General features: G+C 59.0%; 61 protein-coding genes, 6 tRNA genes and 1 pseudogene. 51 read left to right on the top strand and 17 right to left on the bottom strand.

Going from position 1 to position 53,986, the window contains the following annotated elements; translation table 11 throughout:
* The first annotated feature begins 301 nt into the window (after window positions 1–301).
* The 4 genes from ACM5SV_RS18710 (at window position 302) to ACM5SV_RS18695 (ending at window position 4,598) form a co-directional block, all read left to right on the top strand.
* Window positions 302–1,327: an amino acid ABC transporter substrate-binding protein gene (locus tag ACM5SV_RS18710; RefSeq protein ID WP_003559026.1), complete on the top strand. Its 1,026-nt coding sequence runs from the start codon at window positions 302–304 to the stop codon at window positions 1,325–1,327.
* Between the two features lie 103 nt (window positions 1,328–1,430).
* Window positions 1,431–2,633 (top strand): amino acid ABC transporter permease, encoded by a 1,203-nt coding sequence (locus tag ACM5SV_RS18705; protein WP_222015775.1) that lies wholly within the window; start codon window positions 1,431–1,433, stop codon window positions 2,631–2,633.
* Between the two features lies 1 nt (window position 2,634).
* Window positions 2,635–3,789, top strand: a complete 1,155-nt coding sequence (locus ACM5SV_RS18700; RefSeq protein WP_017993971.1) for an amino acid ABC transporter permease — start codon at window positions 2,635–2,637, stop codon at window positions 3,787–3,789.
* 35 nt (window positions 3,790–3,824) lie between these two features.
* The gene (locus ACM5SV_RS18695) at window positions 3,825–4,598 is read left to right on the top strand and encodes an amino acid ABC transporter ATP-binding protein (protein ID WP_012757299.1); all 774 of its coding nucleotides are present in this window, start codon (window positions 3,825–3,827) and stop codon (window positions 4,596–4,598) included.
* Between the two features lie 58 nt (window positions 4,599–4,656).
* Here the strand turns inward: ACM5SV_RS18695 and ACM5SV_RS18690 are convergent, their stop codons facing one another.
* Window positions 4,657–5,307, bottom strand: coding sequence for a hypothetical protein (locus tag ACM5SV_RS18690; protein ID WP_026157340.1), 651 nt, complete (start codon window positions 5,305–5,307; stop codon window positions 4,657–4,659).
* Between the two features lie 504 nt (window positions 5,308–5,811).
* On the opposite strand from ACM5SV_RS18690, the gene ACM5SV_RS18685 reads away from it, so the two are divergent.
* Both ACM5SV_RS18685 and ACM5SV_RS18680 read left to right on the top strand, forming a co-directional pair.
* Window positions 5,812–6,261 carry a DUF3597 domain-containing protein gene (locus ACM5SV_RS18685; RefSeq protein ID WP_017993969.1) on the top strand — a complete coding sequence of 150 codons (450 nt, stop codon included), beginning with the start codon at window positions 5,812–5,814 and terminating at the stop codon, window positions 6,259–6,261.
* A 162-nt stretch (window positions 6,262–6,423) separates the two neighbouring features.
* Window positions 6,424–6,735, top strand: coding sequence for a hypothetical protein (locus tag ACM5SV_RS18680; protein WP_012757296.1), 312 nt, complete (start codon window positions 6,424–6,426; stop codon window positions 6,733–6,735).
* A 116-nt stretch (window positions 6,736–6,851) separates the two neighbouring features.
* Here the strand turns inward: ACM5SV_RS18680 and ACM5SV_RS18675 are convergent, their stop codons facing one another.
* The gene (locus ACM5SV_RS18675) at window positions 6,852–7,031 is read right to left on the bottom strand and encodes a hypothetical protein (RefSeq protein ID WP_003559012.1); all 180 of its coding nucleotides are present in this window, start codon (window positions 7,029–7,031) and stop codon (window positions 6,852–6,854) included.
* 13 nt (window positions 7,032–7,044) lie between these two features.
* Between ACM5SV_RS18675 and ACM5SV_RS18670 the strand changes: the two genes are divergently transcribed.
* The 4 genes from ACM5SV_RS18670 to ACM5SV_RS18655 all read left to right on the top strand — a co-directional run bounded on the left by ACM5SV_RS18670 (window position 7,045) and on the right by ACM5SV_RS18655 (window position 8,887).
* Window positions 7,045–7,311, top strand: a complete 267-nt coding sequence (locus ACM5SV_RS18670) for a hypothetical protein (protein ID WP_017993968.1) — start codon at window positions 7,045–7,047, stop codon at window positions 7,309–7,311.
* Window positions 7,312–7,436: 125 nt separating this feature from the next.
* Complete coding sequence (locus ACM5SV_RS18665) at window positions 7,437–7,727, top strand: DUF982 domain-containing protein (RefSeq protein ID WP_017993967.1); 291 nt, start codon at window positions 7,437–7,439, stop codon at window positions 7,725–7,727.
* 291 nt (window positions 7,728–8,018) lie between these two features.
* Window positions 8,019–8,351, top strand: coding sequence for a hypothetical protein (locus ACM5SV_RS18660; protein WP_012757294.1), 333 nt, complete (start codon window positions 8,019–8,021; stop codon window positions 8,349–8,351).
* A gap of 80 nt (window positions 8,352–8,431) precedes the next feature.
* Window positions 8,432–8,887 carry an Imm50 family immunity protein gene (locus tag ACM5SV_RS18655; RefSeq protein WP_222015773.1) on the top strand — a complete coding sequence of 152 codons (456 nt, stop codon included), beginning with the start codon at window positions 8,432–8,434 and terminating at the stop codon, window positions 8,885–8,887.
* Between the two features lie 25 nt (window positions 8,888–8,912).
* Here ACM5SV_RS18655 and ACM5SV_RS18650 read toward each other — a convergent pair whose 3' ends face one another.
* Window positions 8,913–9,752, bottom strand: a complete 840-nt coding sequence (locus ACM5SV_RS18650) for an isocitrate lyase/PEP mutase family protein (protein WP_017993966.1) — start codon at window positions 9,750–9,752, stop codon at window positions 8,913–8,915.
* Window positions 9,753–10,407: 655 nt separating this feature from the next.
* Here ACM5SV_RS18650 and ACM5SV_RS18645 point away from each other — a divergent pair.
* On the top strand, window positions 10,408–12,714 hold the full coding sequence (locus tag ACM5SV_RS18645; RefSeq protein WP_419425345.1) for a choice-of-anchor Q domain-containing protein: 2,307 nt from the start codon (window positions 10,408–10,410) through the stop codon (window positions 12,712–12,714).
* Between the two features lie 130 nt (window positions 12,715–12,844).
* Here the strand turns inward: ACM5SV_RS18645 and ACM5SV_RS18640 are convergent.
* From ACM5SV_RS18640 to ACM5SV_RS18630, 3 genes and pseudogenes are all read right to left on the bottom strand, one after another.
* Window positions 12,845–13,063 (bottom strand): annotated as a pseudogene (locus ACM5SV_RS18640) (ATP-binding protein); the annotation flags it as partial.
* 449 nt (window positions 13,064–13,512) lie between these two features.
* Window positions 13,513–13,589, bottom strand: a tRNA-Arg gene (locus tag ACM5SV_RS18635).
* Window positions 13,590–13,646: 57 nt separating this feature from the next.
* Window positions 13,647–13,952, bottom strand: a complete 306-nt coding sequence (locus ACM5SV_RS18630) for an ETC complex I subunit (RefSeq protein WP_003539138.1) — start codon at window positions 13,950–13,952, stop codon at window positions 13,647–13,649.
* Between the two features lie 625 nt (window positions 13,953–14,577).
* Between ACM5SV_RS18630 and ACM5SV_RS18625 the strand changes: the two genes are divergently transcribed.
* From ACM5SV_RS18625 to ACM5SV_RS18590, 8 genes are all read left to right on the top strand, one after another.
* A tRNA-Pro gene (locus ACM5SV_RS18625) sits at window positions 14,578–14,654 on the top strand.
* A gap of 92 nt (window positions 14,655–14,746) precedes the next feature.
* Window positions 14,747–16,321 carry a DUF6538 domain-containing protein gene (locus ACM5SV_RS18620; RefSeq protein WP_130753810.1) on the top strand — a complete coding sequence of 525 codons (1,575 nt, stop codon included), beginning with the start codon at window positions 14,747–14,749 and terminating at the stop codon, window positions 16,319–16,321.
* 2 nt (window positions 16,322–16,323) lie between these two features.
* Window positions 16,324–16,917 (top strand): hypothetical protein, encoded by a 594-nt coding sequence (locus ACM5SV_RS18615; protein WP_130753808.1) that lies wholly within the window; start codon window positions 16,324–16,326, stop codon window positions 16,915–16,917.
* 90 nt (window positions 16,918–17,007) lie between these two features.
* Entirely contained in the window at window positions 17,008–18,240 is a 1,233-nt protein-coding gene (locus tag ACM5SV_RS18610; RefSeq protein WP_130753806.1) for a phage portal protein, read from the top strand.
* Complete coding sequence (locus ACM5SV_RS18605) at window positions 18,237–18,584, top strand: gene transfer agent family protein (protein ID WP_130753804.1); 348 nt, start codon at window positions 18,237–18,239, stop codon at window positions 18,582–18,584. Before ACM5SV_RS18610 ends, ACM5SV_RS18605 begins: the two co-directional genes overlap by 4 nt.
* Window positions 18,581–20,113: a phage major capsid protein gene (locus ACM5SV_RS18600; RefSeq protein ID WP_222015770.1), complete on the top strand. Its 1,533-nt coding sequence runs from the start codon at window positions 18,581–18,583 to the stop codon at window positions 20,111–20,113. Before ACM5SV_RS18605 ends, ACM5SV_RS18600 begins: the two co-directional genes overlap by 4 nt.
* A gap of 3 nt (window positions 20,114–20,116) precedes the next feature.
* Window positions 20,117–20,713 (top strand): hypothetical protein, encoded by a 597-nt coding sequence (locus ACM5SV_RS18595; protein ID WP_222015769.1) that lies wholly within the window; start codon window positions 20,117–20,119, stop codon window positions 20,711–20,713.
* Complete coding sequence (locus ACM5SV_RS18590) at window positions 20,710–21,063, top strand: HNH endonuclease signature motif containing protein (protein ID WP_222015767.1); 354 nt, start codon at window positions 20,710–20,712, stop codon at window positions 21,061–21,063. The genes ACM5SV_RS18595 and ACM5SV_RS18590 overlap by 4 nt, the downstream gene beginning before the upstream one ends.
* 45 nt (window positions 21,064–21,108) lie before the next feature.
* Here ACM5SV_RS18590 and ACM5SV_RS18585 read toward each other — a convergent pair.
* Window positions 21,109–21,182: transfer RNA gene (locus ACM5SV_RS18585), tRNA-Thr, on the bottom strand.
* A 97-nt stretch (window positions 21,183–21,279) separates the two neighbouring features.
* On the opposite strand from ACM5SV_RS18585, the gene ACM5SV_RS18580 reads away from it, so the two are divergent.
* From ACM5SV_RS18580 to ACM5SV_RS18490, 19 genes are all read left to right on the top strand, one after another.
* Entirely contained in the window at window positions 21,280–21,945 is a 666-nt protein-coding gene (locus ACM5SV_RS18580) for a hypothetical protein (RefSeq protein ID WP_222015765.1), read from the top strand.
* Window positions 21,945–22,193 carry a hypothetical protein gene (locus tag ACM5SV_RS18575; protein WP_222015763.1) on the top strand — a complete coding sequence of 83 codons (249 nt, stop codon included), beginning with the start codon at window positions 21,945–21,947 and terminating at the stop codon, window positions 22,191–22,193. The genes ACM5SV_RS18580 and ACM5SV_RS18575 overlap by 1 nt, the downstream gene beginning before the upstream one ends.
* On the top strand, window positions 22,194–22,640 hold the full coding sequence (locus ACM5SV_RS18570; RefSeq protein WP_222015761.1) for a hypothetical protein: 447 nt from the start codon (window positions 22,194–22,196) through the stop codon (window positions 22,638–22,640). It begins immediately after the preceding gene.
* Window positions 22,641–22,647: 7 nt separating this feature from the next.
* A complete protein-coding gene (locus ACM5SV_RS18565; RefSeq protein ID WP_222015759.1) occupies window positions 22,648–22,950 on the top strand; it encodes a head-tail connector protein in 303 nt (100 codons plus the stop codon).
* Window positions 22,940–23,365, top strand: coding sequence for an HK97-gp10 family putative phage morphogenesis protein (locus tag ACM5SV_RS18560; protein WP_222015758.1), 426 nt, complete (start codon window positions 22,940–22,942; stop codon window positions 23,363–23,365). Before ACM5SV_RS18565 ends, ACM5SV_RS18560 begins: the two co-directional genes overlap by 11 nt.
* Window positions 23,358–23,771, top strand: a complete 414-nt coding sequence (locus ACM5SV_RS18555; protein ID WP_222015755.1) for a DUF3168 domain-containing protein — start codon at window positions 23,358–23,360, stop codon at window positions 23,769–23,771. Before ACM5SV_RS18560 ends, ACM5SV_RS18555 begins: the two co-directional genes overlap by 8 nt.
* A gap of 1 nt (window position 23,772) precedes the next feature.
* A complete protein-coding gene (locus ACM5SV_RS18550; RefSeq protein WP_222015754.1) occupies window positions 23,773–24,093 on the top strand; it encodes a phage head closure protein in 321 nt (106 codons plus the stop codon).
* The gene (locus ACM5SV_RS18545; RefSeq protein WP_130753782.1) at window positions 24,090–24,497 is read left to right on the top strand and encodes a phage terminase small subunit P27 family; all 408 of its coding nucleotides are present in this window, start codon (window positions 24,090–24,092) and stop codon (window positions 24,495–24,497) included. Before ACM5SV_RS18550 ends, ACM5SV_RS18545 begins: the two co-directional genes overlap by 4 nt.
* Window positions 24,490–26,130: a terminase large subunit gene (locus ACM5SV_RS18540; RefSeq protein WP_222015752.1), complete on the top strand. Its 1,641-nt coding sequence runs from the start codon at window positions 24,490–24,492 to the stop codon at window positions 26,128–26,130. Before ACM5SV_RS18545 ends, ACM5SV_RS18540 begins: the two co-directional genes overlap by 8 nt.
* An 11-nt stretch (window positions 26,131–26,141) precedes the next feature.
* Complete coding sequence (locus ACM5SV_RS18535) at window positions 26,142–28,520, top strand: D-alanyl-D-alanine carboxypeptidase family protein (RefSeq protein ID WP_419425344.1); 2,379 nt, start codon at window positions 26,142–26,144, stop codon at window positions 28,518–28,520.
* Window positions 28,517–28,858: a hypothetical protein gene (locus ACM5SV_RS18530; protein WP_419425343.1), complete on the top strand. Its 342-nt coding sequence runs from the start codon at window positions 28,517–28,519 to the stop codon at window positions 28,856–28,858. Before ACM5SV_RS18535 ends, ACM5SV_RS18530 begins: the two co-directional genes overlap by 4 nt.
* Window positions 28,859–29,035: 177 nt before the next feature.
* Complete coding sequence (locus tag ACM5SV_RS18525) at window positions 29,036–30,310, top strand: hypothetical protein (RefSeq protein WP_222015750.1); 1,275 nt, start codon at window positions 29,036–29,038, stop codon at window positions 30,308–30,310.
* Window positions 30,311–30,339: 29 nt separating this feature from the next.
* Complete coding sequence (locus tag ACM5SV_RS18520; RefSeq protein ID WP_419425342.1) at window positions 30,340–30,672, top strand: hypothetical protein; 333 nt, start codon at window positions 30,340–30,342, stop codon at window positions 30,670–30,672.
* A 16-nt stretch (window positions 30,673–30,688) separates the two neighbouring features.
* On the top strand, window positions 30,689–31,003 hold the full coding sequence (locus tag ACM5SV_RS18515) for a DUF2293 domain-containing protein (protein ID WP_130753772.1): 315 nt from the start codon (window positions 30,689–30,691) through the stop codon (window positions 31,001–31,003).
* Window positions 31,004–31,114: 111 nt separating this feature from the next.
* Window positions 31,115–31,447 carry a hypothetical protein gene (locus tag ACM5SV_RS18510; RefSeq protein ID WP_130753770.1) on the top strand — a complete coding sequence of 111 codons (333 nt, stop codon included), beginning with the start codon at window positions 31,115–31,117 and terminating at the stop codon, window positions 31,445–31,447.
* A 97-nt stretch (window positions 31,448–31,544) separates the two neighbouring features.
* Entirely contained in the window at window positions 31,545–31,838 is a 294-nt protein-coding gene (locus ACM5SV_RS18505) for a hypothetical protein (RefSeq protein WP_130753768.1), read from the top strand.
* 345 nt (window positions 31,839–32,183) lie between these two features.
* Window positions 32,184–32,360: a hypothetical protein gene (locus ACM5SV_RS18500; protein ID WP_155755929.1), complete on the top strand. Its 177-nt coding sequence runs from the start codon at window positions 32,184–32,186 to the stop codon at window positions 32,358–32,360.
* On the top strand, window positions 32,360–32,497 hold the full coding sequence (locus ACM5SV_RS18495; protein ID WP_130753766.1) for a hypothetical protein: 138 nt from the start codon (window positions 32,360–32,362) through the stop codon (window positions 32,495–32,497). The genes ACM5SV_RS18500 and ACM5SV_RS18495 overlap by 1 nt, the downstream gene beginning before the upstream one ends.
* Before the next feature lie 99 nt (window positions 32,498–32,596).
* A complete protein-coding gene (locus ACM5SV_RS18490; protein ID WP_165420842.1) occupies window positions 32,597–33,631 on the top strand; it encodes a hypothetical protein in 1,035 nt (344 codons plus the stop codon).
* 199 nt (window positions 33,632–33,830) lie between these two features.
* Here the strand turns inward: ACM5SV_RS18490 and ACM5SV_RS18485 are convergent, their stop codons facing one another.
* Together ACM5SV_RS18485 and ACM5SV_RS18480 are read right to left on the bottom strand one after the other, a co-directional pair.
* Window positions 33,831–34,319 carry a DUF192 domain-containing protein gene (locus ACM5SV_RS18485; RefSeq protein ID WP_017993877.1) on the bottom strand — a complete coding sequence of 163 codons (489 nt, stop codon included), beginning with the start codon at window positions 34,317–34,319 and terminating at the stop codon, window positions 33,831–33,833.
* Between the two features lie 2 nt (window positions 34,320–34,321).
* Window positions 34,322–34,900: a cold-shock protein gene (locus ACM5SV_RS18480; RefSeq protein ID WP_003539135.1), complete on the bottom strand. Its 579-nt coding sequence runs from the start codon at window positions 34,898–34,900 to the stop codon at window positions 34,322–34,324.
* Window positions 34,901–35,095: 195 nt separating this feature from the next.
* Here ACM5SV_RS18480 and gloA point away from each other — a divergent pair, with 195 nt between their 5' ends.
* The 5 genes from gloA (at window position 35,096) to ACM5SV_RS18455 (ending at window position 37,525) form a co-directional block, all read left to right on the top strand.
* Window positions 35,096–35,536, top strand: coding sequence for a lactoylglutathione lyase (gene gloA / locus ACM5SV_RS18475; RefSeq protein ID WP_128405721.1), 441 nt, complete (start codon window positions 35,096–35,098; stop codon window positions 35,534–35,536).
* A 166-nt stretch (window positions 35,537–35,702) separates the two neighbouring features.
* A complete protein-coding gene (locus ACM5SV_RS18470) occupies window positions 35,703–36,773 on the top strand; it encodes a YcbK family protein (protein WP_222015748.1) in 1,071 nt (356 codons plus the stop codon).
* Window positions 36,774–36,981: 208 nt separating this feature from the next.
* A tRNA-Glu gene (locus ACM5SV_RS18465) sits at window positions 36,982–37,056 on the top strand.
* Between the two features lie 74 nt (window positions 37,057–37,130).
* Window positions 37,131–37,205 (top strand) — tRNA-Glu (locus ACM5SV_RS18460).
* A gap of 245 nt (window positions 37,206–37,450) precedes the next feature.
* Window positions 37,451–37,525: transfer RNA gene (locus ACM5SV_RS18455), tRNA-Glu, on the top strand.
* A gap of 49 nt (window positions 37,526–37,574) precedes the next feature.
* On the opposite strand, the gene recJ is transcribed toward ACM5SV_RS18455, so the two are convergent.
* The 5 genes from recJ to ACM5SV_RS18430 all read right to left on the bottom strand — a co-directional run bounded on the left by recJ (window position 37,575) and on the right by ACM5SV_RS18430 (window position 43,104).
* Window positions 37,575–39,377, bottom strand: a complete 1,803-nt coding sequence (gene recJ, locus ACM5SV_RS18450) for a single-stranded-DNA-specific exonuclease RecJ (protein WP_222015747.1) — start codon at window positions 39,375–39,377, stop codon at window positions 37,575–37,577.
* An 80-nt stretch (window positions 39,378–39,457) separates the two neighbouring features.
* Window positions 39,458–39,703 (bottom strand): hypothetical protein, encoded by a 246-nt coding sequence (locus tag ACM5SV_RS18445; protein ID WP_017993873.1) that lies wholly within the window; start codon window positions 39,701–39,703, stop codon window positions 39,458–39,460.
* 160 nt (window positions 39,704–39,863) lie between these two features.
* A complete protein-coding gene (locus ACM5SV_RS18440; RefSeq protein ID WP_012757284.1) occupies window positions 39,864–41,189 on the bottom strand; it encodes a homoserine dehydrogenase in 1,326 nt (441 codons plus the stop codon).
* Between the two features lie 61 nt (window positions 41,190–41,250).
* Entirely contained in the window at window positions 41,251–42,468 is a 1,218-nt protein-coding gene (locus ACM5SV_RS18435; protein ID WP_003558982.1) for an LL-diaminopimelate aminotransferase, read from the bottom strand.
* A 222-nt stretch (window positions 42,469–42,690) separates the two neighbouring features.
* Window positions 42,691–43,104 (bottom strand): hypothetical protein, encoded by a 414-nt coding sequence (locus ACM5SV_RS18430; RefSeq protein WP_138329761.1) that lies wholly within the window; start codon window positions 43,102–43,104, stop codon window positions 42,691–42,693.
* A gap of 150 nt (window positions 43,105–43,254) precedes the next feature.
* On the opposite strand from ACM5SV_RS18430, the gene ACM5SV_RS18425 reads away from it, so the two are divergent.
* The gene (locus tag ACM5SV_RS18425) at window positions 43,255–45,090 is read left to right on the top strand and encodes a PHA/PHB synthase family protein (protein WP_222015818.1); all 1,836 of its coding nucleotides are present in this window, start codon (window positions 43,255–43,257) and stop codon (window positions 45,088–45,090) included.
* A gap of 206 nt (window positions 45,091–45,296) precedes the next feature.
* Window positions 45,297–46,637, top strand: coding sequence for a DUF2778 domain-containing protein (locus ACM5SV_RS18420; protein ID WP_222015746.1), 1,341 nt, complete (start codon window positions 45,297–45,299; stop codon window positions 46,635–46,637).
* Between the two features lie 28 nt (window positions 46,638–46,665).
* Here the strand turns inward: ACM5SV_RS18420 and ACM5SV_RS18415 are convergent, their stop codons facing one another.
* Complete coding sequence (locus tag ACM5SV_RS18415; protein WP_012757280.1) at window positions 46,666–47,823, bottom strand: pyridoxal phosphate-dependent aminotransferase; 1,158 nt, start codon at window positions 47,821–47,823, stop codon at window positions 46,666–46,668.
* 211 nt (window positions 47,824–48,034) lie between these two features.
* Between ACM5SV_RS18415 and ACM5SV_RS18410 the strand changes: the two genes are divergently transcribed.
* The 6 genes from ACM5SV_RS18410 to ACM5SV_RS18385 all read left to right on the top strand — a co-directional run bounded on the left by ACM5SV_RS18410 (window position 48,035) and on the right by ACM5SV_RS18385 (window position 52,855).
* Window positions 48,035–48,793 carry a DsbA family protein gene (locus ACM5SV_RS18410; protein ID WP_017993868.1) on the top strand — a complete coding sequence of 253 codons (759 nt, stop codon included), beginning with the start codon at window positions 48,035–48,037 and terminating at the stop codon, window positions 48,791–48,793.
* A 161-nt stretch (window positions 48,794–48,954) separates the two neighbouring features.
* Window positions 48,955–49,392, top strand: coding sequence for a type II 3-dehydroquinate dehydratase (gene aroQ / locus ACM5SV_RS18405; protein ID WP_011651695.1), 438 nt, complete (start codon window positions 48,955–48,957; stop codon window positions 49,390–49,392).
* Window positions 49,393–49,412: 20 nt separating this feature from the next.
* Window positions 49,413–49,874 (top strand): acetyl-CoA carboxylase biotin carboxyl carrier protein, encoded by a 462-nt coding sequence (gene accB / locus ACM5SV_RS18400; protein ID WP_012757278.1) that lies wholly within the window; start codon window positions 49,413–49,415, stop codon window positions 49,872–49,874.
* A gap of 4 nt (window positions 49,875–49,878) precedes the next feature.
* On the top strand, window positions 49,879–51,234 hold the full coding sequence (gene accC, locus ACM5SV_RS18395) for an acetyl-CoA carboxylase biotin carboxylase subunit (protein ID WP_017993867.1): 1,356 nt from the start codon (window positions 49,879–49,881) through the stop codon (window positions 51,232–51,234).
* A 7-nt stretch (window positions 51,235–51,241) separates the two neighbouring features.
* Window positions 51,242–51,856, top strand: a complete 615-nt coding sequence (gene aat / locus ACM5SV_RS18390; RefSeq protein ID WP_017993866.1) for a leucyl/phenylalanyl-tRNA--protein transferase — start codon at window positions 51,242–51,244, stop codon at window positions 51,854–51,856.
* Window positions 51,857–51,931: 75 nt separating this feature from the next.
* The gene (locus tag ACM5SV_RS18385; protein WP_017993865.1) at window positions 51,932–52,855 is read left to right on the top strand and encodes a DUF2167 domain-containing protein; all 924 of its coding nucleotides are present in this window, start codon (window positions 51,932–51,934) and stop codon (window positions 52,853–52,855) included.
* Window positions 52,856–52,949: 94 nt separating this feature from the next.
* Here the strand turns inward: ACM5SV_RS18385 and ACM5SV_RS18380 are convergent, their stop codons facing one another.
* Together ACM5SV_RS18380 and ACM5SV_RS18375 are read right to left on the bottom strand one after the other, a co-directional pair.
* Window positions 52,950–53,390 carry a DUF2155 domain-containing protein gene (locus ACM5SV_RS18380; RefSeq protein WP_128405727.1) on the bottom strand — a complete coding sequence of 147 codons (441 nt, stop codon included), beginning with the start codon at window positions 53,388–53,390 and terminating at the stop codon, window positions 52,950–52,952.
* Window positions 53,391–53,505: 115 nt separating this feature from the next.
* Complete coding sequence (locus ACM5SV_RS18375) at window positions 53,506–53,904, bottom strand: NADH:ubiquinone oxidoreductase subunit NDUFA12 (protein WP_003558960.1); 399 nt, start codon at window positions 53,902–53,904, stop codon at window positions 53,506–53,508.
* Between the last annotated feature and the right edge of the window lie 82 nt (window positions 53,905–53,986).

The raw sequence follows: 53,986 nt of genomic DNA, 5'->3' as shown, positions 1-53,986 counted from the left end.
GGTCAACCCCTTGAAGATCGGTTGCAGGCGACGGTCCGAAATGATGGAAATTTCGTTTTTCGCGTTATTTTTCCGCAACTGGACGCCTATTTCCTAGCCAACCGCCCATGAATGCAGCGCTATCTGCCAAAATGTTGCATTTCGCCGCAATTATTAGGCGCGACACTTGACCATAGTGACATTTGCGACTGTGATAGGGTCACTCGCGCCGGGAGGGTGTCGAGACAAATGGGGAGGCGGCACGGATTGTCGGCACGCACTCTCCACAAGAAAAGATAAGACAACGGAAAAGGTTGGGAAAATGAAAAATAAGCTCCTGTCCGCCGCCATCGGCGCAGCAGTTTTGGCAGTTGGCGCCTCGGCTGCCTCCGCCACCACTCTCTCAGACGTCAAGGCAAAGGGTTTCGTTCAGTGCGGCGTCAATACCGGCCTTACCGGCTTTGCCGCACCTGACGCTTCCGGCAATTGGGCCGGCTTCGACGTCGACTTCTGCAAGGCCGTCGCTTCGGCCGTGTTCGGCGACCCCACCAAGGTCAAGTACACGCCGACAAATGCGAAGGAACGCTTCACCGCTCTGCAGTCCGGCGAAATCGACGTCCTCTCGCGCAATACGACCTGGACGATCAATCGCGACACCGCACTCGGCTTCAACTTCCGTCCTGTCACCTATTATGACGGCCAGGGGTTCATGGTTCGCAAGGGCCTGAATGTGAAGTCGGCTCTCGAACTCTCCGGCGCCGCAATCTGCGTGCAGTCGGGCACGACCACGGAGCTGAACCTCGCCGATTACTTCAAGACGAACAATCTGCAGTACAATCCGGTCGTCTTCGAAAATCTTCCTGAGGTCAACGCGGCCTACGACGCCGGTCGTTGCGACGTTTACACGACCGACCAATCCGGTCTCTATTCGTTGCGTCTGACGCTGAAAAATCCCGACGAACACGTCATCCTTCCCGAGATCATCTCCAAGGAGCCGCTTGGCCCGGCCGTCCGTCAGGGTGATGATCAGTGGTTCGATATCGTTTCCTGGACAGCTTATGCGCTGATCAATGCCGAAGAGTTCGGCATCACCCAGGCAAATGTCGACGAGATGAAAAACTCGCCGAACCCGGATATCAAGCGCTTCCTCGGCAGCGAGACCGACACCAAGATTGGTACTGATCTCGGCCTGACCAATGATTGGGCCGCCAACGTCATCAAGGGCGTCGGCAATTATGGCGAAATCTTCGAGCGCAACATCGGCCAGGGTAGCCCGCTCAAGATCGCACGCGGCTTGAATGCTCTCTGGAACAAGGGCGGCATCCAGTACGCACCGCCGGTTCGTTAATCGAGCTTTGACATGAAATCCCGGGAAGGCGGCCAAGCCGCCCTCCCATCTTCCAAAAAGCAAAAAGAAAGCCCGAAAACGGGCACAAGGGGATTGGCGCGGCATGACGCATGAGGCTGTGGATACGACACCTTTGCATGGCACCGGCTGGAGTTTCCGGTCGGCAATGTACGACCCGAAATACCGGAGCATATTTTTCCAGGTTCTAACAATTGTTATTCTCGTGGGCTTTGTGTGGTGGGTGGCCCACAACACGGCCGTGAACCTTGCCCGCAGCAATACGGCATCGGGTTTCGGCTTTCTTCGCGGTCGCGCCGGTTTCGAAATCGGCCAGTCGCTGATCGGCTTTTCAAGTGACTCGACTTATGCGCGCGCACTTGTCGTCGGCATTCTGAATACCTTGCTGGTGGCGGTGACCGGTATTTTCACGGCGACCGTCATCGGCTTCCTGATCGGGATCGGCCGGCTGTCGCGCAATTGGCTGATTGCCAAGCTCTGCACGGTCTATGTCGAGGTTTTCCGCAACATTCCGCCGCTGCTCGTCATCTTTTTCTGGTATCTCGGCGTTCTCTCCGTCTTGCCGCAGCCGCGCGAGTCGGTGGGGCTGCCGTTCAGCATGTACCTCAACAATAGAGGACTAGCCTTCCCGAAGCCAATCTTCGAGACAGGCATGATAGCGGTCGGCATCGCCCTGCTGATTGCGATTGTCGCGACCATCATCATCGCGCGCTGGGCCCACAAACGCCAAGCCGCCACCGGCCAGCCGTTCCACACCGTATGGACGGCGATCGCGCTGATCGTCGGCTTGCCATTGCTGGTCTTCGTTGTCTCTGGCTTTCCGCTCACCTTCGACGTTCCGGTTGCCGGAAAATTCAACCTCACGGGCGGCTCCGTCGTCGGCCCCGAATTCATGTCGCTGTTTCTCGCTCTGTCCTTCTATACCGCCTCGTTCATCGCCGAGATCGTTCGTGGCGGCATTCGCGGCGTTGCAAAGGGACAATCCGAGGCCGCCGGCGCGCTGGGGCTGCATCCGTCGAGCGTGACGAGACTTGTCGTGGTGCCGCAGGCGCTGCGCATCATTATCCCGCCGCTGACGAGCCAGTACCTGAACCTGACCAAGAACTCCTCGCTCGCCATCGCGATCGGTTTCTCGGATCTCGTTGCCGTCGGTGGCACGATCCTCAATCAGAGCGGTCAAGCGATCGAGATCGTCTGCATCTGGGGTATCGTCTATCTCAGCTTGAGTATTCTCACGTCGCTGTTCATGAATTGGTTCAATGCCAAGATGGCACTGGTGGAGAGATAAGATGTCGGTCGCCGATAAACCCTTCGTCAGAACGTCCATCCTAGCCGCCGAACCGCCGCCCCCCGGCGAGAGGGGAGCCGTCGCCTGGATACGTCGCAATCTCCTGGCAACTCCGAAGGACGTGATCCTCACGATCCTGGCTCTTGCGCTGATCACATGGGCCGTGCCGCATCTCGTCAACTGGCTGTTCATCCAGGCCGTATGGTCCGGGCCGGACCGCACATTCTGCGCGACGACGATCCAGGGCGGCATCCAGCCGGACGGCTGGAGTGGCGCATGCTGGGCTTTCATCAGCGCCAAGTACGATCAGTTCATCTTCGGCCGCTATCCGCTCGGTGAGCGTTGGAGGCCAGCGATCGTCGGGATCCTGTTCATTCTGCTGCTGGTTCCGATGTTGATCCCGTCGGCGCCGCGCAAGGGCCTGAACGCCATTCTTCTCTTCGCCGTCCTGCCGGTCATCGCCTTCTGGCTTCTTCACGGCGGCTTTGGCCTCGAAGTGGTGGAGACTCCGCTCTGGGGCGGGTTGATGGTGACGCTCGTGCTGTCCTTTGTCGGTATTGCCGTCTCCCTACCCGTCGGCATTCTGCTTGCGCTGGGACGCCGCTCGAAGATGCCGGTCATCCGGATGCTCTGCGTTACCTTCATCGAGGTCATTCGAGGCGTTCCGCTGATCACCGTTCTGTTCATGGCAAGTGTCATGCTGCCGCTCTTCCTTCCCACAGGCTGGAACGTGGACAAACTGCTGCGGGCGCTGATCGGTGTGTCGATCTTCACGTCGGCCTATATGGCTGAAGTGATCCGCGGCGGCCTTCAGGCGATCCCGAAGGGACAGTTCGAAGGCGCCGATTCGCTCGGCCTCGGCTATTGGCAGAAGACCCGGCTGATCATCATGCCGCAGGCCATCAAGCTGGTCATCCCGAGCATCGTGAACACCTTCATCGGAACGTTCAAGGACACGTCGCTGGTCACCATTATCGGCATGTTCGATCTGCTTGGCATCGTCAAGCTGAACTTCTCCGATGCCAACTGGGCAAGCGCCGTCACGCCGATCACGGGCCTGATCTTCGCGGGCTTCATCTTCTGGCTGTTCTGCTTCGGCATGTCGCGCTATTCAGGTTTCATGGAACGCCATCTCGATACCGGCCACAAACGATAAGAACGCTACAACGATAAGAATGAGGGAAAATAGTCATGGCTGAAGCTCCAGCGAAAAAGCTTACCGTTTCCGCAACGGAAGTGGCGGTCGAGATCGTCAACATGAACAAGTGGTACGGCGATTTCCACGTGCTGCGCGACATCAACCTGAAGGTCATGCGCGGCGAGCGCATCGTCATTGCCGGCCCGTCGGGTTCGGGCAAGTCAACGATGATCCGCTGCATCAACCGCCTTGAAGAGCATCAGAAAGGCAAGATCGTCGTCGACGGCACCGAACTCACCAACGATCTGAAAAAGATCGACGAGGTGCGGCGCGAAGTCGGCATGGTGTTCCAGCACTTCAACCTCTTCCCGCATCTGACGATCCTCGAAAACTGCACACTGGCGCCGATCTGGGTGCGCAAGATGCCGAAGAAGCAGGCCGAGGAAGTGGCCATGCATTTTCTGAAGCGGGTCAAGATTCCGGAGCAGGCCAATAAATATCCGGGACAGCTTTCCGGCGGCCAGCAGCAGCGCGTGGCGATCGCCCGGTCGCTGTGCATGAACCCGAAGATCATGTTGTTCGACGAGCCGACCTCGGCACTCGATCCCGAAATGATCAAGGAAGTGCTCGACACCATGGTGGGTCTTGCCGAGGAAGGCATGACCATGCTCTGCGTCACGCATGAAATGGGCTTTGCCCGCCAGGTCGCCAACCGCGTTATCTTCATGGACCAGGGCCAGATCGTCGAGCAGAATTCGCCGGCCGAGTTCTTCGACAATCCGCAGCACGAACGCACAAAGCTGTTCCTCAGCCAGATCCTGCATTAAATCGAAGCGTCCTTTGAAAAGACCCGCCGCACCTTCCGGTTCGGCGGGTCTTTTGCGTTCAGCGGGAAGCTGTTGCCTGCAGCAGACTGCAGAGACCGGCAAGACCGGAATCGGAGCCGCCTGAACCGGAGATATCAGCGCAACGGACGAGCATCTTGCGCTGCTCATTGACGGGCCTCGCCCGGAAGGCCTCCAGGGTGCGGATCTGCGACGCGCTGAGGCTGCGCTCAGCCGCGGGTCTGCCGTTGCTGCCTGCCCCATCTACCCTGCCGATGGCGAGATCGGCATCGACGCCATTACCGCTGCCGACCGAGGCCGTGGCGTTGGCATCGAGCCCATCAGAACCGCCGGCGCGTGCATTGAGATCGGCATTGACGCCGCGCCCACCACCGATCCTGGCGTTGGCGTCTGCGTCGAGACCATTGCTGCCGCCGGCGCTGGCATTGACAGCGGCATCGATGCCTCGGCCACTACCGGCATTGGCGGTCGCATCGGCATTGACGCCATTCGAGCCGCCAGCGGAAACATTGGCATCGGCGCTGATGCCGCTCCCGCCGCCAATCGAAGCCCCGACATCGGCGCTGACGGCATTGCCTGCATTTACCGACACACCGACATCGAGCGCACGCGCATCGCCTGCCGGCATGGCAAGGAGGGCGCAGGCGGATGCGAGCACTGCAAAGGAGAGTCTATTGTGGTTATGGGTCATGTTTTCCTCCGTTTCCATTCCGCCGAGCGATCTGCCCGGCAGTCGAAAATCGAGGAACGCGCGTACCTTCGATCGATCGGACGCCTGCAACTACAGGACGTCCATGGCAAGGCAACGTGGAGAGATGACGAAGGTTTCACGAGACGGCGCGGCAAGTCGGTTCGGGGGCGTGCGATGATGTTTTACGGTTATTGGAATACGAATTATCTGACAGACTGTGCCAAAAGCAAACATATCTCGCAGCGCCTGGAGAGCCGACGGAGTATTTCCACCCCCATTGGACCAGGAAACTTAGAGCCAGCAAGCAAATCTCAGTTCGCGATACGATTGGCCGTGATTGATCCATTTGCAGCGTTTTCGTGTAGATCGACTACACCCTTCCCCCGAATTGACTTTTCCACCTCCGATTTAGATTGCTAAAAATAACTCCCCTTCCGTCTGGATATATCAGGCGGGAAGTCCATGTTTCAGCTTGTTCTCATCTGATGGAACTGGAGGTTTAGAATGGGCATTTTCGACAAGATCAAACATGCAATCTTCGGAGAGGCGAAAGCAGCCGAACCCGTTGCTGCCGGCGCGCCGAAGACAGAGCCGGCGCAAGCGCCTGCCTCACCGTCGGCTGCCCCCAGTCCGGCGCCTGCGGCCTCTGCTCCGCAGAGCAAGCCGGTCCCCACGGCCACCGCGCCAGGCACAGCCACAGTCGATATCGTCCCGATCCTTGACGCTGCCGTGAAGAAGAGCGGCCAGAAACTCGACTGGCGCCGCTCGATCGTAGACCTGATGAAAGCCGTCGGGATGGATGCCAGCCTCACCGAGCGCAAGGAACTTGCCGCCGAACTCGGCTATACCGGCGACACCAACGATTCCGCAAAAATGAACATGTGGCTGCACAAGGCGCTGATGAAGCGGCTTTCGGAAAACGGCGGCAAGGTACCGGCCGACCTCCTGGATTGATCGATGACGGATAGCTGCCGCCATTTCTGTGGCGGCAGCTGTGCGGGTAACGTCTCGGGCAGATGCGGACGCCGGAACAGGGCGTCCACTTGCCTGCAGGCACTGGAACCAATAACGTTCGGCTCGATACTTCGATAATCGATCAGGGGAGAATTAAATCCGATGAGATTGATGGCAGTCGTTGGTGTTGCACTTAGCCTTGCCTGTATTTCGGCCGCAGAATCTCCTTCAAACTATCAATCCTATAGCGGCATTCGGGTCGACACCGACCCGGTCCTCCTGGCTCGATACGACAAGGCACTGCAACGCTGCGTGCCGGAGGCAAGCTCATGGCGACGAGGCTCGCCGGACCCGCGAAGCCTGCATTACAATGCGGCTCTCAGAAATTGCCTCTATAGGCGCAGCTTCGTCGACAGAGGCGTCTACGCCTATCCCATCCCCCAGATCTACTTCGAACATTTCCTGGATCGCTGAGAAGAGCCGTGCCCTTCAGAAGCCTATCAAACAAAAACCCCGCCATTTTGGCGGGGCTGTCTTCAATCGCGACCTCTGCATAGTTCCTTAAATCGGAAAGACGCGCGGCGCTATAGTCAGCGTTTGCCGCCAGCTGGCGGCCGACCCTTGCCCGCCGGGCGATTGCCGCTTCCGGACGAGGTCTTGGCGTCATTGCCCTGACCGAAGTTGGTGCCGCCGAGATGGCCGCCGCCGCTGGTATTGGCAACCTGGCGCTGCGCTTTGCGCAACAGTGCCTCTGCATTGGTCTTGCTCATGAAATTCTCCTCAATGGCTGGAAAACCCAGCCGGAATGCCGCCACTGACATCCGCGGTCAAAGACCGAAGGCATATCAGGCAGCGGCGATGGTGTTGGCGGAGGCTTGCGTCAATCAAAGAATTGACTGCATTCATGACGATTCCCCCTCAACCGGCATGACAATCACCCTCCGGCTGCTGCCGGACGGCGCAGAAATCGATTTTGAAAGGAAAGATCAGCTGGGACGCCGGGGCGCAAACCAAGCTCGACAAGCAATTTCGATAGATGAATCAATATGACGGCAATGTGTTTAAAACAAGTTCCCGGCTTCCTGCCTGGAGAAGCGTTGCCGACTGCTTTGCCGATTCATAGAAGATAATCATCCTGGGGCGTCAGTTGGAACGCTTCTTGCAAAGTTACTAATATGTTTATGATGCAAGGACCAAATGTAATGAATCGGTACACATCGCATCAGTTTCCCGCGCTGAGGATCCTCATGAGCGGCCAGGAAAAATACAGCATCGTCAGAACCCTCGGAGATGCAGCCACCATGCTCATTTCCGAATGGCCGGGCGATGATGGCGAGGAGTACGTCGTGGCGGTCAGGACATGCCTCGACGCCATCCGCGGCACGACGCCGCCAAACGCCGCACGGGAAGCGCTGATGAGAGCGGCGGATGAAGCCGGCATCCGTTACCTCTCAGTCGTTCACTGAGATCGCTCAAGCAGATTCCAGAGAAGAATTTGCGGAAACGCTCGAGCAGTGCAAATCCGCCGCTCGAACAGATAGGGGCACCGCGTTCCTGAGCTTTAACGAATAATGGAACGACTGCCGAATTCGAGCCGCGCACATCTTCCTGGCTTCGCCATTTCAAGCGCGTTTGATGCAAGGCATTTCTGCCTTCTGATCGGCCTTCGCAATTTCGCAGATGGTCTATCCCGCGTCACACGAATCGAAATAAACATCAAACGTCGATCAATGGGTCATCAAAGGAATAATATAATAATGCGCGCTGGTATCGTGACAGTATTGATTGCCATGGGATTGCTGACTGCCTGCACGCCAACGCGTCAGGAGTATGATTCTTTCGTCACACTAACGCAGGGCAGTGCAAGAGCGAGAAATGAAGCAGTCAATATTTGCGTGAAGAGCTTCGATGCAAACGCCCGTCACAATGCTGGTCTTGTGACAAACGCTTCGGACAAAGATGCTCCGCGGGTTGCCTGCAGCCGGCTTCTCGCAGCGATGATTTCTGGTCGCGCCACCTATGACGATTTCGTTGACATCAAAAGCCACAGGTTCACACCGAAGCTGATCAAAATTTTTCAAGGTCGCTAAACAGGCTTGCGGTGTCAGGCTCGCAGGCCGGCGACAGATGGCTATCTGTATGCCATCACCAATCTGCCGTGTGAGATGAGATGACCTACGAGAAGATAGCCGGAGGTCCGGAACTGCTGGCGTGGTTCGGCCAGAAGCCGACCCTTCATGACGCGGAAATTTTGAGCCTCACACTCAATCGCACCGGCATCTGCGAGCTGAAGATACACGGCTGGATTTGCACCGATGCCGTTGATCAAGATGGATACCGCATCCTTGACAAGCACGCAGTCGTCACCTTCGCCTTCGAAGATATCATGGACCTGCAGCTGGACGGCTTCAGCCACCAGAACGTGATCAATGGTCCCATCCTCCGCTACGCAACAGATCGTGGCCGAGCCGGCTACTATGCCCTGCCAAAAGGACCGGAAGACATCGAAATCGAACTCCAGCCCTGTTACGGGTTGGATGGTTTCATCCGCGCGAAAAAAGTCGTCGTGACGTTCCGTCCGGGACGGCCTGCTGCAGACAGACCAACTGCCGCAGCGGTCCCTTGAGGAAACCTTTGCTTCTCGGCCCAACTCATAGCCTGTCCCGCCGCTTCTCCCGTGACATCAGTTGGCTGGCGAATGCAGCGGAGAGCGCGTCGTCGGCATATTCAAACGTACCGGCTGTTTTGACCTCCATAGCGGCGCGCATCAACGCACCCAGCGCTGCCCGCGCGAAAGAGCCGCCGACGCTCACGCGCCGTACTCCGGCGCTCGACAGTTCGGCAACCGAGTATTTTCGCCCTTTCAAACCCATGACCACGTTGACTGGCTTGTCCACGGCCCCACAAACGGTTCTGATTGCCTCGATATCAGGCAAGCCGGGGGCGTAAAGCACATCTGCCCCGGCGGCCGAAAATGCTTGCAGCCGTTCGATGGTGTCCTCCAGATCGGGTCTCTCCCAAAGATAATTCTCCGCCCGCGCAGTGAGAAGGAAAGGTAGACCGCGTGCAGCCTCCGCGGCAGCATGGATGCGCTCAACGGCCTGCGATAGGTCGTAGATCGGGGCAGCAGGATTGCCTGTTGCGTCTTCGATTGATCCGCCGACAAGTCCGGTTTCGCAGGCCAGGCGGACGGTTTCCGCACAGATTTCTGGCGACGCACCGAAGCCATCTTCAAGGTCGGCAGACACAGGAAGATCAACAGCGCCAACGATCTCGGCGGCGTTCTCAAGGACCTCATCCCGTCCAAGGCTCGCAAATGAATCCAATTTGCCTTTGGAAAAGGCGTAACCCGCGCTGGTAGTCGCAAGCGCCTCGAAGCCAAGGCTCGCGAGCAGGCGAGCCGAACCGGCGTCCCATGGGTTCGGGATGACAAAAGCCCTGTCGCCCTGGTGAAGCGCCTTCAGTCGCTCAAACTTGCCCCTTTGATCCATAAGGCCTCCCCTCGCCCGTCGCGGAAGGTGAGCCTAGCACCACAGGAACGAAATGTGAACACGCTCCGCGAACTTGCTTTGGAGAGAATAGCGACGATGGCTCTTGAGGCGCCTTTCAGTCAGTCTCACGCTCCTGGACCAGGCATCAGTCCGCAGCCAAAGTATAGTCACACCGCATGCCCGATGGTCTCGGCGGGAACGCGGTGGCGCTTGAAATGCTGGGCAATGGGTTGGTCGAATCGATACTGTCGACCTCCCATTACCACCTCGACCAGCACCAATCGTAAGGCGATGCTGCCCAAAATTGCCGAATTCAGAAAAAAATGTCGATTCCGCATTTGGCGGGAGCAATCCAGCCACGCGCATCAGGTTTTTCTAAAGTTTTCAATGGACGCATGTCGCTCTGGTTGCAGAAAGAATAACTCGCGGCAGGCGAGATATTAATACCGCCACATTTTGGGCGACTCGAAATTCACCAAATATTTCAAAACGTAACTTTGGATCGATTCGGATATTGTGGCAGCAATAAGGCTATGCTTCTCAAGCACTTACTGTTGCGTTGCTGTTGCGCCCTCCAAAATGTCGCCCTATAACCTGCCGCCGTAAAGCAGGATTAACCACAAATATTAACGGGCGGGGGTTGAGGAACAAGACCATGACAACATACTACGTAGCGACAACTGGCAGCAACGGCGGCAACGGCAGCACCTCCTCTCCCTTTCGCACGATCAGCGAGGCGATGTCGGCGAACCTTAAGCCCGGCGACGAGGTCGTGGTGAAGGCGGGGACCTACAACGAAGCTATTAACTTCGACAAAGACGGCTCGGCGGCAGCCGACATCACGCTGCGCTCGGAAGTGCCCGGCGGGGCGCTGATCCGGCCGCCCGCGGGCTCGTGGAACGCGATCAGCGTCAACGCCAACTACGTGACAATCGACGGCTTTGACATCGGCGGCGCCAAAGGCGACGGCATCGAAGCGAACAACGTCCACCACATCTCAGTTCTCAACAACAAGGTCCACGGCAGCGGCGAGTCCGGCATCCAGTTCAACCAGTCGGACTTCATCAAAATCGAAGGGAACGAGACCTACAATAACGCATCGACGGGCTGGTTCTCGGGCATCTCGATCTACGAGAACCGGAACATCACCGGCGATACTTCGACGGAGGGCTACCGGACGATCGTGCGGAACAACATCTCGCACGACAACGTCACGAAGTCGGGTGCGCACACCGATGGCAACGGCATCATCATCGACGATTTCCAGAGCACGCAGGCGAGCGGTCATCCGAACTACACGTTCAAGACCCTGGTCGAGAACAACCTCGTCTACCAGAACGGCGGCAAAGGCATCCAGGTTACCTGGAGCGACTCCGTCACGGTGAAAAACAACACCGCATACCACAACAATCAGGACCCGGCGAATAGTGGTACCTGGCGCGGCGAGCTCAGCAATTCGGCGTCGAGCAACAACACCTGGGTCAACAACATCGCCGTGGCGGACCCATCGCTGAACAAGAACAACACCGCGATCGATAACACGTCGACCGACAGCTACAAGAACACTAACGTCGTCTGGGCCAACAACATCACCTACAACGGCACGGCCGGCCAGGCCTCGGTCAAGACCGACGGCGGCAACGCGATGCCGAGCGCGGCGAACGGCAACCAGCTCGGCGTCGACCCGAAATTCTCGGGGGCAGCGAGCGATAACTTCCACCTCGGCTCCGGCTCGCTGGCGATCGACCACGGAACCAACAAGTACGGCGTCGCCTCGGACGATCTGGACGGCCACGCTCGCGTCGTTGGAACTGTCGATGTCGGTGCCTACGAATCGAGCTCCAGCGCAGCACCGGGAACGCCAACTACGCCGACGCAACCGGGAACGCCAACCACGCCGACGCAACCGGGAACGCCAACCACGCCGACGCAACCGGGAACGCCAACCACACCGACACAACCGGGAACGCCAACCACGCCGACGAAGGAATTCGTCGGGACCAACGGCAACGACATCATGCCACACACCGGCCAGTCCAACGGCGGCAACGAAACCTTCAAGGGTCTCGGCGGTAGTGACGTGTTGAAGGGCGGCGCCGGCGCGGACGTGCTCGACGGCGGCACTGGCAACGACACGGCCAGCTATGCGGGCTCCACCGCGGTCAACGTCAACTTGGCGACTAAGGCCGCATCGGGCGGGCAAGCCACCGGTGACAAGATCGCCGGCATCGAAAACTTGACGGGCTCCAGCTACAACGACGTGCTGACCGGCGGCAATGGCGGCAGCAACGTTCTCAATGGCGGGGCTGGCGCGGACAAGCTCAGCGGCGGCGCCGGCGGGGACGTCATCAATGGTGGTACCGGACAGGACACGGCGGGCTATGCGGGCTCCGGCGGGGTCAACGTCAACTTGGCGACTGGGGCCGCATCGGGCGGGCATGCTACCGGCGACAAGTTCGTCAGCATCGAAAACTTGACTGGCTCCAGCTACAACGACGTGCTGACCGGCAATAGCGGCAGCAACGTTCTCGATGGCGGGGCCGGCGCGGACAAGCTGAACGGCGGCGCCGGCACGGACGTCATCATCGGTGGTGCCGGCAAGGACATCATGACCGGTGGCGTCAGCGCGGATACGTTTGTCTTCAAAGCACCGACGGAAATCGGGTCCGGCTCGAACCGCGACGTCATCACCGACTTCCAGCACGGCGTCGATAAGATGGACTTCTCGGCGATAGATGCGAATGGCTCTGCGCAGGGCAATGGAACCTTCCATTTCCTGGCGCAGGAGGATGCCTCTTTCGACCACAAGGCTGGCGCGCTCGCTTGGCACTATGAAGACAAGGCTGGATCCGCGAACGACGCTACCGTTATCCAGGGCGACCTGAACGGCGACGGCGTTCGTGATTTCGAGGTTCAGATGAAGGGCCTCGTCCACCTGGGGACAGGCGATTTTCTTCTGTAGCCGTACCCGTTGTGGCGGTCGTCCGATCGCCACAACAATCGTGCCAACAATCCGGAGATATGTCGACGCCGGAGGAGTAAAAACCAGCCACGCGGCGCGCAATCTGCGCGCCGCGATTTTTCGACAGGTGTCAGCCGGCCTTTCGGGCGCGGCTTTGCGCGAGGCGATAGCTGTCGCCGTTCATCTCGAGGATGTTGCGTGGTGGGTGATGCGGTCCAGCAAAGCGCCGGTCAGGCGCTCGAATCCCAAGGTCTCCGTCCATTTCGTCGAACGGAAGGTTGCCGGTGATCAAAGTGGCGCCGCGTTTCTAGCGTTGCGAGATAAGTTCGAACAATAATTCCGCACCGGTATAGAGCGCCGTGCGTCCTTTCGGACGCACGGCGCTCTAACTCTTTGAATCTACGCATCGTGCTTTAGCGGCGAGTCCTCCGTTTCCAGAAGCAGTTGTGCGGCTGCACGCTGCTGATCGTCGACGAACTTGGAGAGCGGTACGAAGCCCACTAATCAGCGAGATGATGGAGGCCCGTGACGGTTCGGTCGCGCAAAGGACCGGCCGCTGCGCGACCGGACTCAATCCTTCTAGCTAAAGCATGTCGCGCAAAAGTGCGCAGCGGTTTTGCGACAACGACATGCGCGAAAACAGAGACCTAAAGCGCGAGGAGCGAAAGATCGCGACGCGCTTTAGGGACGCCCGTCCGGCCGCCGTACGCGGGATTGGCCGGACGGCGGTCAATGTGAGCGCCGCGTGACCAGGCCCCTTCGGGCTGGTCACGCGGCGGCTTCAAGTCATTGGATTTGTGGCGACCCCTGCAGGAATCGAACCTGCGACAACCTGCTTAGAAGGCAGGTGCTCTATCCAGCTGAGCTAAGGGGCCGTCTGTTGGCCGCGTCTCACGAGCGCGACCGGATGCGGCATATCTGGACGAGAAATCTCAGTGCGTCCAGGGCTGCGTGCGGGTATAGCGGAAATTGTCGGGATAGGCGACAACCTGGCGGACCGGATCCTTCGGTGCGATGACGCGGTATTCGATGCCGTTGCGCTGGGCATAGGCTTCGGCGAGTTCCTGCGTTTCGAAGGTGAGCTTCACCTGCTGGCGCATATCGCCCGACGAGGTATAGCCCATGATCGGATCGATCTTGCGCGCCGACTCCTGATCGTATTCAAGCACCCAAAGATGGGTCTTGGCCTTGCCGGACTGCATGGCGGTCTTGGCTGGACGATAGATCTTGGCAGACATGACTGCAGCGTCTCCGACTATGCGGGCAGCGCCCGCCTTTCATGATCTCAATCCCGTTGCCGGCCCGTACCGGACCTTTTGCATCATCGTTGAGGATAACGCAAAGAGATGAATTTTGCTTAGCCGCGAATCCCCGCTTTTTCAAGAAAAAAGGCGGTGAAGGACGCCGCTGCCGACTCCGTTTGCATGTCGAGGGGATGCCGGCCCCGCCTCCCCTTCAAATCCGGGGATTGCCGGCCGGATTTCGCAATATTACCGCTTGTCTCACCTTGTGATCACAACCTGATTGCCGCTGCCTTCCCTCGGCACTAGTTTACGGCTCAATCGATTTCAGTGGATTTGCACGCATGATGAGACGTTCGGCGGAGTTCAATGCCATTGTGATAGGTGCTGGCATCACAGCTTTCTTCTACCTTGCCATCAGCTACGCCCAATATATCGGCCTGCTCGCCCGCGGCTAAGGCCGATCCGTCCCGACGTCCATTGCGCCTCGCCGGCAAATTGACGGCACATCCGAGATTATTCTAACTGCATCCACAGGCTGGCGAGAAAATCTCCAGCCTGTGCTGGATTTATGGGTTGCGACGGGGAGGTGAACCGTGTATCTCCCCTGCCATTCACGGCACGGAGTGTAGCGCAGCCTGGTAGCGCATCTGGTTTGGGACCAGAGGGTCGGGAGTTCGAATCTCTCCACTCCGACCATCGCTTGACCCTGAAAACGCTGAAGAAGCTGATTTTCATGGGTTTTCGGCCAACTTTCTGTTACAATTCTCGTAACAAAACGGAAGTTGGAAATGCCCGCAAAACACCGACACCTTCTCAATCGCGACGGCCGATATTTCGCACGAATCGTTGTCCCGAAAGACCTTCGCCCTTTCCTTGAAAATAAAACTGAGCTTCGCGAACCGCTTGGCGCGGATCGTAGGACGGCAGTCGCTCGCCTTCATACAGCGCTCGCCGTCCTCCAATCGAAGATTGCCGTCGCGAAACAACGTGCTCAAATCCGGAAGGGCGAACCGGTCACAGTGGGCCGCTATCCGCTTCCTTTCGATCAGATCGCATTGCGCAACTATAACGAACGCCTAGCCTTTGACGAGGAACTCCGAAATTCCGGCCCCCGATGGGCGAGCGTGGGGATCGACGACTTGCACGTCGCTTTGTTGCGAGATGGCATCGCTGGAAAGCTCAATGACGTGGCACTTGAGCGGCTCGTGGGCGAGAGGATCGAACGATATCGCCGCCTCGGCAATACGACCGTCATCAACGGTAGCGACGAATGGCGCACCTTGGCGCGGGCGTTGTGCATGTCAGAACTGGAAGCGCTCGCCCGCGTGGCCGAACGGGATGAAGGTGACTTCACCGGCAAGCCCGACAACCCCATCCTTGCCAAGGCCGTTGAGGTTGACGAAGTGGCTGCCGACGTGAAGGAGGCAGAATTTAACAACCTTACCTTCGAATCCGTCATTCAAGAGAAAGAGCGCCTCACGGCAATGGGGTTAGGCGGGCGGCAGAAGTCCGCCTCGACGCTGGAAAAGTATCGCAACACCGTCCATGATTTCGAGCACCATCGCCGCAGTAAAAAAATCGCAACTGTCACCCTTGAGGAAGGGGAATCATGGCGGAACGCGATGCTCGCCACCGGCAAGCTCTCAAGAAAGACAGTCAGCGACAAGCTCGCGACGATCCGGGCAATTCTCGGTTGGGGGCAGGATCAATGCAGAGGCAAGCTCTATCCGGAGACACCCAAGGGAACACCGTTCGATTTCCTAGAAATGCCGACCGTCGTCAAAGGCGACAGTGCAGACCGCACTTACACCTTGAAGGACGCGCGACACCTGCTCACGACCGCCCGAACAGCCTCCCGCACAAGCAACCGTTGGATACCTTGGATAATCGCGCACACTGGTGCGCGCGTGAACGAAATCACTGTTCTTGAGAAAGCCGATATAACAGAGGTCGAGGGGCATTGGTTTATCAATATCCGGGCCGAAGGCGAGCGCACGACGAAGACGCATAAAGGTCGCAAGGTGCCTATTCACCGTGCCCTCATTAAAGAGGGCTTTGTTGAGTGGGTTAATGCGCGGCCGGAAGGCAAGCTTTTTCCAGGCGGCCAGAACGAAGACCAGCGCATTCGCGAATGGATCAAAGAGAATGTCTTTCCGGGCCGCGAGAACATGCCACCGCCGAACCACGGTTTCCGGCATCTTTTCGAAGACGCGCTATTTGCTGGCGTGAGTGAAAAGGCCGCGCTTTACATAACCGGGCGCTCTTCCGGTTCGTCTGCCGATGACTACGGCGGTAGCGAGTTGCGTCTGCTTGAAATCGCAGCGCAAATGGACAAGGTGCGCAGCATTGTTGACGGGAGGTAGACTTGGATAATCCCTACTGGCACCCCTATTATAAGCCGCACGCGATCGACTTCGATGAGGTGCGCGATCTTTGTTTTGATGCCTATTCCATCATTGCGGCAAGTCACGCAATAGCCGGCCTGCCCGGCGATGAGGTAGGCGGGCCTCTCCATGAATACTTTCTGCGCACCGCTGAAGCTCGTCTATCTGATTGCCTTCTAACGATCGCCGTTCGAATGCGAACGTTTGAAGATATCCTGTCCGATGAAGCTAAAAGTGAATACGACAAAGTGGTTCTGGAGCATACCGGGAATGGCGAGCTTGGCTCTATTGGATGGAATGACAGTTCTGACAGAGTTGATCTTACGTTTCGCGAGGCCTGCAACAAAATAATCCACACGAAAGATTTTCGGCCTACATATGACAACGATTCAAATGACCGGGAGGAAAATTACGCTTGGGGTATGACTGGCATCGTTGAGTTGATGGGAAAATTCGGGAAACGCGAGTGGGATGTTTGGCTAACTGCCGAAGAGTTTCTATCCGCTTGCCTGCACATCGCAAATGTTGTGGATCCGCTTCCAACTGAGGACGAGGAGACCGCAGAAAGAGAATAATATCCTATATAGGAAAATTTTCATTTTAGGGATTCACACTGGATTCCGAGCATGAGACAATAGTTCCCAGATTGAATTTGGGAACAAAGAATGAACATTGCCTTTGCTATTTCTAAGACTGCGAGGGCTTTCGGCTTTCGACAAGAACAGAAGGCGTATTCCCTCAATAGCCCTGACTTCGCCGACTTGGTCGGCGTTCGCCCTACTTACTCTAGCGTGAACATCGGTGGGCAGTCGGCGCTTTATGTCCCGGCTGTTCTTCAAGCTGTCCGGCTGATCTCCGAAACTGTTGGTTCTCTTCCTTGCAAAGCCTATCGGGAAACTGCAGGCGGCAAGGAACTAGCAAAGGCTCATTCGGCCTACCGGATCGTCCACAAACGGGCGAACGAATGGACCGGTGCGGGCGACCTGCGCACTCGCCTCACCGCCGACGCACTTTTGCGCGGCAATGGATATGCAAAGGTGGTCCGCTTCGAAGACGGACGCCCATTTGAGCTTCATCGTCTGAAGCCCGGCAAGGTCACGGTTCTTGAGGATGATGTCACGGGCGCCCCCGTCTATCGAGTCTCCGAAGCGACCGGCACCCGCGATTATCCCCACACCGAAATTCTTCATCTCCCGTCCTTCCTCGCAACCTCGCCGATTTCCTTTGGCAAGGAAGGTATCGGGCTCGCTTCCATCCTTGAGCGCCATGGTGCGCAGTTCTTCGGTTCCGGCGCACGCCCGACCGGCATCATTTCCAACGACAAGCCTCAGGGCGGCGAAGCCGGCGCGCAAGCAGTAGGCAATATCCGTAAGTCCTTCCGTGAGTGGCAGAAGGGTGGTTCCGGTGATCCGCTCATCCTTGATGCCGGTTGGAAGTATGACCAGCCCGCAATGACTTCGACCGATGCGCAGTTCCTTGAGCATCGGCTTGAACAGGTCCGCGAAATCGCCCGTATCTTCGGCGTCCCGCCGACCATGCTTTTCGAGCTTACGCGCGGAACGTGGTCGAACACCGAACAGATGGGCGCGCAGTTCCTTCAGCTCTGCCTTCGCCCCTGGCTGGACCGCTGGACGGACGCCATGACGACCGTGCTGCTCAGCGAAGATGAACAGGACACCCACTATTTCGAATTTGTGACCGACGACCTCATGCGCGCCGATGCAGCCAGCCGCACCGCGAACATGACCGCGCTCGTGACAAACCGCATTATGACCCCGAACGAAGTCCGGGCGATCCTCAACCTTCAGCCGCTTCCGGGTGGAGATGAACTCACAAATCCCCACACGACTAGCAGCGCGGCACCGACGACCCCGGAACCGCCGAGGGAACCCGCATGATCGAATACCGCGCCTTTTTCGGTGACGGCGAAAAGACCTTCGCCTTCCCTACCCGCGAACTTATCGAAGAACTGGAGCGGAAGACCGGTTTCGGCATCGGCGCGCTGTTCCGGCGCTTCAGTGCTTCAGACTATTCCCTTTCAGACGTTCTTCAGACCATCCGGCTCGGCCTTATCGGCGGCGGGATCACGCCCGCTGAGGCTGACCAGTTCGTGACCATCTACGGCGTGGGGCGTCCACTCGCTGAAGTCTTCCGTGTTGCGGATGGCGTTATTACGGCTCTGTTCTTCGGCAGCGAGGAACCCCAGGACGACCTTCGGCAGGCCGCGCAGGTGGCCGAATGAGCGAACGCCTCGAAATTAAGGCCGCGCTCACGGTTGACGACGCTGGCACAATCACCGGGATTGCGTGGCCGTTCGGTTCCCCGGATCGCGTCGGCGACGTGATCGAAAAGGGCGCATTCGCCACGCCGGAAGTCCTGCCGATGCTGTTCGCCCATGATCAGGCGCAGGTCATCGGCGTTTGGGACCAGATCGAAGAAACTCCGGATGGCCTCACCGTCAAAGGCCGCTTGCTCGTGGACGACGTTGAACGCGCCCGCGAAGTCCGCGCCATGATTCGCACGAAGGCTGTTTCCGGTTTGTCCATCGGCTTCCGCACGAAGACGGCAAAGCCCCGCCAGCGCGGGCGCACCATCACAGCCCTCTACCTTCACGAAATCTCAGTTGTCGCCGTTCCCAGCCATCCCGGCGCTCAAATCACGTCAGTTAAGGCCGCCGATGGCGCGGCAGAACACAAGGAACTCAAGTTGGAAAACGAAGAACTCGAAATGAAGAATGATCCGGTGATCTCGCCGGAAGACCTGAAGGCCCTCAAGGCTGACATTGCGACGATCAAGGCGAAGCTCAACCGCCCGACCGCTGCGAACAACAACCATCCGGCGGCGGCAAACGACAACGACATTGAAAAGAAGGCATTCGCCGACTTCCTTCGCGGTGACGATCTCGACCGCAAGGCCCTGACCGTTGCCAACGATGCACCTGGTTACGTCCTCGCCCCGGAAGAAACCAGCGGCGAATTCATCCGCAACCTTGTCGAATTCTCGCCGGTTCGCGGTATCGCCGAAGTTCGCTCGACCGGCTCGCATACCATCATCCTGCCGAAGCGTCTCACCGTGACGAATGCGAAGTGGAAGGGCGAAGCCGTCACTTCTGAGGCGTCTGAACCGACGTTCGACCAGATGGAATTTTCCGTCAAGGAAGCAACCACGCATGTTGACGTCGGCAACTGGCTGATGGAAGACGCTAGCCACGACGTTGAAGCCGAGATCCGGCTTGCCCTCGCCGAAGACTTCGGCGCCAAGGAAGGGTTGGCGTTCGTCAACGGTAGCACCGCTGTCGAGCCGAAGGGCTTCATGGCTGAAGCTGGCATCGGCAATTTCCTGAACGGCCACGCAACGAACCTTTCCGCCGACGCCCTTATCAAGCTCATGTATTCGCTGCCGGGCGTCTATCGGAACCGGGGAACATGGGCCATGAACGGCACGACGCTCGCCGTCATCCGCACGCTGAAGGACGGCAATGGGAACTATCTCTGGCAGCCGTCGTATCAGGCAGGCCAGCCCGAAACGATCCTTGGCCGGCCGGTTATCGAGCTGCTCGACATGCCGGACGTGGCCGCGAACGCCTTCCCGATCATCTTCGGCGACTTCAAGGCCGGCTATCGTATCTATGACCGCATTGAGCTTCAGGTTCGCCCGAACCCGTATCTGCTCGCGACCGAAGGCATGATCCGCTTCCATGCTCGCCGTCGTGTCGGCGCCGGCGTCGTGCGCACCGACGTCTTCCGCAAGCTGAAGATGGCAACGGCCTAAGCCATGACTTATCAGCGGCCCGCATATGAGGAAGTGACGATCGCGCACGGTGGCAGCACCGTGACGCTTCGCCCTTCCTTGCGGGCCGCTATGACCCTTGAGGCCCGTCACGGCTTTCCGGCCCTGTATCGCGCGCTGGACGACCTCAATCTGACGATCATTTCTGAAATCATCCTTACGGGTTCCATCAACCGGCAGGATGCGGCGGCTTTCCTATTCTCCCAATCTGGAAAGCCGCTCTTCCCTTTCTTCGTCGCCGTGCGCCAGCCCCTCGCCGAATTGATCTCTATGTTGACTCCGGCACCCTATCCGAAGGCGCAAGCATCGTCCGGGAAACCGCTGACATGGGCTGAAGCCTACACAGCGCTTTATGAGTATGCGACCGGCTGGCTTGGTTGGACGCCTGACACCGCTTGGAACGCAACCCCAACCGAAATCGACCGCGCTTATGCCGCTCATATTGATCGGCTCGAAACGACGGGCGTGCTTGTCCGCGATAAGCAGCCGGCCACCCACGATCCAGTTGAAGAAATCACCGAAGAGCAAGCCCGGGCCGGCCTCGCTAAGCTGAAGGCAAACGCCAAGCGAGGCAAGCAATGAGCAAGCCGCCCCGCATCTGCTCTTGTGGCCGCGTCGTGCCGCATGATGAAATCTGTGAATGTCGCCGATCAGTGACACGCGAGCGCAATCGCCGTCATGATGCACGTCGCCCTTCAGCGCGCGCCCGTGGTTATGACCACGAATGGCGCAAAGCTCGCCTGGACTACCTCGCCATGCATCCGCATTGCCGCGAATGCAGCAAGAGCGGCATCACCCGGCTTGCGACCGTGGTTGACCACGTCATTCCGCACCGTGGCGACAAGAACCTCTTTTGGCACCGCGCCAACTGGCAGCCGCTTTGCGCGCCTTGCCACAACTCAATCAAGCAACGGCAGGAGCGAACAACTTGATTATCATCATGAAACGGCGAAGGGCGCCACAAGGGCGCCCTTCCAATCTCCCGGCGGGACTCGAACCTGCAACCTCCAGTTTACTAGACCGGCGCTCTATCCAGTTGAGCTACGAAAGGTCAACACATCGAAGAATGGTGTGCGTCAGTCGTTTTGTCAAGGAGGCTCATACCCCAGGAGAACACGTCTCGCATCCGGCGCCAACTGGCAGCCGCTTTGCGCGCATTGGCACAACTCAATCAAGCAAAGCCACGAAAGGAATATGAAGTGAACTCGCTTTACGAGTCCGCAAACCTAACCGAAACCGTCCTGATCGCATGCCCGGCTGATGTCTGGACACTGGTTGCCGAAGATCATCAGAACGTCTTCATTCAGAACCAGCAGAACAAGGCTCTGAAAATCCACTTCAGTTCCGTTGAGGAACCGGCGGTGGACACCGAAGCCTTCATTATCTCGCAGGACTACAACCCACTGGAAAAGGTCTTCCGGTTTCATGAGCAAACCCGGACGAAGGTTTGGGTTATGCCGGTGAAGCAGGAGGCCGTCAAAGCGGTCGTCGTCCGGCAGCTTTCCCCCGTCATGGGTGAACCGCTGCGCATGGTGACATACGATGTTGCAGCATACACCTTGCGGTCGATCGATCAGGCACAACTGCTCAACTTCCCGCAAGGATGCCTTGTCACCGTTCCCGAAGGTCTTCCGCTCGACTTCTATTGCACGCTTCGCCAAGCAGGTGCCGGCCAGATTGAAATTGTCGCTGCGTCGGGCGTCACAGTCGAAGAAATCGACGGATACATGAAATCCGAAAAGCGCCTTGCTTTGGTTTCGCTGGCTCGCCTCCCGGACGGCAAGTTCCAGCTCACCGGAAGGACGGCAGCGTGATGGAGAAGATCACGCTTGCGCCCGGTGTCTGGACCCGCATCCATGCAACCGATTGCTTTCAATCGCGGTCCAATCGATCCGGCATCCGTGTTCACTACGGCGTCGATGAACCTGCCCCTGACACCGATCTCTATTTCGTCACGCAGGAATACGACGTGAAGCCGTTCGGCCTTATCCCCGATCGCGGCAGCATGAACGTCTACCTCATGCCGGATGACGATCAGCCCGTTGATGTCGTGGTGCTCTAGATGACGCCCGCCGAACGTGCTCGCCAGATCGACAAGCAGGAGTTTGAAACGGAGTGCAAAGCTGCTCGTGACCGCGCCCTTGCCTACGCCAATCACTGCCGGCAGCGTGAACAGCAGCGAGTGCAAACCTGGATTGGCGTCACGAAGAATGTCGTCAACAAGGTCAACCAACTTCAGTTTTCAGACCGTGCGCACCGCCATACCGTGAACGGCGAAAGCAAGACGTTGGTTGAATGGGCCAATGTTCTCGGCATCACGCCTAAAGCACTGCTTCGTCGTCGGCGTAGGCTCGGCTCGATGGAAGCAGCCGTCGCCTTCCAACCGGCTGGTCGTTGGGCAAAGCGCCCTGCCCCGGGGGTATCCTCGAACTTTGCCCCTTCAAAGGGGACCGGCGCGGGGAGCACCGCGCAAGAGACGCCGAAAATAACTTTTTCAGAAAAGGCCTAATCGCAGCATGTCCGCAGTCAGTCTTGAACTCGCCAAGGCACATATGAAGATCGACGAAAACGCCGAAGATGAGCTTGTTTCGCTCTATATCGACGGCGCGGAAACGTGGACCGGCAACTACATTGGCAAACCCCTCGCCGATCTCGACCCCGTTCCGGCAGACGTGAAAATCGCGATTTTGCGGCTCGTTTCCTTCTATTTTGAGTGCCGGAACATCGCGACTTTCGGCCTGTCCATGCAGCTTGCGCCCCATGGCGTGACCTCGATCCTCGATAGCTACCGCGAAAAGTGGTTCACCGATGGCGAATAAGGACGGCCTCGACGGCCTTATGAAGGCGTTCGATCGGGTGAAGAGGACCCCGCGCAACACCATCAATGCTGCTTTGCTGACCTCGGCGAACGAACTTGCCGACGCCCAGCGACACCTTGCCCCGGAAGATACCGGCGCACTTAAGGAGAGCATCGTCGTCACCGGCCCCGGCCAAGCGACCCCGCCTTATAGCCAGCCGGGCGGCGAGACCGTGGCCGGCGAGCATGAGGTGATCGTGACCGTTGGCGATCACACTGTCCGTTATCCGCATCTTGTCGAATACGGCACCAGCGACACCGAAGCTCAGCCGTTCTTTTGGCCGGCCCTTCGCCTTCTCCGCAAACGCCTTCAGCAACGAATTGACAGCGCCGGCAGGAAGGCCGTGCGAGACGCATGGAATGGAAAGAATGTTTGAGCCGACCCTAGCCCTTCAGACCGCAATCCGCGCCGCGCTCGTGAACTCGCCGGCCGTGGTGGATCTCGTGCCGGTTGACCATATCCGGGCTGGCACCACCCGGCCCGACAAAACGCCCTGCGTCATCATGAGCGACGGCAACACGACTTTGCACGGGCACGACTACCGTAGCCAGCGCACGGCATGGGTTTACCTCGACTTGCATATCTGGACACTGGACGCCGGACAGGACGCGGCGAAGGAAATCGCGGGCACGGTTATGGCCGCACTGGATAAGCCCCTCAAAATTGAGGGTGGCGACTGCGATCATTTCCGCGTCGCGCGCTCGACCTTCCCGCGCGATCCTGACCCCGCATATGGTCACGGTATCCTGTCCGTCGAAGCTCTCATTCGGTGGATCATCTGACATGCTCAATATAGGCAAGATGGATCGCCGCATCACCATCGAACGCGAGACGGAAACCGTGAAGCCGTCCGGCAGTGTCGTGAAGACTTGGGTGCCTGTCGCGACCGTGTGGGCCGAAGTGCTTCAACAGACAGCGAGCGAATTCTTCACCGGATACGGCGAGGCGGAAACCGGCACCGTGATATTCCGCGTCCGTTATCGCCCAGGCATCACTTCCGCCGACCGCGTGACCTACGACAGCACGGCCTACGGCTTGAAGGAAATCAAGGAACTCGGCAGGCGGGAGGCGCTTGAACTTCGCGGCGAGGCCCTGAAGTCGTGACGCATCTTCGCGGCATCAAGCCGTCCATTGAACGCGATAGCAATGCACTGACGAAGGCACCGGCAGCGCCGAAGCAGCTTTCGACTTATGCGCGCGCCGAGTGGAAGCGGATCATGCCCGGCCTCATCGAACGCGGCATCATCACGCGCGGCGATCTCGGCGGGGTTGAAGACTATTGCCGCGCCCGTGGTCTTGTTCGGGAGATTGAAGACGCGCTTCGCACGTCCGGCGAAATCGACATGAAGCTTTGCCGCCTTCAGGACAAGGCGATGCAGACGGCCCGCCAGCTTGCCGCGGAATATGGCCTCTCGCCGGTATCGCGCGCACGTGTCGGCAGCGCAGCCGCTGAAGATGACGACGAACCGAACGCCATGATGATCGGCAGGAACCGCGCCCATGCCTAAGAGCGCGTTCCCGCATTGGATTGTTGACGGCAGCACCATTCCCGATCCGTTCGGCTATGGGCAGGAAGCCGTTGATTTCATCCGGGCGCTGAAGCACCCGGCCAGCCTCGCCGCAAAGGGGCGGTTCCAGCTTTACGACTTTCAGGAACGCATGACGCGACGGATTTATGGTCCGCGCAACACGGACGGTTCGCGTATCGTCCGCACGGTCTTCCTTATGCTTCCCCGTGGCAACCGTAAGACCAGCATCGCAGCAGCGTGGGCGCTTCTCCATACCATTGGCCCGGAAGCTCGCCCCGCTGGACAGGCAATCTTTGCCGCATCCGACCGCGAACAGGCGGGTATCGGCTTCAAGGAAGCTGCGAATATCGTCCGCGAGGATCGCCGCATCGTCGCCGCGACCCGCATATATGACGCCCACAACTCGGCGAAGAAGATCATGTGCCGCCCGAACAAGGCTGAATTGCTCGCCGTTTCGAGCGATGGCGCGGCCCAGCACGGCAAGACGCCCAGTTTTGTGCTTGTCGATGAAATCCATGCTTGGAAGGGCCGCGATCTCTGGGAAGCCCTCAAGTCCGGCATGGCGAAGGTTCCCGACACCCTCATGATTATTGCCACGACCGCAGGCCGTGGACAGGAAAACATCGGTTTCGAGATTTACGACTACGCCCGAAAGGTCGCGACCGGCGAGATTGACGACCCGTCGTTTCTGCCGATCATCTTCGAAGCCGAACCCGGCGACGACTGGCGCGATGAAGCCGTTTGGCACAAGGTCAATCCCGGCCTTGCCCACGGCTTCCCCGATCTCGGCGGCTTGCGCACGATGGCGCGCGAGGCCGAACACCGTCCTGCCGAACGGTTCGCCTTCCAGCAGTTCCACCTTAATTTGTGGCAGGCAGCTTCCCGCGACCCGCTGTTTGATATGGCCGTTTATGACGCCGGACACGATAAGGCTTTCGACCCTGCCGACCTCGAAAGCCTGCCGTGCTGGCTTGGCGTGGACTTGTCACGCTCCGGTGACTTGACCGCACTTGTGGCCGCGTTCCGTCATGAGGATGGCCGGATCTCGCTTCACCCTTGGTTTTATCTTCCGTCCGAAGGGCTGGACGACAAGGTCAAGGTCGAACAGGTTCCCTATTCCCGGTGGCGCGACGACAACCTGTTGAACGTCATTGACGGCCCGGTGATCGAGCCCGACGTGATCGCCGGCCAGATTATTAACATTTGCGGCACCTACGACGTGCGTGAAGTCATCTTTGACCCGTCGCTCGCCGGGCCGCTCATGTCGAAGCTCATGGATCACGGTATCAACGTGCTTCAGCTTCCGCAGACGGCTAAGCACATGCACGGCCCGATTTGCGATCTCGAGCGGGTGGTGAATGGTCGTCGCATTCGGCACGGCGCGCACCCGATCCTTCGCAATCACTTCGAAAGCGTCGTGGTAAAGCGCGCGACCAGCGCCAGCGAATTGACCACGATGCACAAGGGCACCCGCCACAGCAACCATATTGACGGCGCTATCGCGTCCGCGCTGGCCGTTCATAGGGCTGCCGCGAACGACAACCAGCGCTCAATTCATGATCTCCCTCCCGAAGAATATGACCGGCTCTTTCAACAAGCCGAAGCAGCGTAAGGATATTTGCAATGGATGACGGCCAGCGCCTTTTGGTCACTTTCGAAGCCCGCTTGAACAAGTATGAGCGCGATCTTGAGCGCTCTAAGGGCAAAAGCCGCACTAACTTCCGGGCAATCCAAAAGGAGGCTGAAACCGCTGCTTCCGGTATCGAGAACGCCATGGGCGGCGCAATGAAGACGCTCGGCAGCTTCGGTAAGGGATTGCTCGGCGGCATCGCCGGCGGGCTTGCCGTCGGCGGCCTGGACCAGATCATTGGGCGCGTCGGCGAGCTTGCCAAGGGCGTTGCCGAAGTCGGCGACATGGCGAAGATGGCCGGCCTGAAGGTGAAGGATTTTCAGGAACTCAAGTATGTGGCCGAACAGAACCGCATTCCCGTTGACGCCCTGACGGACGCTATGAAGGAGCTTTCCCTTCGGGCAGATGAATGGATCAAGACCGGTTCCGGCAGCGGCGCGGAATCTTTCCAACGCATGGGCTACAGCGCGCAAGAGCTTGCCCGGAAGCTCGAAGATCCGAAGGCCCTTTTGCTAGATATCATCGACCGTATGCAGCGCCTCGACAGCGCGGCCCGCATCCGTGTCTTCGATGAAGTCTTCGGCGGACAGGGCGGCGAAAAGTTTGTGCAGCTTATCGATAGGGGAGCGGACGGCATCCGCGCGACGATCAAAGAAGCGAATGACCTTGGCCTTGTCATGGATGAGCAGCTTATCCAGCGCGCCGACGAATTTGACCGGAAGTGGTCCGCTGCCGCAAACTCGTTCGGTGTCTATTGGAAGGAAGCCTTTCTCAGCGTGGCCTTCCTCGCCGACGACTTTCTTGACCGGTTTAACAAGGTTGACGAACAGACGACCCGCAATGTGCAGTCCGCGCTTGTGTCGACCTATCAGCAGCTCGAAACGGCCAAGACGCGCCTTGCCGATCTCACGCAGGAAAAGGGCGCATTCCCTGGCGATCCGACTGTTGATCTCAACATTGAACGTCAGAAGCAGCTTATCGAGGAACTGACCAGCGAGGCCATGAAGCTTCGCGACGTTCTCGACCGGCGCAACGGCTACAGCGAGAATTTCGTCTACAAGGCCGGCGAAGACGCCAAGGGCGCAACGCCTCCAGTGAACAACCTCAATAATGCCCTATCCGGTAGCGGCAGCGCGGCCGCGAAGGCCGTCGCCGGTATCAAGAGCTATTCGGATGCTATCCGCGCCCTGAAGGAACAGGTGCCGGATTTGGCGAAGTCGCTCGCCGATCTCGACGCCAAGGCGAAGATTGACGCGATTTATCAGAAAGCCATTTCCCAGGCGGGCGGGCAGCGTGAAATCGCCCTGGCGAACGAGATGCGCGGCAAGGCGCTTTCATCGCTCAACCTCAAGAGCGCGACAGACGACCCGACGACTTATCTTTCTGCCATCCTTGCGAACGGTAAGGGCAAGGATAGCTTGACCGGCATGCAGACGGCGTTCCGTGAGAAGCTGGCGAAGATGATCGCCAGCATGCCCGACGACCTGAAGGGCAGCGTCACCATCAATTCCGGTTTCCGCGACGTTGCCCGGCAGGAGCAGCTTTGGCTTGAAGCCCTGAAGAAATATGGATCGCCGGAAGTGGCCCGCAAGTGGGTGGCACCGCCCGGCAACAGTCAGCACAATAAGGGCAATGCTGCCGACCTCGGCTATGGTTCCGATCGCGCCCGCGATTGGGTTCATACGAACGCTGGCAATTTCGGCCTGTCCTTCCCTCTGTCGAATGAGAATTGGCATGTCGAGGACGCCGACGCCCGGAATAAGCAGACCACCGACGAGATTCAGCGTTTGACCGATGCGGCGCAGAAGCAGGCCGACGCCTATAGTCAGATTACCGGCAGCGCTCGTGAATATACGGCGCAGCAGGGTATTGAGCAGCAGACGCTCGGCATGACCGCCCAGCGGGCCGCAGCGCTTCGCTACGAACAGGAAATGCTCAACGAAGCCCAACGCGCCGGCATCGCGCTCACACCGCAACAGCGACAGGAGATCGCCAGCCTTGCCCAGGGTATGGCATCGGCTGAAACCAGCGTGGACAGCTTGCGGCAGAAGCAGGAGCAAGCCCGTGAATCCGCCCGCTTCTTCGGCGAAGGGATGACTGACGCCCTCACCGGCATCATCACCGGCACCATGACTGCTCAAGAAGCCCTTCAGCAGCTTTTGCAAACTCTCGTTAAGGCGGCGCTGCAAGCTGCGCTTATGGGCGAAGGTCCGCTCGCAAATCTGTTTGGTGGCGCGCCGAAGTCTGATGGCAAAGGCGGCGTTGGGTTTGGTGGCCTGTTCGGCGGCTCGGCTTTGCAGAAGGTGGCTATACCGGCGACGGCCGCAAGCATGAACCGGCAGGAGTCGTGCATCGCGGCGAATTCGTCATGAGTAAGGAAGCAACGCGCCGGATCGGCGCCGGCAACCTCGACGCCATGCACCGGGCCGCGCTTCGCGGCGGGTATGCCGAAGGTGGCTATGTCGGCAGCGCGCCAGCCCTTCGCAAGCCCGATCTCAAAGCCGCGAACGGCAACAGTGCGCCGACCCAGCAAATAACCATTTCCGCGCCGGTTACTGTGACTGGTAGCGCCGGCACGCCGGAACAGAATGCCGACCTTGCGAAACATGTTGCGCAGGAAATGGAAGCGACCATGCGCGGCGTCGTGATTCGAGAACTCCAGCAGCAGATGAGGCCGGGCAATCTCTTGAGCACCGGGCGGGGGCGCTAAACACGAAGCGCTCCACTCTCTAAAGTATAAAATCGCTGTCTAATAGCCATATTTAAGTGACGACTAGACAACCTGAGTGTATTGAGCGGCAATTCCAACCTTGATAGAATGTATCCTACCCAAAAGAAAAGGGCCGGTCAGCTTTTCGACTGATGACCGGACCCTTAAAGGTTTCGAATGGATACATATTACCATCGCTCCCGCGAAGGTCAAGATTCTTATGCGAATTTTACTGTCGAAATCCCTTCGGATAACGGCAGTAAAAACGCGAGTTTTGCAACAAATTCGGTTCTGGGAAATCAGGCTGAAGCCCCTACGGCGCAAGCTGTTGCGGCTGTCTCGGCTGCAGCAGGTGTAGTTCAATACGAACACCCCGCCCCTACCCCACCATCACCCTCGACCACACCCGCCTATCTTCCCCTGGTCAAGGAACGTCTCGCCGGAACACCCAAGCCGAGAGGCCGGCACGCTCGTAAGCGCAAGCCCATCACGAAAGCATGGGTTCGCCTGTCGCCGGCTGAAAAGTTGGAAGCAACCTTTGATCGCGCATTCCAGCGCGAGGCCATCGCGTTCAGTTTGAACTTCAGCGGGAAGAGGATCGCCAAGCTTGCCGCGTCCGCCGATCCGGCGCGTGATCTCTCATGTGCCATTAATCGCGTTGCCAAGGCCGTTCTCGGCTACCGGCTGCCGCTGGCCTTCTCATTTGAGTTTACCGACGACGACCGGCTTCATTGTCATGGCGTGGCGATCCTGCCGGATTGGGAGCAGGAAACCGTTAACCGCTTCCGACAGGTTCTGAAGGGTGCGGGCGGCATGATGCATGGCCTTGGCAGCGGGCGGCAAGTTGACGTGAAAGTGCTCACCGATTGCCGGGGCTGGAACGGCTACCGGCTCAAAGATGCCGATTGGACCGTTGAGCGGCTTGGAACAGCGAAGATTGAATATGTGTCGCGCGAGCTTGGTCGGATTGCGCGTGAGGATCACGACGCCGAGCTTGCCCGGCGGAAGAGCCGCAAAACGACTCATAGGCGGCCCGCCAGTGCGAAGAAGGCTTCGGCGAGTCTGACCCACTCACCAGTGACGAAAACGCGCCAGCGAGCCGCTGTGAGTCAAAGCCCACCGGAAGCCGGTAAATCAACATTGACTGACACTAACTATTTGAAAACCAACGATAAATTAGCCCACCATCCCTTGACGGCGATTCATAAAAAAGCAATGAATTGCACATCAACAAACTTCACCCATAAGGAGCTTTCGAACTACATGCCTCAATACATTCTCGACGCCACGACCTATTCCCGCCTCATGGAAGCCTTGCTTGCCGCGTCAGCTGATGCCCACGTCTCCCAGGATGCAGACCTCTTTAAAATCGCCTTGGGGGAGATCGCCGGCATCTGGCCCGACAGCGTGCTTGAAGCGCAACCTGCTCAAGATTTCAGGAAGGCAGCGTGATGACAGAGCAAGCCAAACGCAAACTCTCCATGAGCGAGATCGCCACTAGTCTTCGTGACAACCATCGCCTGTCGCCGGAGCTTCAACAGTTGGTCGAACAGAACCGTCGCCAGCATGAGGGCGAGCGGAATGCATTCCGCTCTGTCGCTCAAGGCATTATTGGCGATTTTCAGAAGAGAATAGCCGCAGCTCTCAAGCTCGACCCGCAGTCTTTCGTTCAGGTGCCGCACGACGTTATCGATGGATGGTTCCAGACAGGCGGAACAGCTACGGCACTTGCCGCAGTTCCGGGCACTAAGATCAACATCGATTTCACGAGTTCTGTCACCGTCAACGGCATCCCGGTGCCGGATGCCAAGTAAACAAAACAAGTCGCATATGGCCCGCTTCACGGCGGGCCATTTCTGTTTGGATTTCCCGGCTACATTCTCTGAAGCTAAAATTGAAAACCACATAAGGCATTGCCATCCAGGATGCCCTGATTTTGCCGTCGCCTTCTTTGTCGCCGAGATCGCGAAGAAGGATTGGAAAGGGGCAAAGCTCGGCAAGGCGGTCGGCATCACTATGCAGAACGTGCTTCGGCATACGATGACCGACTATGACCAGTTGCTTCTAGCTTGCGTTGATCGTGAGGAAGCCCGGCGACGGGTGCAGCCGAAGATCAACGCTATGATTGCTACATGGAAGGGGTGATGACTTGCCGAAGCGACAACACCATAATAACTAGATTAAATTAAATAACGCTTGCAATTAACATAATTGCTGTTATTTATATTGTGCGAGTTAACGGAAAGGAATCGCACAATGGACAAGCTGCATGAGCCCAAATTTTTGGCCAGATTGGAACGGGTTTTCACTATTGGCGTGGTAGAAATTCACAAGGCTGAAATGAAGCGTTGGTTCGGTCAAGAGCGCATCGCCCGCCGAGTTTGGCGGGAGATCTCGGCCTACTGGGCAGATATAGCTGATGAGCCCCATCGCCAAAAACTTCTAGTTGGTGGATTAGAGGGCGACAATTGGATTTTCATTTGGGGTGAAGGCAACGGAACGACCGCGCAATCTTATCTTCAGGACGTGCGGTATCTCGCCGGCGAGGCAACCGCCGAGGGACAACCCATCGCAATACCTGAAGACTAGTAGCGAAGCGCATATGCCCGCCGGTGGATTATCGGCGGGCTTCTTGCATGGGACCTCCGATGTTGGCACAATCAGGCGCAGGCAGGGGAGCCGATCAATGCAATTGAACTACCGCGCAACAGCGCGCTTCATGCTTCGCCAGTCCGCCAGACTGGTATGGACGACCACACAGCAGAAATGGACGACATCGTTCGTCCTCGCCGGTTTGGCGCTCGCGACTGTATGCATGCCCGGCCTCGGTATCGCTGTCTTCGGGACAGCCTTCGCGGGCTGGTGGTTGGCGGTTGTGGTGATGACGGTGTTCTTTGGCCTTGTGGGCAACCGCGTCGGCATTGGCTTCGAAAAGGCACATCTACGAAGTGAGGCTGACCGTCTAAACGGTCAAAAGTAGCCGGCGAAGTGCGGCTGCTCTCGAATTCAAGCTGTCAATGATCTTCTTGAGTTATTCAAGTTATCCACACAAGACCCACAGAATTTGTGCATAGCGCGATGATTCCTGTGGAGTTGGCGCTTGACATCTATTGAGCAGACATAGGTTGCGGTAGATTGGACTCACTCAACTGACCGAATCAGTCGAGCGCCCGACAGGATGGCCTGCCGGGCAACTCGTGGAGCCGCACACAGATGGACCGGCGCGGCAGGCTGGCAACACAATGTGTCACTCCTTCAACAAGATGACCCTACCGCGATTTGCCATGCTGAACAAGCCGGGATGCCCCAAGGAGGGGCTTCCAGCATGTCGAAAGTATCACCGGCGGTGACGCCGGAAATGGCAGCTAAGATCAAGCATTACCTGATTACAGACATGGCGCAGCACGATATCGCGGCAATGTTCAAAATTAATCAGGGACGCGTGAGCGAGATCAAGACAGGCAAGAAATTCGGCGACGTTGCGCCGATGGGTGGTGCATGATGGCGAAGAAGCAATCAAGCTCTACCACTTCAACCCTTGCTGCGAAAATTCTCAATGGCAGCAAGAAGCCTACCGCGACCGACGCTAAAAAGCTTGCGGCTTCCGTCCTGTCCCAAGACGAGAAGAAGGGTAAATAGCTCGCCCGACCCTCTGAAGTGACTGCGACCCGCCGGTGAAGATCGGCGGGTTTTCTGTTTTTCAGTTATCCTGACATCATAATGATTCGGGGATGTTTGATGGCAGGCAAGGACAGAGAAAGCACCGATCACAGATCAGTGGGTGACTGGCCTGTTTTGACGGAGAACCATTGGTATAGTCTCGCGATTGCGAGCGCGATCTTTACTGCCATCGCGGTAATTGCAGCATTTATTACTATCTTCGGCGACGGATTCGATGGCGACGCTGACCTGAAGATGGCTCAGGGCCTTGCCCCTTTCGGCGTGGCGCTATTCGCGGTCGTTACCTTTTGCACCGTGGGCTGGCGGGGATCTATCAACACCCGTCAAGCAAATCAGTCAGAGAGCGAGGGACGCGCAAAGCTCTTGCAAGAGGGTGCGAAGCTGTTAGGCGAAACAGGGAAAGACGCTCACGTCTCCGCAGGCATTACTACCCTTGGAGTGCTCGTGTCCGGCTCGGATAGAGAATACGCCTTCCAAGCCATGAACCTCCTTGCGGACTTTGTGGAAGACCACATGAGTAAGGACCATAGCAATCGGCACCGACCGCAGATTTCAGGAGTCATGCGGACGGGCGATCAAAAGGGGGTAAATACTGACCGAGAAATCGTTTTCGATTATACCAGTCCACACGCTGATAACTATGGCGTCTATTATGAAGGAGAGCCGGCTTTATGGCACTACATCCCCGGCTTTAAATTGATCCATTACCACAGCGGCGTATTTGCGAAGGATGTCCATTATAACCTCAACGACCTGCAAAATGTGAAGTTCAGAAACACGGAGTTGAGAGACTGGGGATCGATCGATATCGACTACCGGTTCTATCGATGCACATTCACTCGATGCGATATCGCGTCAATCATGTCGCTGATTTCATTGTTGGGCACGAGTGATTTTGAATATGCCTTTCATCGATGTGATTTTTCTGGGTGTAGAATCTTAGATCCCGGCTTTCTCGAAGCGAACCTCAAGACCAATGGCAATTATTTTGTAACCGGCAATCCGCCGAGCCTGGTTGGAATAGAGAAGCCCGTTGACTGGAATGCTCTCTTAGAGCGCAAGGATAAGAAGCCGGATTGGTTTGGCTACTAGTTTCCGCTTGAAAAGACTACATGTGAGCGATAGACCTGTCTTACAGAAAGACCACCCGAAAGCCCGTAACAGCGTTACAAAGAGTGGAAATAGTCATTGAAAATCAATGGCCTATTTGATTTCGAATCTCTCCACTCCGATTCAAATATCCCGATATTGTTGAATTCCTTGACAGCCGCATCGCGGCTCGCATGCGCCGTCACTTCGCCTTCTTGGTCGTCGTAGCGCTGACGATCCTGTCGCCAGGTTTGATTCCCAGTTTGGCGACGATGCCGGCATTGAGTTCAACGACGTATTTCACCGCAACCATCGAATCGATGATGTCGCGCGAATAGGGCACTGCCTTTTCCTTGATGTGGCGAATCGTGCCGGTGTCGTCGGCAAAAAGCATGTCGAGCGGCAGGATGGTGTTTTCCATCCACATGGTGACGCGCCGCGGCTCGTCGAAATCGAAGATCATGCCGGCATCGTCGGCCATCACCTTGCGAAACATCAGTCCGTGGGCGCGCTGATCCGGGGTCGAGGCGATTTCGACGGTGAAATGCAGCACCTTGCCCGCAGCGGTCTGGATCAGCAGCGGCTCCTTGTCGAACCGCATCTCCTCGTCAGCCAAGGCCGGCAGCGCGACCATGAAAAAAAGCGCCAATAAGGCGCTTCTGATGGCATCAAATAAGATTAGGCCGCGCATGTTCAGTGCGACCGGCTTGCCGGGCTCGGAACGTCGGGATGGATCTCTGCGGCCATCAAGCCCTTTTCGCCGTCGCCGAAGCGGACAAGAACCACCTGGCCGGGGCGGAGCTCCGTCAGGCCGAAGCGGCGCAGCGTCTCCATGTGCACGAAGATATCTTCGGTGCCCTCGCCGCGCGTCAGGAAGCCGAAGCCCTTGGTGCGGTTGAACCACTTGACGAGTGCACGCTCGAGGCCGCTCGTCGCGGTGACCTGCACATGGGTGCGCACCGGCGGCAGCTGCGAGGGATGAACCGCGGTTGACTGGTCCATCGAGAGGATCTTGAATGCCTGATAGCCGCGCTCGCGGCGCTGGATAAGGGCGACGATGCGCGTTCCCTCGAGGATCGTCTGGTAACCGTCGCGGCGCAGGCAGGTCACGTGCAGGAGAACATCCTGCAAGCCGTTATCGGGCACGATGAAGCCGAAACCCTTGGCGACATCGAACCACTTGACGACGCCGGTGATTTCAACAAGATCGACCGCCTCTCCTGATAGCTCGTCGAGGTCGGAGTATTCGTTCGATGAAATCCTGTCAGCCATTGTCGCCAGCCCCTCGAATACGCGTCACACTGTTACGGTTAACTGATTCTTGAAATCAAGATTAACATCTTGGTAACGGATAAGCGCAAGTCCTAGTTTTCGGTTATTCCCAGGTGCACATTTTATAAAGTTGACTTGCCCGAAGCTGACCTCGGTTCGCCGAAAAAAGCCAGCCCTAATAAAGGAGTAAATAGAATGCGTTATCTACATACAATGGTTCGTGTCAAAGACCTGGACGCCTCGCTTGCCTTTTACACCACGCTGTTCGGACTGGAGGAAATTCGCCGCCACGAAAACGAGAAGGGCCGCTTCACCCTGGTTTTCCTGGCTGCTCGCGACGATGTCGACCGTGCGCGCAGCGAAAAAGCCCCCTGCCTCGAGCTTACCTACAATTGGGACACGGAAGATTATAGCGGAGGTCGCAATTTCGGCCACCTCGCTTATGAGGTCGACGATATTTACGCCACCTGCCAGAATCTGATGGACAACGGCATCACCATCAACCGGCCGCCGCGCGACGGCAACATGGCCTTCGTGCGCTCGCCCGATGGCATCTCGATCGAAATCCTGCAGAAAGGCAGCCCGCTTCCGGCCGCTGAGCCCTGGGCCTCGATGGGCAATACCGGCGCCTGGTAAGGGTTTTCGTCGCAAGGCTTTTGCGAGGCTTGCGGCTTTTTCGATTTCGGGTCCGGCCGGCGCCTCGGCGCTTGCCGCGATCCGACGCCGCAGGCAATCTCCTGGCGACTCGAAGCGGAAGAGAAGCGTTTTTCGCCGATTTTCCGCATCAACTGGAGACTGTCGCTTGCTTAACATGCAGATGCGGATGCCCGTGACGGGCGCTTTGCTGATCGCCACCTCGGTGCTGGCGCTGTCCGGCTGCGCGTCGGACAAGAAGGCGCTCGATTCGGCGGCGGCGGTTCCGGCGGTGCAAGCCGCAGCAGCACCGCAGCTCGCCACGGCAGCGCCTGCAAGCCCTGCCCCACGTTCGGTCTATAGCGATCCCCGGCTGGTCAACGTCTCCGGCGCCCAAGGCGCGCCTCAGGTCGTAGCACAAGATCCGAATGCAGCCGTCCCGCCCGCCGGTTCGGCAACGGCGGCGCCCGCCAATATCGGCGGGCTCGTCCTGCAGTCGACCCGGATCAACGCGCAGGCGATGAGCATCTTTTCCGATCACCAGCCGCCGCCGCAGAACAACAGCACGTCCACCGTCATTCAGCCGCAGGCCTATGTGCCGGTGGAAGGTGCAGCACCGTCGCGAAGCAGCGTCTACAGCCAGCCGCCCGTGCCCCAGCAGCCGGCGGAGCCGGTGCTGCCGCAGCAATCCTCACAGAATAGCAGCACGCAATTTGCGCCCGTGCAGACAGCGTCGTTGGCGACGGGCAGCATTCCCACCTCGACGATGAACGCGCTCTACAGTGCGCCGAAGCAGAACCTGCTTGGCAGCCTTTCCGGCCTGCTGCACAAGGCGGCCCTGCCCGGCATGACGCGCATCGCGCCGAACGGGCTGCATCTCCAGAACGACAAGGTCGAGGTCGGCTGCTTCAAGCCCGACCTGCTGAAAGTGATCAAGACGGTCGAAAGCCATTTCGGCCGGCCTGTCATCGTCACTTCCGGCTATCGCGACGAAGAGCACAACCGCCTCGCCGGCGGCGCCGACGAATCGATGCACAAGAGCTGCGAGGCCGCCGACATCCAGATCGACGGCGTGACGAAATGGGACATCGCCGCCTATATCCGCTCGTTGCCGGACCGCGGCGGCGTCGGCACCTACTGCCACACGGATTCGGTTCACCTCGATACCGGCAAAACCCGTGACTGGAACTGGGGCTGCGGCGGCAAACGGGCGCCGATCACGACGGCAAGAGCGATCTGACGGCCGCCTGACGGCCGCGCGATTTTCGCATCACGTTACGGCAGCGCCGCCTCGTCGCGTTAAAGAAACAACCGGCAGCCTATTGATTCAGCTTCAATAATCGGCTTCTCGAATGCACTCGGATTTCCTGTCATTTTTTTGAAGGAAAACCGCAATTCCGCTTGCGGGATTCAAAACGCCTGACTATAAGGGCGCCACCACGAAGGAAGCGCCCTTCGTCTATCGGTTAGGACACCAGATTTTCATTCTGGGAAGAGGGGTTCGACTCCCCTAGGGCGTACCACTTTCTCTCCATATAGAAGCCATCACTTCCGCTTGCAGAAGCCGGCGCGCGCTCCTATTTTAACGAAGCTGCCTGCGCCCTTCGTCTATCGGTTAGGACGACAGATTCTCATTCTGTAAAGAGGGGTTCGACTCCCCTAGGGCGTACCATCCTGTTGATAGGCCGTCGTCATTCGATCGACGTCGGCCGGCCCTGTCAGTCCCTTCGAGGAGAACCCTTCGGTTCGCGCGACGCTGCCCATCCTAGCCCGCCGGTTTGATTTGTCTCCGCTCCGCCGCAGCTTGCGCCTCATTTTTCCACAGCCAAAATAAATCGGCGAAAACGATGATTTTTTCGCGCCTTGGCGCTTGCGGCCTTCGAAGGCGCTGACTATAAGGGCGCCACCACGAACGAAGCGCCCTTCGTCTATCGGTTAGGACACCAGATTTTCATTCTGGGAAGAGGGGTTCGACTCCCCTAGGGCGTACCACTTTCTCTCCCTTGACACTCCACATCGTCAGCGCTCTTGCGCGACTGCTCTATTTCGCCGGCGCTGCATCGCAGACGCGCAGCTGGATGCGGCGTGCGCCCTGGTAATGATCGGCACCGAGCGAACCGGCGACATGCAGGTTGGCGCCGCGTGAATTGATGAGAAGATTGCCAAGCGGCGTATCGGCGGCGCGGAAGGCGATGCCGTCGAGTCGCGATCCGTCCATGGCCTCCAGCGTCAATTTCACATGTTTCTCGCCGACCAGGCGGGCGTCGCGCAGGCGATGCGCCGGTATGGCAAAGAGCGGCTGTGCGTGACCGGAGCCATAGGGGCCGGCGGCCTCCAGGCGGTCGATGAGTTCGAGGGTGGCGCCGCTTGCGCCGATCGCACCGTCGATCTTCAGCGTTTCGTTGGCAACGAGGCCGGCCACCGTTTTTGCCGCCTTCTCCGTGAAGAAGGTTCTCAGCCTGCCGAGATTGGCGCGCTCGACCGTCAGCCCCGCGGCCATGGCGTGGCCGCCGCCCTTGACGAGCAGACCCTCGTCGACCGCAGCCCGGACCATCCTGCCCATGTCGAAGCCGTTGATCGAGCGGCCCGAGCCGGTGCCGCGGCCGGAGGGATCGAAGGCGATCGCGAAAGCGGGCCGTTTGAATTTTTCCTTCAGCCGCGCCGCGATCAGCCCGACGATGCCGGGATGCCATTTCTCATGGGCGGTGACGATGACGGACGCACCCTCGCCGTCGCCATATTCGGCAAGCGCCTCGGCTTCGGCCTCCTGCAGCATGATCGCCTCCATCGCCTGTCGTTCGCGGTTGAGTTCGTCGAGGCGCTGCGCGATCACATCAGCCTCTCCGGCGTCATCGAGCGTCAGCAGCCGGCTTCCGAGTGCCGCGTCGCCGATCCGCCCACCGGCATTGATGCGCGGGCCGATCAGGAAGCCAAAATGATAGGGTGTCACCGGGCCGGCGAGCCCCGCCTTGCGGAAGAGTGCTGCCAGTCCGGCGTTGCTCTGGTGGCGGGCAGCGACCAGCCCCTTCACGACATAGGCGCGGTTTAGGCCCTTCAGCGGCACGACATCGCAGACCGTCGCGAGTGCCACGATGTCAAGCCATTGCAGCAGGTCGATCGCCAGGATGCGCTTGTTGCCGGCCGCGCGCAGCAGCCGGAGCGTCGCGACCAGCACCATGAAGACGACGCCGGCGGCGCAAAGATGCCCCTGCCCCGAGAGGTCGTCCTCGCGGTTCGGGTTGACCAGCGCATGGCAGGGTGGCAGCTCATGTGTCACCTGGTGGTGATCGATGACGACGACGTCGATATTGCGCGCGGCAGCGGCGGTAAGCGCCTCGTGGCTGGTGGAGCCGCAATCGACGGTGACGATCAGCTCAGCACCGTTATCGATCAACTGGTTGATCGCCGCCGGATTGGGGCCGTAACCTTCGAAGACGCGGTCGGGGATATAGATGGTCGCCCTGACGCCGAAATGGCTGAGAAAGCGAAACATCAGCGCCGAGGAGGCGGCGCCGTCGACGTCGTAGTCACCGAAGATGGCGACGCTCTCGCCGCGCTCGATGGCGCGCAGAAGGCGGGTTGCCGCCTTTTCGCAATCGGTCAGCTTATGGGGATCGGGCATCAGGCTGCGGATCGTCGGATCAAGGAATTCGATCGCCTCGTCCACCGTCACGCCGCGCCCGGCAAGCACCCGGGCGATCAGATCCGGCAATCCATGGATCTGCGACATGGCCAGCGCGCGGTTCTGCCCGGCCTGGTCGAGCCGCGCCACCCAGCGATTGTCGAGCGCGGATTTCTCCACGCCGAGAAAGGCGCGCTGTACGGGGTCGACGAGATCTGCCATGCCACACTCCGCTGACTTCATCTGCTCTTTCTACAGGAGCAGCGGAGATAACATAGCGATGGATTTGCAGACACGGGTTTTTACCAAAACACCGCCCAGATGATCATGGCGATGCCGGCGAACTGCACCAGCAGGAACGAAAACAGCGTCAGCAGAATGGCCCAGTTACGGCCTTCCGTGTTTTCCTCGTCATCAGCCTCATCAGAGACCTCTTCAGGAATTTCACGGTAGGCCGGCTTGAGGATTTCCTCAGGCATATCAGGAGGGTTCGGCGGCACATCGCTCGGGTAGCCATACCCCTTCCCGGCGTGGCTGTCCTTACTCATGAAATTCTCCACCCAGACGACTCACCATCTTAGGTTTAGTTATATCAATATTTCGGTATCTGTTAATATAGGCTTCCGTAAGGGAAGGTTGAATAGATAACAGAAAAAACTGCCCTGCAGGAACAGGGCGGCTCAGCGGTCCTCCGGGACGGGAAAAAGCTCAGCCTTCCTCTTTGGGCCGCTCGATGCGAATCACCTGCGGCTCGCCGAAGAGGTAACCTTCCGACTTGATCGAAGCGACTGCCTTGCGCACCGAGTCTTCCGTCGTCGCGTGGGTGACGAGAATGATCGTCTGGTGATGCGATGGCGCCAGGTGCTGCTTGGAGCGCTGGACGATCGATTCCAGCGAGATGTTGTTTTCGGCCATGCGGGTTGCGACGCTGGCAAAGACGCCGGTGCGGTCGAGCACGGTCAGGCGGATGAAATAGCCGCCCTCGTGGCTCTGCATCTGCGCCTTGCGATAGGGTTCCAGTGTGGTTGCGGGATGGCCGAGCACCGGCACCCGCTGGGCGCCCGGCTGGCTCTTGGCGATATCGGCGATATCACCAAGCACCGACGAGGCTGTGGCGTTGCCGCCGGCGCCAGGGCCGACCATCAGCAGTTCCCCGAGCACGTCGGATTCGATCGCCACTGCATTGGTAACGCCGTCGACCTGGGCGATGACCGAATCGACCGGCACCATTGTGGGATGGACGCGCTGTTCGATGCCGGTATCGGTGCGCTGGGCAACGCCCAAGAGCTTGATGCGATAACCGAGTTCGGCAGCGGCGTGGATATCCTCGATCGAGATGTTGGTGATGCCTTCGAGATAGATGTCGTCGGCGGCGATCTGATTGCCGAAGGCGAGCGTCGTCAAGATGGAAAGCTTATGGGCCGTGTCGTTGCCCTCGATATCGAAGGCCGGATCGGCCTCGGCATAACCCAGCCGCTGCGCTTCCTTGAGGCATTCGGCGAAGGAAAGCCCCTCCTTCTCCATCTTGGTCAGGATATAATTGCAGGTGCCATTCATGATGCCATAGATGCGCGAGACGGAATTGCCCGTCAGCGATTCACGCAGGGCCTTGATGACCGGGATGCCGCCGGCGACCGCCGCCTCGAAGTTCAGCAGCGACCCCTTCTCCTCGGCGATCGTCGCAAGCTCGACGCCGTGATAGGCAAGCAGCGCCTTGTTGGCTGTCACCACATGGAGACCACGCTGGAGTGCCGTACGCACCGAGATGTTGGCAGCCCCTTCGGCGCCGCCCATCAGCTCGACGAAGACGTCGATATCGCCCTTTTCGGCAAGCTCTTCCGGCCGGTCGAACCAGGTAACAGCGGAAAGATCGATGCCGCGGTCCCTCGCCTTGTCACGTGCCGAAACGGCGGTGATGGTGATCGGACGCCCGCAGGTGACGGCAAGCTCGTTGCTTTTCTGCTGAATGATGCGGACAAGCGAGGCGCCAACGGTGCCCAAGCCCGCAATGCCGATTTTGAGGGCATCTGCCATGGATCGATCCTGAAATGTCTGTGTGGCGGCAGCCGCATGACGCGGCTGCCCAACGGTTGGATTAGCGGTGTGCGTTCAGCGAGATGACGTTGTGCATCGTCTCGTCTGCCGTCGACATGAACTTCTTGATGTTGCGCGCAGCCTGGCGGATGCGGTGTTCATTCTCGACAAGTGCCAGACGGACGTAGTCGTCGCCCATTTCGCCGAAGCCGATGCCCGGGGCAACGGCGACGTCGGCCTTCTCGACCAGCAGCTTGGAGAATTCCAGCGAACCGAGATGACGGAACTTTTCCGGGATCTTCGCCCAGGCGAACATCGTCGCAGCCGGCGGCGGCACGTCGAACCCGGCCTTGCCGAAGCTTTCGACCATGACGTCGCGGCGACGTTTATAGACGTTGCGGACTTCCGCAATGTCGGAACCATCGCCGTTCAGCGCGTGCGTTGCCGCCACCTGGATCGGCGTGAAGGCGCCGTAGTCGAGATAGGACTTGACGCGGGTGAGCGCTGCGATCAGTCGCTCGTTGCCGACGGCAAAGCCCATGCGCCAGCCGGGCATGGAGAAGGTTTTCGACATCGAGGTGAACTCGACGGTCACGTCCATAGCGCCCGGCACTTCGAGAACCGACGGCGGCGGGGCGCCGTCGAAGTAGATTTCCGAATAGGCAAGATCGGAAAGCACGATGATGTCATGCTTTTTCGCAAAGGCGATGACGTCCTTGTAGAAATCGAGCGTCGCGACAAAAGCCGTCGGGTTCGAGGGATAGTTGAGGATCAGCGCCAAGGGCTTCGGGATCGAATGCTTGACGGCGCGTTCCAGCGGTTCGAAGAAGCTCGCATCCGGCTCCACCGACATGGAACGGATCACGCCACCCGCCATCAGGAAGCCGAAGGCGTGGATCGGATAGGTGGGATTCGGGCAGAGGATCACGTCGCCAGGCGCCGTGATTGCCTGCGCCATGTTGGCGAAGCCTTCCTTGGAGCCCAAGGTGGCAACCACCTGGGTATCCGGGTTGAGCTTGACGCCGAAACGGCGGGCATAATAGGCGGCCTGGGCGCGGCGCAGCCCCGGAATGCCCTTGGAAGAGGAATAACGGTGCGTGCGCGGATCCTGCACGACCTCGCACAGCTTGTCGACGATCGACTGGGGAGTGGGAAGGTCGGGGTTTCCCATGCCGAGATCGATGATATCGGCGCCGCCCGCTCGCGCGCTTGCCTTCAAACGGTTGACCTGTTCGAAAACATAAGGCGGCAAACGCCGGACTTTGTGAAACTCTTCCATCTCATTCCCCATGGAAAGGCGGCATTTCGGGCCGCAGTCGAAGTTCGTTCCGTCTCCCGGCGGCTGCGACACGAACTTCAGAATCGCAACGCCGTATTCATCAGACCCAAGCGACGCGGCGAATCTTTGACGGAAAGGCCGCGTAACGCGCATTATCAGGAAAATTGCATCTTCCGATCCATTCGGAATGGCTTTGCGTCCAAATTGCCTGAAAGGCAAGGTCTATTTGGAGATTTCCGAGAGCGTATCAGTGCCGTGCTCGGCGGCCAGCCGCCGCATTTCGGCGACCTTGGCCTGATATTCGGCTTCCGAGATCGTGCCGGCCTTGCGCCGGGCGCCAAGTGCCGTCAGCTGATGCTGCAGTTCGGCCGCCTGCTCGTCGCTCATCTGGACATTGGCGGCGGTCAGCGGCGCGCCGAAATTCGGATAGCCGTCCGGGTATTTTGCAAGGCCGCCCTCGGCCGCCTCGCCCTTGGTGGCCGGCATGACGACGGCGGTCGGCGCCGCTCGTTTGGCGGCGGCTGCGGCTTTTTGTTCCGCCGTCAGATTGCATCCGGCAAGCGCCATCGCCGCCGCGGCGCAGATCAGTGCGGTGCGGTTGAAGGTTGCGATGCGCCGAATGCCGTTCTTCGTCATGCCTCAAAAATCCAGTTTTGACTGCTTCGACTGTTAAATTTGTCGCAGCCACAAAGCAATAGCATGAGCCGATGCGGGTGGAACTTGTTTTCTCGTTCGATCACGATGTACAACGAATGGATAAAAAGAGTGGTGCTGCCGCCGGAGGAAATGGTGACCGACAGCAAGCAGGAGAATGGCGGCAAGGCCGGCTTCGACGCGACCGATCTCGATCCCTATCTGTTGAAGGATCCTGAGGCCATGGCGATGAATTTCGCGCGGGCGCTCGAAAATCTCGGACAGGCAGCGTCTGCCTGGCTTGCGCCGCGCGAACGCGGCGAGATCACCGAGAGCGCCGCCGATCCGATGACCGACATGGTCAAGACGCTTTCCAAGGTCACCGAATACTGGATTTCCGATCCGCGCCGCACCTTCGAGGCACAGACGCAGCTGATGTCCTCGTTCTTCGGCATCTGGATGCGCTCGATGCAGCGCATGCAGGGCGATCCCACGCCACCCGAGCCGGACACCCGCAAGGACAAGCGTTTTTCGGACGAGGACTGGCAGAAGAATCCGTTCTTCGATTTTCTCCGCCAGGTCTATTTCCTCACCACCGACTGGGTGGAAAAGATGGTGTCGGAAACCGATGGCCTCGATGAACACACCAAGCACAAGGCCGGCTTCTACGTGAAGCAGATCACGGCAGCGCTTTCGCCGACCAACTTCATCGCCACCAATCCGCAACTCTACCGCGAGACAATCGCGACCAGCGGCGCCAATCTGGTGCGCGGCATGAAGATGCTGGCCGAGGATATCGCTGCCGGAAACGGCGATCTTCGTCTTCGCCAGACCGACATGACGAAATTCGCCGTCGGCCGCGATATGGCGCTGACACCAGGCAAGGTGATCGCCCAGAACGACATCTGCCAGATCATCCAGTACGAGGCTTCGACTGAAACGGTGCTGAAGCGGCCGCTGCTGATCTGCCCGCCCTGGATCAACAAGTTCTATATTCTCGACCTCAACCCGCAAAAATCCTTCATCAAATGGTGCGTCGACCAGGGTCAGACGGTGTTCGTCATTTCCTGGGTCAACCCGGATGCGCGCCACGCCGAAAAGGACTGGACGGCCTATGCCCGCGAAGGCATCGATTTCGCGCTTGATACAATCGAGAAAGCGACCGGCGAGAAGGATGTCAACGCCGTCGGCTACTGCGTCGGCGGTACGCTGCTGGCCGCGACACTGGCGCTGCATGCCAAGGAGAAGAACAAGCGCATCAAGACTGCGACACTCTTCACCACCCAGGTCGATTTCACCCATGCCGGCGACCTCAAGGTCTTTGTCGACGAGGAGCAGCTTGAATCGCTCGAAGAGCATATGCGGGCGGCCGGCTATCTCGACGGCACGAAGATGTCGATGGCCTTCAACATGCTGCGCGCCTCCGAGCTGATCTGGCCTTATTTCGTCAACAACTACCTCAAGGGCCAGGATCCCCTGCCCTTCGACCTGTTGTTCTGGAACGCCGATTCGACCCGCATGGCAGCGGCAAACCATGCCTTCTACCTGCGCAATTGCTATCTCAACAATGCGCTGACGCAGAACGAGATGATCCTCGACGGCAAGTCCGTGTCACTGAAGGACGTCAAAATCCCGATCTATAATCTCGCCACCCGCGAGGATCACATCGCACCTGCCAAGTCCGTCTTCCTCGGCAGCCGATTCTTCGGCGGCAAGGTGGAATTCGTCGTGACCGGCTCGGGACATATCGCCGGCGTCGTCAACCCGCCCGACAGGAAGAAGTATCAATTCTGGACCGGCGGCCCCGCCAAGGGGGACTACGAGACCTGGCTCGAGCAGGCGACGGAGACCCCGGGATCATGGTGGCCGCATTGGCAGGCCTGGATCGAGACGCATGACGGCAGACGCGTGCCGGCCCGCAAACCCGGCGGCGACGCGCTGAACGCGATCGAGGAAGCGCCGGGAAGTTATGTGATGGAGCGCGCCTGAGACGCCTCAACGCATCTTTTTGAGACGTCGTGAAAAACTGCAACGCCGCGTAAACAAATTAGAAACCATAATTCGTCATCCTTGCGAGACAGTCGGACGTCGTGGGTGGTCTAAATTCGGCCCATTTGCGCCTGTACCGGCCCCCGGCGAAGTTTAGTCAGTCAGTGCCGCCGGCCTGCGTAGCGAGTTTGAAAGACGAGTGTAGTATGGCGTTTGCGGTCGGGACGTTCGATGACGTCACCCTTCTTGGCGGATCTGCTTTCCGTTGGCGCAGATCTCGCGGTTTCCTTTACGGTGTTGTCGGCGCCGGATTTCTGACCTCTACATGGCTGATCGCGACCTTCGCGACGATGCACTCGTTAGCCGCTCCCTATTCTCCGCCGGATCGCCTGGCACAGGTGGCGACTGCGCCGAAGCTGGCGCCTTCACCGCGTCACGAGAGGCTGATCCATGTCGGCAAGGCCGACCGGCTGGCCGCCTTCGATGCGAAGCCGAAGGTACCGCTGACGGCGAGCCTCATTCAATCCCATGCCGAAAAGACCGCTGCCGCCGCGACAGCGCTCGCGGTTCTCGCCAAAAACAATCGGCTCGCCATGGCTGCCGAACAGCCGGTCGTGGCGGCGATCTCCGACAGCGCCAAATTCCGCAAGGACGATTTCATCGTGACGGCGCCGGTCGAGCTCGCCTCGGCAGAGACGGACGAAGACGACGGCGACCGGATCATCGTTCCCTCGAAGGAGGCGGTCGCCGCAGCCGAACTCCCGACCCTGCTTGCGCTTGCCGATGCCGGATCCCGGCAAATCGCGCCGGCCCCGGTCGAACCAACCACACCTCCTCTCAGAACCGCCTCCATTCCCGCTTCGGCACCCGCACCTGACGTCGTCGCCGCCGCGGACGACGCGCCCCCCTTCGATCTCGTGCTGGCGCCGGATGAAGGTTCGGTGCCGCTGCCGATGGCACGTCCCGATGGCCTCATCGGCAAACCGACACCGGCCTCCAAGGGTTCGCAGCGCTCTGACGAGCCTGTACTTGCCTACGCCCAGCCGAACTCGCCGATCGAAGATGACGAGGACGATGCAGTGCCGCGCTACGATAAGCCGGTCTTCTCGCCGAAGCTGCGCGCAGGCGTGGCGATCTACGATATCGAAAACAGCACCGTCTATCTGCCGAACGGCGAGCGCCTCGAGGCCCATTCCGGGCTCGGCAAGATGCGCGACAACCCGCGTTTCGCCAACAAGAAGATGCGTGGACCGACGCCGCCGCACACCTATGCCCTCACCATGCGCGAGAGCCTTTTCCATGGCGTCGAAGCATTGCGGCTAACGCCGGTCGAAGGTTCCGACGCCATCTATGACCGTGTCGGCCTACTCGCCCATACCTACATGCTCGGCAAGAACGGCGATTCCAACGGCTGTGTCTCCTTCAAGGATTACCGCCGCTTCCTCGCCGCCTACAAGCGCGGCGACATCAAGCAGCTCGTGGTGGTGCCGCGGCTGAACAACAAACCGTCTTCGACGCTTGCCTCACTGTTTTCGTCGCGTAGCTGAGCGATAAGAGAGTAAGCAGCCGCGAGCGCTATTTCAGCCAGGCCGCGATTCGCTCCACCGCCTCGGCGATCTCCGCTTGCGAGCCCGCATAGGACAGACGCAAGGTTCGATTTCCCTCCAGCGGATCGAAATCGAGACCCGGCGTGGCGGCGACGTCGATTTCCGCGAGCATGCGTTTGGCGAAGCCCATGCTGTCATTGGTGAAGCGGGTGACGTCGAGATAGGCGTAGAAGGCGCCGTCCATCGGCGAGGCGATCGAAAACCCGATCTGCGGCAGGCGCCGCATCAGCAAATCGCGGTTGGCGGCGTAACTGGTCTTGTAACGATCGAGCTCGGCACCGGCGCTCAGAGCGGCCGTGGCGGCAATCTGGGAGAGCTCGGGCGGGGAGATATAGAGGCTCTGCGCCACCCGCTCGATCGGCCGCACCAAGCGCTCGGGAAGCACCATCCAGCCGATTCGCCAGCCGGTCATGCAATAATATTTGGAGAAGGAGTTGATGACGATCGCCTCGTCGGTCAGCTCCAGCGCGCTCGCCTCCTCGCCGGCGAAGGTCAGCCCGTGATAGATTTCATCGGAGATGAAGGCGATGGAATGGGCCGCGCAGTAATCCGAAAGCGCCTTCAGACCCTCGCGGCCGGTCAACGTGCCGGTCGGGTTGGCCGGGCTTGCGAGCAGCACGCCTTTCAGCGTCATGCCGCTTTCCTTCTGCGCCGCTTCGAGGCTTTGCGGCGTCAGGGTGAAGTGGGTCTCGGCCGTTACAGGCACTTCCAGAACCTTCAAGCCCAGCGCGCCGAGGATATTGCGATAGGCGGGATAACCCGGTCTTGCGATCGCCACCGCATCGCCGGCATCGAAAAGCGACAGGAAGGCGAGATTAAAGCCGGCCGAGGAACCGGTGGTGATGGCGATGCGCTTGGGATCGATCTCCAGGCCGTGGCGATCCTTGTAGTGCCAGGCGAGCGCCGATTTCAGCCGCGCCGTTCCCAACGCATCGGTATAGCCGATCCTGCCTTCGGCGAGGGCTGCGCGCGCCGCTTCGAGGGCCGCCTCAGGTGCCGGATGCGAGGGCTGACCGACCGCCATCGAGATCACGGGATGGCCGCTCGCGCGCCGCTTCGTCGCCTCCGCCAGGACGTCCATGGCGTGAAAAGGCTCAACTTCGCTGCGTTTCGATATGGAAAACAAGATCGTTTCTCGCTCAGCTTCTTCAGTGACGGCCCGACAATTGCCGCATTAATCGGCTCATCACAATCCCGCGAGGGCCGGACGGGGATGAAAAATTCCTGTTTGAGCAGAACAGAACGCACCGTACCTTGACGCGACGCATTCAAGTCCATTAACCCGGCGACGGTCTTCTCGACGAAGAGACGACCATCCCGCCGATGACGAGGATAACATGGCATTCTTCCCGAAGACCTTCACCGCACTGGCGCTTGCCGCATCGATCGCCCTTCCGCTTCCCGCGGCAGCGCTCGACGACCAGCAGAAGAAGGAGTTCGGCGAATTCATCAAGCAATACCTGATCGAGAATCCCGAGATCATGCTGGAAGTCCAGGATGCGCTGCAGAAGAAGCAGGAGGCCCAGCGGTCGGTGAAAGCCAATATGGCGATCGAAGAGAACACCACCGACATTTTCGATTCAAAGAACGACGTCACGCTCGGCAATCCCAAGGGCGATGTCACTGTCGTCGAATTCTTCGATTATAATTGCAGCTACTGCCGCCATGCGCTTCCCGACATGCAGGCCATGCTGAAGAAGGACAAGAACGTCCGTTTCATCCTCAAGGAATTCCCGATCCTCGGGCCGGATTCGGTCGCCGCCCACAAGGTGGCCGACGCCTTCCGCAAGCTCGCACCGGAGAAATATGCCGATTTCCACGTTGCCCTTCTCGGCACCGAAGGCCGTGCCTCCGACGAAACAGCGATCGCGGTCGCCGCTTCGCTCGGCGTCAGCGCGGACAAGATCCGCGCCGAGATGGCAAAGAGCCCGAATGACGGTATAGTCCAGGCGACCTACCAGCTCGCCTCCAGTCTCGGCATCAGCGGCACGCCCTCCTATGTGATCGGCAACGAACTGGTGCCTGGCGCCGTCGGGCTCGACGATCTCGAAGCCAAGGTCAAGAACATGCGCAGCTGCGGCAAGACTGCCTGCTGAGCAAAGCAGCCGCCAGCCGCCAGCTCATCAAATCGCCAAAATCTAAGTGTTTCAACCATGTGGACAAATGTGGCACGATTGCCGCTGGCCATTCCGTAAGGGCTTTCATTCAGCCTTCGCGGAGTCTATAGGTTGCCGTCGTACCTTTTACGGAACATTCGATGACGCAAACGATTTTTGTCCTGAACGGCCCCAACCTGAACATGCTGGGTAAACGAGAGCCCGGCATTTATGGCGGCAAGACGCTCAAGGACATCGAGGCGGACTGCAAGGCTGCAGGGCGCGAGCTCGGCCTCGATATCGACTTCCGCCAGAGCAATCACGAAGGCACGCTCGTCGATTGGTTCCATGAGGCCGACGAAAAGGCCGTCGGCGTTGCCATCAATGCAGGCGCCTATACGCATACATCGGTCGCGCTGCATGATGCGATCCGCGCTATTTCCATTCCCGTCGTCGAGCTCCACATATCCAACGTGCATGCACGGGAAGAATTCCGCCACAAGTCGATGATCGCGCCGGCATGCAAAGGCGTGATCTGTGGCTTCGGGCCTCACAGCTACATCCTGGCGCTCCACGCGCTGAAGAACATCACGGCATAAGAATAAGACAGGGCAACACCATGGCTGAAAAGAAATCGGGTATCGACCAGGCACTGATCCGCGATCTCGCCAATATTCTCAACGAAACGGATCTGACGGAGATCGAGGTCGAGCAGGACGACCTGCGCATCCGCGTTTCGCGCGCCGGCACGCCGCAATATGTTCAGGCGCCGATCGCCGCACCGGCCTTTGCCGCGCCCGCTGCGGCAGCCGCTGCCGCGCCAGCCGCAGCTCCCAGCCGCAACCCGGCCAATGTCGTCAATGCACCGATGGTAGGCACCGTCTATATGGCGTCGGCTCCGGGCGCGCGTCCCTTCATCGAAGTCGGCGCAACCGTCAAGGAAGGCCAGACGTTGATCATCATCGAAGCGATGAAGACGATGAACCAGATCCCTTCGCCGAAGTCAGGCAAGGTGACCGAGATCCTCGTCGATGACGGACATCCCGTCGAATACGGCCAAGCCCTCGTCGTCATCGAATAGGCCCATGCCCATGATTTCGAAAATCCTCATCGCCAATCGCGGAGAAATCGCCCTTCGCGTGCTCCGGGCCTGCAAGGAGCTCGGCATCGCCTGCGTCGTGGTTCATTCCACCGCCGACGCCGATGCCATGCATGTGCGCCTTGCCGACGAAAGTGTCTGCATCGGCCCACCCTCCTCGCGCGAGAGCTATCTCAACATCCACCAGATCGTCGCCGCCTGCGAGATCACCGGTGCCGACGCCGTGCATCCGGGCTACGGCTTTCTGTCGGAGAATGCCAAGTTCGCCGATATCCTCGAAGCCCACGGCATCACTTTCATTGGGCCGACGGCGGACCATATCCGCATCATGGGCGACAAGATCACCGCCAAGACGACGGCGCTGGAACTCGGCATTCCCGTCGTTCCAGGCTCGGACGGCGAGGTGAAGACCGAAGAGGATGCGCTGAAGACGGCCGCCGAAATCGGCTATCCGGTGCTAATCAAGGCCACGGCCGGCGGCGGCGGACGCGGCATGAAGGTCGCCAAGAGCGAGGCCGACGTGATCGAGGCCTGGTCGACGGCCCGCACGGAAGCAGCAGCCGCCTTCGGCAACGATGCCGTCTACATGGAAAAATATCTCGGCAAGCCGCGCCACATCGAAATCCAGGTGTTCGGCGACGGCGAAGGCAATGCCATCCATCTCGGCGAGCGCGACTGCTCGCTGCAGCGGCGCCATCAGAAGGTCTGGGAAGAGGCGAATTCGCCGGCCCTCAACGTCGAGCAGCGCATGAAGATCGGCCAGATCTGCGCCGACGCCATGAAGAAGCTGAAATATCGCGGCGCCGGCACGATCGAATTCCTCTACGAGAACGGCGAGTTCTACTTCATCGAAATGAACACCCGCCTGCAGGTGGAACATCCGATCACCGAAGCGATCACCGGCATCGACCTCGTGCACGAGCAGATCCGCGTCGCTTCCGGCGGCGGTCTGTCGGTGACGCAGGACGAAGTGCATTTTTCCGGTCACGCCATCGAGTGCCGTATCAATGCCGAGCACCCGCGCACCTTCGTGCCCTCACCCGGTACGATCACGCACTTCCACGCGCCGGGTGGTCTCGGCGTGCGCATCGATTCCGGTGCCTATCAGGGCTACAAGATCCCGCCTTATTACGACAGCCTCATCGGCAAGCTGATCGTGCACGGCCGTACCCGCGTCGAATGCATGATGCGCCTGCGCCGGGCGCTCGACGAATTCGTCGTCGACGGCATCAATACAACGCTGCCGCTATTCCAGGATCTCGTCTCCAACCAGGATATCGCCAACGGCGACTACGACATCCACTGGCTGGAAGACTACCTCGCCAACACACCGGCGGCATAGGACAGGAATGGCAGGATCGCGCAGGAAGTCACCAGGCATAACCCCTGACATTCTCCTGCGCGCCTATTCCATCGGCCTCTTCCCGATGGCCGAATCCGCCGACGACCCGGAAATTTTCTGGGTCGAACCGGAACTGCGCGGCGTGCTGCCGTTCGACCATTTCCATGTGTCGAAAAGCCTTGCCAAGACGGTGCGCAAGAATCCCTTCGAGATCCGTTTCGATCACGCTTTCGATCAGGTCATCGCCGCCTGCGCGGAGGAGACATCCGGGCGTCCGAGCACCTGGATCAACAGGACGATCAGATCGCTTTATTCGACGCTCTTCGACATGGGCCATGCCCATACCGTGGAAGCTTGGGAGGGCGATGAACTAGTCGGCGGCCTCTACGGCGTCTCGCTCGGCTCGGCCTTCTTCGGCGAAAGCATGTTTTCGCGCCGGACGGATGCCTCGAAGATCTGCCTCGTGCATCTGGTCGACCGGCTGCGGCAAAAGGGCTTCACCCTGCTCGACACGCAGTTCACCACCGAACACCTGAAGACATTCGGAGCGATCGACGTTCCGAAGACCGACTATGCCGGGATGCTTGCCGCGGCGATGGAGTCGCCGCACCTTACATTTTAAGCCCGATCGTTTCATGCGTACGTTGATTTTCCAGCCGATTTGGCTAGGTTCAAAAATGCAACGGGGGATAGAATTTTGAAACGATATTTTGCTGCCGCAGTCCTTTTGACCTTATTTGCAGGTCAAGCCGGTGCACGTCCCTACCAGGATATGTTCCCGAACAGGACCGATTTTTCCGACGCGGAAAAGCCGGTGCTGGAGAAGCTCGATTTTCAGCAGGGTGTGATCAAGCTGCCTGAAGCGAAGGCAACGCTGAACGTGCCCGCCGACTTCTACTATCTCAGCCCTGCCGACGCGATGACGGTACTCGTCGATATCTGGGGAAATCCTCCGGCGGCGGCGGAGGGAACGATGGGGATGATCTTCCCGGCGAAATACGCGCCGACCGATATAGAGGCCTGGGGTTCCACCGTGGAACACAGCGCCGACGGCTATGTCTCGGACGTCGATGTCGCCACGACCAATTACGACGAACTGCTGCAGAACATCAAGGATTCCATCAGGGAAAACAACGTCGAGCGCGAAAAGCAGGGTTTTCCGAAGATCACGCTTGTCGGCTGGGCATCCACGCCGCACTACGACAAATTCGCGCATACGCTGCACTGGGCGCGTGATCTAATGTTCGGCGACGATAAGCAGCACACGCTGAACTATTCCGTGCGTGTGTTCGGCCGCGAGGGCGTATTTCAATTCAACTTCGTCGCCGGCCTCGACCAGCTGAAAGAGATCGAGGGTGTCATCCCGACCGTCACCAAGCTCGTGCAGTTCGACAAGGGAATGGCCTATACCGACTACGTCGAGGGCGACAAGATCGCGGCCTATGGGATGGCGGGAATGATCGCTGCGGGCGCGGGCGCCAAGATTGCTGCCAAGGTGGGATTGCTGGCACTCGCCCTCGCCTTCCTCAAAAAGGGCGGCGTCCTCGTTTTCATTGTGTTCGCCGGTGCGCTTCGCTTTGCCAAGGGCCTTTTCAAGAGGAACAAGACACCCACCGCATAGGCTCATCCAGGTTGCTGCGTCACTCAAAGTGTTACAGCGTCGTTGTTTGTGTGTCTGAAAAGGCGTGCGGCGCTGTAAAGCGTGATGAGAGGCGCTAGCGAGCTGTCGCCTTGGCACCGTCAGGAGCCGGCACATCCGAGTTTGCCTTGCAGTCCTTCAGCCAGACGTCGTAGATCGGGTGCTCGACGGCGTTGAGGCCAGGGCTGGCGGCAAACATCCAGCCGGTGAAGATGCGGCGGATCTTGCGGTCGAGGGTGATCTCATCGACCTCGACGAAACCATCGATCTTCTGCGCTTCCGACTGATCTCGCGAATAGCAGGCCTTCGGTGTCACCTGCAGCGCACCGAACTGTACCGTCTCATTGACATAGACGTCGAAGGTCGTGATGCGGCCGGTGATCTTGTCGAGGCCGGAGAAGACGGCAACCGGATTTTCGATGCGTGCGGCATTTGCCGCAACTGGCGGAAGCAGGGCCGAGAGCGCCAGCAGCGATCCGGCGGCACGCAGGACCTTGTTCCGCGTGAAGAGCTTCATATGTACCCGTCTCCAGACATTTTCAGTTCACAGCCGCGGTCAAGCGCGGCCAACCTGCGGGTAAAGGTCAATTGTGGCCAAAAGCCGGGTCTTGGGATCGCCCGGTCGAGCCGTCTCAGTTGCCCGGCGTCCAAGCATCGTAATCGCCTGTGACGCGCGGACGTTCGCCCGGAACGGCGATAGAGCCCGGCGGACGATAGGCCTGCGGCGAACCGGTATGGTTGGGCCGGTGCGGCTTCTGCCAATCCTTGGCGACGTAGCTTTCCTTGGACGGGGGAACATCGGTGCGATGATGCATCCAGCCATGCCAGCCCGGCGGAATGGCGGAGGCTTCGGCATAACCCTTGTAGATCACCCAGCGCTTCGGCAGACCGTAGGAGGACATGCCGCCTTCGTAGTAGACGTTGCCGAATTCATCCTCGCCGACGCGCTTGCCAAAACGCCAGGTCGCAAAACGCGTGCCCATCGTCTGACCGTTCCACCAGGTAAAGGTCTGAACCAGAAGATTCCACATGTCTTTTCCTTGTGCCCGCCAGATGCGAGCCAAACCAGAATTCGTTTCCTCGCTTATGCCGTCGCCAAGCTGAATTGTCCAG

Source organism: Rhizobium sp. CRRU65, from assembly GCF_048551595.1.
Lineage (GTDB): Bacteria > Pseudomonadota > Alphaproteobacteria > Rhizobiales > Rhizobiaceae > Rhizobium > Rhizobium leguminosarum_J.
This window is presented reverse-complemented; position numbering and strand designations above follow the sequence as displayed.

Coding starts and splice junctions, on each gene's coding strand:
- ACM5SV_RS18570 (WP_222015761.1), top strand. CDS start 22,194: ATGACGCCCGCCGAACGTGCTCGCCAGATCGACAAGCAGGAGTTTGAA.
- ACM5SV_RS18555 (WP_222015755.1), top strand. CDS start 23,358: ATGTTTGAGCCGACCCTAGCCCTTCAGACCGCAATCCGCGCCGCGCTC.
- ACM5SV_RS18565 (WP_222015759.1), top strand. CDS start 22,648: ATGTCCGCAGTCAGTCTTGAACTCGCCAAGGCACATATGAAGATCGAC.
- ACM5SV_RS18630 (WP_003539138.1), bottom strand. CDS start 13,952: ATGTCTGCCAAGATCTATCGTCCAGCCAAGACCGCCATGCAGTCCGGC.
- ACM5SV_RS18660 (WP_012757294.1), top strand. CDS start 8,019: ATGCGCGCTGGTATCGTGACAGTATTGATTGCCATGGGATTGCTGACT.
- ACM5SV_RS18590 (WP_222015767.1), top strand. CDS start 20,710: ATGAGCAAGCCGCCCCGCATCTGCTCTTGTGGCCGCGTCGTGCCGCAT.
- recJ (WP_222015747.1), bottom strand. CDS start 39,377: ATGGCAGATCTCGTCGACCCCGTACAGCGCGCCTTTCTCGGCGTGGAG.
- ACM5SV_RS18605 (WP_130753804.1), top strand. CDS start 18,237: ATGATCGAATACCGCGCCTTTTTCGGTGACGGCGAAAAGACCTTCGCC.
- ACM5SV_RS18530 (WP_419425343.1), top strand. CDS start 28,517: ATGAGTAAGGAAGCAACGCGCCGGATCGGCGCCGGCAACCTCGACGCC.
- ACM5SV_RS18685 (WP_017993969.1), top strand. CDS start 5,812: ATGGGCATTTTCGACAAGATCAAACATGCAATCTTCGGAGAGGCGAAA.
- ACM5SV_RS18535 (WP_419425344.1), top strand. CDS start 26,142: ATGGATGACGGCCAGCGCCTTTTGGTCACTTTCGAAGCCCGCTTGAAC.
- ACM5SV_RS18490 (WP_165420842.1), top strand. CDS start 32,597: ATGGCAGGCAAGGACAGAGAAAGCACCGATCACAGATCAGTGGGTGAC.
- ACM5SV_RS18560 (WP_222015758.1), top strand. CDS start 22,940: ATGGCGAATAAGGACGGCCTCGACGGCCTTATGAAGGCGTTCGATCGG.
- aat (WP_017993866.1), top strand. CDS start 51,242: ATGGCAGGATCGCGCAGGAAGTCACCAGGCATAACCCCTGACATTCTC.
- aroQ (WP_011651695.1), top strand. CDS start 48,955: ATGACGCAAACGATTTTTGTCCTGAACGGCCCCAACCTGAACATGCTG.
- ACM5SV_RS18480 (WP_003539135.1), bottom strand. CDS start 34,900: ATGGCTGACAGGATTTCATCGAACGAATACTCCGACCTCGACGAGCTA.
- ACM5SV_RS18595 (WP_222015769.1), top strand. CDS start 20,117: ATGACTTATCAGCGGCCCGCATATGAGGAAGTGACGATCGCGCACGGT.
- ACM5SV_RS18420 (WP_222015746.1), top strand. CDS start 45,297: ATGGCGTTTGCGGTCGGGACGTTCGATGACGTCACCCTTCTTGGCGGA.
- ACM5SV_RS18515 (WP_130753772.1), top strand. CDS start 30,689: ATGGCCCGCTTCACGGCGGGCCATTTCTGTTTGGATTTCCCGGCTACA.
- ACM5SV_RS18675 (WP_003559012.1), bottom strand. CDS start 7,031: ATGAGCAAGACCAATGCAGAGGCACTGTTGCGCAAAGCGCAGCGCCAG.
- ACM5SV_RS18680 (WP_012757296.1), top strand. CDS start 6,424: ATGAGATTGATGGCAGTCGTTGGTGTTGCACTTAGCCTTGCCTGTATT.
- ACM5SV_RS18610 (WP_130753806.1), top strand. CDS start 17,008: ATGAACATTGCCTTTGCTATTTCTAAGACTGCGAGGGCTTTCGGCTTT.
- ACM5SV_RS18410 (WP_017993868.1), top strand. CDS start 48,035: ATGGCATTCTTCCCGAAGACCTTCACCGCACTGGCGCTTGCCGCATCG.
- ACM5SV_RS18700 (WP_017993971.1), top strand. CDS start 2,635: ATGTCGGTCGCCGATAAACCCTTCGTCAGAACGTCCATCCTAGCCGCC.
- ACM5SV_RS18695 (WP_012757299.1), top strand. CDS start 3,825: ATGGCTGAAGCTCCAGCGAAAAAGCTTACCGTTTCCGCAACGGAAGTG.
- ACM5SV_RS18710 (WP_003559026.1), top strand. CDS start 302: ATGAAAAATAAGCTCCTGTCCGCCGCCATCGGCGCAGCAGTTTTGGCA.
- ACM5SV_RS18540 (WP_222015752.1), top strand. CDS start 24,490: ATGCCTAAGAGCGCGTTCCCGCATTGGATTGTTGACGGCAGCACCATT.
- ACM5SV_RS18380 (WP_128405727.1), bottom strand. CDS start 53,390: ATGAAGCTCTTCACGCGGAACAAGGTCCTGCGTGCCGCCGGATCGCTG.
- ACM5SV_RS18520 (WP_419425342.1), top strand. CDS start 30,340: ATGAGCGAGATCGCCACTAGTCTTCGTGACAACCATCGCCTGTCGCCG.
- ACM5SV_RS18705 (WP_222015775.1), top strand. CDS start 1,431: ATGACGCATGAGGCTGTGGATACGACACCTTTGCATGGCACCGGCTGG.
- ACM5SV_RS18665 (WP_017993967.1), top strand. CDS start 7,437: ATGTTTATGATGCAAGGACCAAATGTAATGAATCGGTACACATCGCAT.
- ACM5SV_RS18550 (WP_222015754.1), top strand. CDS start 23,773: ATGCTCAATATAGGCAAGATGGATCGCCGCATCACCATCGAACGCGAG.
- ACM5SV_RS18485 (WP_017993877.1), bottom strand. CDS start 34,319: ATGCGCGGCCTAATCTTATTTGATGCCATCAGAAGCGCCTTATTGGCG.
- ACM5SV_RS18500 (WP_155755929.1), top strand. CDS start 32,184: ATGTCGAAAGTATCACCGGCGGTGACGCCGGAAATGGCAGCTAAGATC.
- ACM5SV_RS18690 (WP_026157340.1), bottom strand. CDS start 5,307: ATGACCCATAACCACAATAGACTCTCCTTTGCAGTGCTCGCATCCGCC.
- ACM5SV_RS18655 (WP_222015773.1), top strand. CDS start 8,432: ATGACCTACGAGAAGATAGCCGGAGGTCCGGAACTGCTGGCGTGGTTC.
- ACM5SV_RS18575 (WP_222015763.1), top strand. CDS start 21,945: ATGGAGAAGATCACGCTTGCGCCCGGTGTCTGGACCCGCATCCATGCA.
- ACM5SV_RS18670 (WP_017993968.1), top strand. CDS start 7,045: ATGGCTGGAAAACCCAGCCGGAATGCCGCCACTGACATCCGCGGTCAA.
- ACM5SV_RS18375 (WP_003558960.1), bottom strand. CDS start 53,904: ATGTGGAATCTTCTGGTTCAGACCTTTACCTGGTGGAACGGTCAGACG.
- ACM5SV_RS18510 (WP_130753770.1), top strand. CDS start 31,115: ATGGACAAGCTGCATGAGCCCAAATTTTTGGCCAGATTGGAACGGGTT.
- ACM5SV_RS18620 (WP_130753810.1), top strand. CDS start 14,747: ATGCCCGCAAAACACCGACACCTTCTCAATCGCGACGGCCGATATTTC.
- accB (WP_012757278.1), top strand. CDS start 49,413: ATGGCTGAAAAGAAATCGGGTATCGACCAGGCACTGATCCGCGATCTC.
- ACM5SV_RS18495 (WP_130753766.1), top strand. CDS start 32,360: ATGGCGAAGAAGCAATCAAGCTCTACCACTTCAACCCTTGCTGCGAAA.
- ACM5SV_RS18525 (WP_222015750.1), top strand. CDS start 29,036: ATGGATACATATTACCATCGCTCCCGCGAAGGTCAAGATTCTTATGCG.
- ACM5SV_RS18505 (WP_130753768.1), top strand. CDS start 31,545: ATGCAATTGAACTACCGCGCAACAGCGCGCTTCATGCTTCGCCAGTCC.
- ACM5SV_RS18445 (WP_017993873.1), bottom strand. CDS start 39,703: ATGAGTAAGGACAGCCACGCCGGGAAGGGGTATGGCTACCCGAGCGAT.
- ACM5SV_RS18645 (WP_419425345.1), top strand. CDS start 10,408: ATGACAACATACTACGTAGCGACAACTGGCAGCAACGGCGGCAACGGC.
- accC (WP_017993867.1), top strand. CDS start 49,879: ATGCCCATGATTTCGAAAATCCTCATCGCCAATCGCGGAGAAATCGCC.
- ACM5SV_RS18435 (WP_003558982.1), bottom strand. CDS start 42,468: ATGGAAGAGTTTCACAAAGTCCGGCGTTTGCCGCCTTATGTTTTCGAA.
- gloA (WP_128405721.1), top strand. CDS start 35,096: ATGCGTTATCTACATACAATGGTTCGTGTCAAAGACCTGGACGCCTCG.
- ACM5SV_RS18440 (WP_012757284.1), bottom strand. CDS start 41,189: ATGGCAGATGCCCTCAAAATCGGCATTGCGGGCTTGGGCACCGTTGGC.
- ACM5SV_RS18425 (WP_222015818.1), top strand. CDS start 43,255: ATGGTGACCGACAGCAAGCAGGAGAATGGCGGCAAGGCCGGCTTCGAC.
- ACM5SV_RS18430 (WP_138329761.1), bottom strand. CDS start 43,104: ATGACGAAGAACGGCATTCGGCGCATCGCAACCTTCAACCGCACCGCA.
- ACM5SV_RS18650 (WP_017993966.1), bottom strand. CDS start 9,752: ATGGATCAAAGGGGCAAGTTTGAGCGACTGAAGGCGCTTCACCAGGGC.
- ACM5SV_RS18600 (WP_222015770.1), top strand. CDS start 18,581: ATGAGCGAACGCCTCGAAATTAAGGCCGCGCTCACGGTTGACGACGCT.